This window comes from Nocardia sp. NPDC050718, assembly GCF_040654235.1.
Taxonomy (GTDB): Bacteria; Actinomycetota; Actinomycetes; order Mycobacteriales; family Mycobacteriaceae; genus Nocardia.
This window is the reverse complement of record NZ_JBFAHQ010000005.1, coordinates 268,653-326,323: the sequence shown is the minus strand read 5'-3', so window position 1 is coordinate 326,323 and position 57,671 is coordinate 268,653. Positions and strand designations below refer to the sequence as shown.

The window sequence follows — 57,671 nt, the reverse complement described above, 5'->3', positions numbered from 1 at the left end:
CCACGGCGCGACGAGGCTGCGCAGCAGCAACGCCAGCACCAGCATGATCAGGATCGCGGCCACCGGGAACACGATCCGGTAGTCGTGGTTCATCGCGTCTTCGAAGTCGACGAACACCGCCGTCATGCCGCCGACCGCCGCCGTGGCGCCCGCCGGTGCCGCCTGGTGGGCGACCTCGCGCAGCGGCCCGGCCACCGTGTCGAGGGCGGCGTCGGATTCCGGCGCGTTCGCCAGCGTCACCTGGAAGTTCGCGATCGTCCCGTCCGCCGACAGCTGCGGCGCCCCGACCTGCCCGACACCGTCGACGCCGGTCAGCGCCGTGCGGTAGGTCGCGAGCTGATCCTCGGCCAGCGGCGTGGCCGACTGGAGCAGGACATCCGAGGGCTGGGTGGCACCCGCGGGCATGCCCTTGAGCAGTTCGGTGGTGAACGCCACCGACTCCGAGGCATCGGTCGTCGACCCCGAGTTCAGATCGAAGGTCGGATTGAACCCGAAGGCGAACACGCCCAGCGCCACCAGCACACCGCCGGAGGCGACGGCGAACACGCCGGGCCGCCTGCCCATGGCCGCGCCGATCGCGCCGAACCGGGCGCCCTTGGGCTCGACCTGCCAGGCCTTCGACGGCCAGAACACCTTGGTACCCAGCAGCGAGACGATGGCGGGCACCAGCGTGAGCCCGGCCAGCAGCGCCACCGCGACTGCGATCGCCAGTGCCGGGCCCAGCGCACGGAACATCCCGAGGCTCGACAGGGTCAGCGCCATGAACGCGATGATCACCGCGGCCGCGGCCGACGTGATGGCCTCGCCGACCCGGGCGACGGCATTGACCATCGCGGTCTTGGGATCGTCGCCCGCCCGCAGCCGCTCCCGGTACCGGAACATCAGGAACAGGATGTAGTCGGTGCCGACCCCGAACAGCACCACCAGCAGGATCGAGTTCACCGAGGTGTCGATCTCGAGGTCGAAGGCCTTGGCCGCCATGGCGATCAGGCCACCGACGGTGCTCGAGATGGCGCCGATGGTGATCACCGGCAGCAGCGCGATGACCGGGCTGCGGAAGATGATCAGCAGCAACACCAGGATCAGCACGATCGTGGCGATGCCGATGATCGCCATGCCCTTCTCACCCTGCTCGGTCTGGTCCAGCGTCTGCGCCGCCGTGCCGGTGATGCCGGCTTTCAGCCCGGTGTCGCGCACCTGATCCTTCAGCTGCTCGCGCAGACTCTGCACCGCCTCGCCCTGGGTCTTGTCCGAGGCGTCGGTGAGCTTGGCCATCTGCACCGCGATGACCTGGACCAGGCGATTCTCCGAGGGCGGGGTCACCTGGATGCCGGTGACACCCTTGATGTTCTGCGCCGTGAGCGCGCCCGCCACGGCGGTGACGGTGGCCGAGTCGGTCTCGGTCAGCGGGCCGCCGTCGGCACGGACCGCGACGATCAGCGCGGCGGGCGCCGCATTCTGCGGGAAGGCCTGCTCCTGCAGCTTCATCGCCTGGATGGACTCGTAATGCGAAGGCAGGAAGGCGGATTGATCGGTCGTCGCGGTGAGCGCGGGCGCCGTGGACAGCACGGCGACGATCGCGATCACCCACAGCCCGATCACTTTCCACGGATGGTGGACGACGACGCGCCCCAGTCTGGCGAACATGGTGAGAGGTCCTTTTCGATATCGGAATGCGCATATGGGCATGGGTATTCGAGCGGCGAGCCCCCGTTCCGGCTCGTCGTCACTGGTCGGTATGCGGTTGTGCGGGGACTGTGCGTCCCGTCCGACTCACTATAAGTAGATGTATACGTATAGAGCAAGAGTCAAAAAAAGTCCGCACGGATCGACTCCGTGCGGACCGCGGATCGGCGGCGCGGAACTACAGCTCGTACACGCCGAACGCCCGGTTCTGGATGCACATCGGCATCACGTGGACCCGGTCGGTCCATTCGAATTTGGCTGCCGCCTCGACGGTTCCGCGCTCGTCGACGCACACGCTCGCGGTGCCCGGCATGGTCAGCGGGTTCAGCACGGCCAGCGGAATACCGGCGTGGATGCCGCTGTAGAGGCCACCGCTGAAGCACAGCGGGGTGATCGCGATGCCGCGCTGCGCGCTCTCGCGGTCGGCCGCGGCCTGCGCGCCCGGCACGCCCGCGCAGTCGAGGGGGTTCTCGTTCGACGCCTGGGCGGGAACGGTCAAGAGGGTGAATCCGGCCGCACAGCCCGCGGCGACGGCCATCAGGGATCGAGCAAATGAGGTCCTGGTCATAGCCGCATTGAAACACTGGTGGCGGGTCGCACACACAATCGGCGGCGGCGTGTCGACCCGCCAGTCAGCGCGGAACGGCCTCGAGCACGCAGTCCGGCGCGGCCGTCTCGACCGTCCGCACCAGCGTGAAGCCACTGCGCGCCAGCAGCGCGCGGAACTCGGCCTCGGTGCGTTCGTGGCCGCCCTCGGTGTTCACCAGCATCTCCAGATCGATGAATTTCCCCGGATGCGGGCGCTGATGATCGGGCAGCACCAGTTCGAGCAGCAGCAACGTCGAGGTGGGGCGCATCGCGGCCCGCACGGTGCGCAGGATCTGCTCGGCGTGCGTGTCGGACCAGTCGTGCACGATGTGTTTGAGCAGGTAGACGTCACCGCCCTGGGGGACCTCCTCGAAGAACGAGCCGCTCTCGACTGTGCACCGCTGTCCCAGACCCGCCGCCTCCAGGTCGGCGGTCAGATCGTCGACCACGTTCGGCAGGTCGAACACGATGCCTTGGGCCGCCGGATACCGGCCGAGGATCTCGGTGAGCAGGCTGCCGCGCCCGCCGCCCACATCGATGAGCGTGCCGAAGCGGCCGAAATCGTAGGCGGCGAGCAGCGGCTCGATCGCCAGCGTGCTCACGCTGGTCATCGCGTTGTCGAACAACTCGCCGACCTCGCGGTTCACCGCCGCGTACTCGAAGAAACTCGCCCCGTCCAGGGCCTGGCCGACGGCTTCGCCGGTGCGCACCGCGTCGGTCAGATGGGTCCAGTGGTTGCGATGGTACGGCGAGCCGAAGAACCGCGACAGATCGCGCAGCGTCACCTCGGCGTCGCTGCGCAGCGCGTCGCCGATCCGGGTGAGCTCGTAGGAGCCGTCGCGCCGCTGGGCGAACACGCCGTAGCTCACCAGCAGGCGCATCAGCCTGCGCAGCCCGCCCTCGTCGATCCCGAGCGCCCCCGCCAGCTTCGCCGGCGTCCGCGGGCCCTCGGCGAGCTCGTCGGCGATGCCGAGTTCGGCGGCGGCACTGATGGCTTGGGACAGGAATCCGGCGATCTGGAGCTCCAGCAGCGCGATATGGCCGGGAACCAGCTTCCGGTGCAGGGTGCCGAGTGCGTCGCGCACCCGTTCGATCGCGCGGAGCACGGGCAGTGGAGGGAGCTTCTTCGGTGCTGTGGACGTCATCGTCGACTCCATCGTCGGCCGGTTGACCTGCACGTACGGACCGAGCTTACGGGAATCGCGGCCTGTCGGGGAGGGTTCGCGGGCGGCAAGCCGTGCGGCTGCTCGGCGGCGAGGTGGCCGGTGCGGCGTCGCGGGATCCGATCAGGTCGGCGTCGCCAAGGCGAACGGCAGGACCGCGTCCGCGCCGCTGGTGCGCAGGGCGTGGGCGGCGACGGTCATCGTCCAGCCGGTGTCGGTGAGCGTGTCGACCAGCAGGATCGGGCCGTCGACGCCGCTCAGATCCGGTACCTCCCACGAGTCGAACAGCCCGGCGACCCGGTGCGCGGAGTTCGCCGCCGACACCGGCGGCCGGTCCGGCCTGGTGTGCAGGGTGCCCAGGTTGTCGAGCCGCCCGACCTGCGCCAGCCGCGCGGCCAGACTCGCGGTGAGCTGCGGATAGCGCGGTGATTCCAGCGCCAGCACCGAGGTCGGGCGGGCGGCCCAGGTCCAGTCCCGCAGCACGGCGACGCACGCGTCGAACACCGCGTCGGGCACCGGCGCGTCGGGGCCGTCGAGCAGCGCGCGCAGCCGCTGACCCCAGCCGAGATCGGTGAGCCTGCCCAGCACCCGGCCGGTGTCGGCCGCGCCGGTGATCTTGCCCGACAACGGGATTCCGAGTTTCGCCATGCCGGTCGGCCACTGCTTGCGCGGTGCCAGATCGAGGCCGGGCCGGTCCAGCCTGGCCCGGGTGGCGGCGACGGCGGCCGCGTCGACGGTGGTGTCGGGACGGGCGCCGGTGCAGTTGTCGCAGCGTCCGCAATCGGGGGTCGCGGCATCGAGGGCGCCCAGGCCGGGATCGTCGAGCTGACGGCGCAGGAAGGTCATCCGGCAGGCGGTGGTCGCCTGGTAGTCGATCATCGCCTGCTGCTCGGTGTCGCGGGCGGCGGCCAGGCGTTCGTAGCGCTCGGTGTCGTAGGTCCACGGCTCACCGGTCGACAGCCAGCCGCCGCGCACCCGGCGCACCGCGCCGTCCACGTCGAGCACCTTCAGCACCATCTCCAGCCGCGACCGGTTCAGCTCGACCAGCGGTTCCAGCGCCACCGTCGACATCGGCCGATCCGTGTCCAGCGCCGCCAGCACCGCGCGCACGATGTGCTCGCGCGGGAACGCCACCGAGGCGAAGTAACTCCAGATCCGCGCGTCCTCCGCGCCGGGCAGCAACACCACCTCGGCCCGATCGGTGCCGCGCCCCGCGCGCCCGACCTGCTGGTAGTAGGCGATGGGGGACGACGGCGCCCCCACGTGCACCACGAAGCCGAGATCCGGCTTGTCGAAGCCCATGCCCAGCGCCGAGGTCGCGATCAGCGCCTTCACCTCGTTGTTCAGCAGCGCGCCCTCGAGCACCTCGCGTTCGGCCGGATCGGTCTGGCCGGTGTAGGCGGCGACCGTGTGCCCGTGCGAGGTCAGCACGTCGGCCAGATCGTGCGCGGCGGCCACCGTGAGGCAGTAGATGATGCCCGACCCGGGCAGCCGGTCCAGCTGAGCACCCAGCCACGCCGTCCGCTGGACCGCGTCGTCGAAGCGCACCACCGACAGATGCAGCGACTCGCGATCGAGCGTGCCGCGCAACACCAGCGTGTCGGTGCCGATCTGCCCGGCCACATCGGTGACCACCCGATCGTTGGCCGTCGCCGTGGTCGCCAGCACTGGCACATCCGACCCGAGATCGGCGATCAGCGTCCGGATGCGGCGGTAGTCGGGCCGGAAATCGTGCCCCCAGTCCGAGACACAGTGCGCCTCGTCGATCACGACCAGCCCCGCGTCGGCGGCCAGCCGGGGCAGCACCTGATCGCGAAAGTCCGGATTGTTCAACCGTTCCGGGCTCACCAGCAGCACGTCGACCGCGCCGGCGGCCACCCGCTCGTGGATCTCGTCCCACTCGGTGACATTGCCCGAGTTGATCGTGTCGGCCACCACCCCGGCCCGTTCGGCGGCGGCCACCTGATTGCGCATCAACGCCAGCAGCGGCGACACGATCACCGTCGGCCCCCGCCCCGCCCGCCGCAGCAGCTTCGCCGCGATGAAGTAGACCGCAGACTTGCCCCAGCCGGTCCGCTGCACCACCAGGGCCCGGCGCCGCTGCACCACCAGCGCCTCGATCGCGACCCACTGGTCCTCGCGCAACCGCGCCTGCGGCCCGGCGAGCTCGCGCAACAACTCCTCGGCGCGTTCGCGCAGGTCGGGAGCCGTCAGATCGGGCACGTCGTGGCCGGTCGCTGAGGTCATGCCGACCATGCTGCCCGACCCCACCGACAGAGACGACCCCCGGTACAGCGGTTCCGCCTCTCCGGGATTTTTGGCCGGAGTCAGGTGCGGGGGGCTCCAGCCGGGCGGCCGGCGGAGAGAGGGGGCCAGGTGAGCCCGTACCCGGTGAGTTACCCATGTCCGTGCGAGATCTGTAGGTGGGATCGTCGGGCGGGGACGGGTGCCGCGTTCTCTCAGCGAAATGTGGGCTGGGGGAGGACAATAGGGGTGGTTACCGGACTTGCCGGAGGGGCTCCATGGCGAACCGATTCGACCCGCCTGCTGGGTGGACGCCGCCCGGGGCGCAGTTCCGGACGAATTCGGGGGCGTCGCGGACGGTGGTCGGTGCGTTTCTCGCGCTGATCGTCACGCCGCTCGGGATGGCGCTGGCGGCGCACGGCGCGCTGGACACCAGCCGGTGGGTGATACTCGGCGACGCCGCCGACCGCCTCGGCTCGACCCTGCAGATCATCGTGGGCGCGGTGCTGTTGTTGCTGGTCAGCGCGCTGGCCGGGTTCACGCCGATCGCGACCATCCTGGCCGGGCTGGTGTGGGGTGTGCTGCCGGGGCTGGTCTACTTCGTCTCGCCGGAGAGCACCTGGCGGATGGTGGGGGATCTGCCGCTGATGACCGACGAGCTGCACATCGCGCTCAACGCGTGGATCACCAGCGGCTTCACCTTCGTCCTCGGGCTGCTGCTCGTCGGCGCGGGAGTGGCGGGCACCCTGCGCCGACGATGACTCAGCCCTTCACGCAGAGGACCTGACGCAGCGTCGCCACCACGTCGACCAGGTCGGCCTGCGCCGCGATCACCTCGTCGATGTCCTTGTACGCGGCCGGGATCTCGTCGACCACGCCCGCGTCCTTCCGCGATTCCACGCCCTCGGTCTGCGCGACCAGATCGGCGACGGTGTACTGCTTCTTGGCCGCGGTCCGGCTCAACCGCCGTCCCGCGCCGTGCGAGGCCGACTGGAACGAGGCCGGATTCCCCTTGCCCCGCACCACATACGACCGCGTCCCCATCGACCCGGGAATCAGCGCGAGATCGCCGGCCCCCGCCCGCACCGCGCCCTTGCGGGTCACCAGCATCGGCATCCCGTCGATGATCTCCTCCGCCACATAGTTGTGGTGGCACGAGATCGGCTCGTCGAAACGCACGTCCCGCTCGCCGAACTCGTCCCGCACCGCCCGGCACACCAGCGACAGCATCACCGCCCGATTGCGCGCCGCGTACTCCTGAGCCCAGGTCAGATCCCGCCGATACGCCGCCATCTCGGGCGTCCCCCCGAGAAAGACCGCCAGATCCCGATCGGGCAGCGACTGATTGTGCGGCAACGCCCGCGCCACCGCCATATGCCGCTCGGCCAGCTCCTTCCCGATATTGCGCGACCCGGAATGCAACAGAATCCACACCGCGTCGTCCTGGTCGAGGCAGACTTCGATGAAGTGGTTGCCGCCACCGAGCGAGCCGATCTGCTTGTGCGCCTTGGACTCCAGCGACGACACCCCCGGGTGCAGCTCGCCGAACCCACGCCAGAACCGGTCCCAGCCCTTCGTCCGCGCCGACTGGCCGTGCGAACCGGCATGCAGCGCGGTGACATTCACCGCCTCCTTGTGCGCGTTGAACCCGACCGGTACCGCCCGCTCGATCCGCGACCGCAGGGAACGGAGGTCATCGGGCAGGTCCGCGGCGGTCAGCCCGGTCTTGACGCTCTCCATCCCGCACCCGATATCGACCCCGACCGCGGCCGGCGCGACCGCGTCGCGCATCGCGATGACCGACCCCACCGTCGCGCCTTTACCCAGGTGCACATCCGGCATCACGCGCAGTCCATACACCCACTCCAGCTCGGCGATATTGCGGAGCTGGCGCAGCGCGGACTGCTCGATCTCGTGCTCGTCTGCCCACATGAGCGTCTGCGCCCTGGTACCGCGCAGCTCGACGGGAAACATGGTTCGGTCCTTTCCTCGGTGTACTACCAACGGTAGGACCGAGGCCACGGCAGCGCATCCGAATATCGGCCGGTGCGAGCCGGACCGATCGGCGGAGCGCGGCGCTCAGTCCGCCCTGAGCGCGTGTTCGATCCGGGTGCGATCCGGGATCGAGGAGCTGGCGCCGAGTCGGGTGGTGGCCAGGGCGCCTGCGGCGTTGGCCCAGGTCAGCGCCGGGTGTGGGCCGGTGGGCCAGGTGGCGACCAGGGCGCCGGTGAAGGCGTCGCCCGCGCCGGTGGTGTCGACGACCTCGACCGTGCGTCCGGGGACGGCGAACTCGGTGCCCTCGGCTGATCGATACCGGGCACCGTCGCCGCCGAGCGTGCGCACGACGTGCGGAATCCGGTCGAGGTCGGACGAATAGTGTTCGGACTCCAGCGCATTCACGATGGCGAGGTCGACATCGGCCCACAGCGCGGCGGGCAGCGGACGCACCGGTGAGGGATTGAGCGCGACGATCGTGTGCGCGGCGCGCGCGTGCCGGGCCGCCGCGGCCACGGTGGCGAGCGGAATCTCCAGCTGGCACAGCAGGATGTCGGCGGCGGCGATCGCCGCGAGCTCGTCGGCGGTCAGCTCGGTCACCCGCCCGTTCGCACCGGCGACGACGATGATGCTGTTCTCCCCTGACTCGTCCACGACGATCGTGGCCACCCCGCTCGACCCGTCGACGGTCCGCAGCAGGGAGATGTCGACACCGGCGCCGGACAGCGTCGCGCGCAGCGTGGTCCCGAACGCGTCGTCGCCGGTCGCGCCGAGGAAGCGCACCCGCGCGCCCGACCGTGCCGCCGCGACGGCCTGGTTCGCGCCCTTGCCGCCCGGCACGGTCGCGAACCCGGACCCGAGCACCGTCTCGCCCGGTGCGGGCCGCCGCGCCGTGGTGGTGACCAGATCCATGTTGACGCTGCCGAGCACGACGACGGTGGGTGCGGCGCTGCGGTCCATGCGGCAAATCTAGCGGTGACCCCACCGCGGGCGCGGGTTCCCGGCCGGATCACCCGGTGACCTGTGGACAAGTCCCGCGGTGCCCCGAAACCTGTGGACAACTCGGTCCCGCCGCCGGTCGGAGCCGTATTCCGGGGTCCGGGCGGCGTCGAGGCGGACCGGCGGCCTGCGTACGCTGATACCCATGACGGTAGAAGTGACCCCCGAGCTCGACATCCGCGCAGCGGTGCACGACGCCGCCCGCAGGGCTCGCGTCGCGTCCCGCGTGCTGGCTCAGCTCACCACGGCGCAGAAGAACGAGGCCCTGCACGCGGCGGCCGATGCCCTGCTCGCCGCCGCCGACCGCGTGCTGGCGGCCAACGCTGCCGACATCACGGCCGCGCAGGCCGCGGGCACCGAGGAGAACCTGCTCGACCGCCTGCGGCTGACCAAGGCCCGCATCGACGGCATCGCCTCCGGCCTGCGTCAGGTGGCCGGGCTGCCCGATCCGGTCGGCGTCGTCGTGCGCGGTTCCACGCTGCCCAACGGCCTCGAGATCCGCCAGACCAGGGTGCCGCTCGGCGTGGTCGGCATGGTCTACGAGGCGCGCCCCAACGTCACCGTCGACGCGTTCGGCCTCGCGCTCAAGTCGGGCAACGCGGCCCTGCTGCGCGGCTCGTCCTCGGCCGCGCACTCCAACGCCGCCCTCGTCGAGGTGCTGCGCGAAGCCCTTGTCGCCCAGGGCGTCCCGGCCGACGCGGTCCAGCTGCTGCCCAGCCACGACCGCTCCAGCGTCACCCACCTGATCCAGGCCCGCGGCCTGGTCGATGTGGTGATCCCGCGCGGCGGCGCCGGCCTGATCAACGCGGTCGTGCGCGACGCGCAGGTGCCGACCATCGAGACCGGTACCGGCAACTGCCACGTCTACGTGCACTCCGCCGCCGACCTGGACATGGCCGAGGCCATCCTGCTCAACGCCAAGACCCGCCGTCCCAGCGTCTGCAACGCGGCCGAGACCGTGCTCATCGACGCCGCGGTCGCCGAGAAGGCACTGCCGCGGCTGAGCAAGGCGCTCGAAGGCGCAGGCGTCACCATCCACGGTGACCTGCCCGGTCAGGTGCCCGCCACCGACGCCGACTGGGGTGAGGAGTACCTCACCCTCGATATCGCGCTGAAGGTCGTCGACGATCTCGACGCTGCCGTCGAGCACATCAACACCTGGGGCACCGGCCACACCGAGGCCATCGTCACCGCCGACCTGGCCGCCGCGCGCGAGTTCACCACCCGCGTCGACGCCGCCGCGGTGATGGTGAACGCGTCCACCGCGTTCACCGACGGCGAGCAGTTCGGATTCGGTGCCGAGATCGGCATCTCCACCCAGAAGCTGCACGCCCGCGGCCCGATGGCACTGCCCGAACTCACCTCCACGAAGTGGATCGTGTGGGGCGACGGCCAGACTCGGCCGGTGTGATCGTGACACTGGTACAGGAACCGATCTTCACCTCGGTCGACGACGTCATCACCCGCCTGGCCGAGACCGGCTACCTGGCCGACAAGGCCACCGCCACCTCGGTCTTCCTGGCCGACCGGCTGGGCAAGCCACTGCTCATCGAAGGTCCGGCCGGTGTCGGCAAGACCGAGCTGTCGCGCGCGGTCGCCCAGGTCGCCGGCGCCGAACTGGTCCGGCTGCAGTGCTACGAGGGTGTCGACGAGGCCCGCGCGCTCTACGAGTGGAATCACGCCAAGCAGATCCTGCGGATCCAGGCGTCGAGCGAGAACGACTGGGCCGAAACCAAGGCCGACGTCTTCACCGAGGAATTCCTGCTCTCGCGCCCGCTGCTCACCGCGATCCGGCGCAGCGAGCCGACGGTGCTGCTGATCGACGAGACCGACAAGGCCGACGTCGAGATCGAGGGCCTGCTGCTGGAGGTGCTCAGCGATTTCGCGGTCACCGTGCCGGAACTGGGCACCATCACCGCCACCCGCAAGCCGTTCGTGGTACTCACCTCGAACGCCACCAGGGAGCTGTCGGAAGCGCTCAAGCGCCGCTGCCTCTACCTGCACCTGGACTTCCCGGACGAAGACCTGGAGCGTCGCATCCTGGCCAGCCGGGTGCCCGAGCTGTCGGAGTCGGTCGCCGAGCAGCTGGTGCGGATCGTGCACGTGCTGCGCGGGATGCAGCTCAAGAAGCTGCCGTCGGTGGCCGAGTCGATCGACTGGGGCCAGACGCTGCTCGCCCTGGGCGCAGGCGACCTCGACGACGCCACCGTGCGCGCGACCCTCGGCGTCGTGCTCAAGCACCGCAGCGACCACCAGCGCGCGCTGGCCGAGCTGAAGCTGGCCTGAGATGACAGCGCCTGCCCCGCACGGCCTCGGCGGGCATGTCGCGGGGTTCGTCGCGGCCCTGCGGGCCCGTGGTGTGCCGGTCGGGCCGTCGGAGACCGTCGACGCGGGCCGGGTGCTCACCGTGCTCGACCTGCTCGATCGCGAGTCCGTGCGGGAGGGGCTGGCGTGCGCGCTGCTGCGCCGCCCCACCCACCGCGCCACCTTCGACGGGCTGTTCGACCTGTGGTTCCCGGTCGCGGTGGGGGAGCGCTCCGCCGAGACGCGCGAGCTGCCGCGCACACCCGACGGCCAGATCGACCTGCCCGCCCTGCGCGAGCAGCTCGCCGAAATGCTCGCGGCCGAGGACGGTGGTCAGCAGTTGCAGCTGCTGGCCGGGCAGGTCGTCGAACAGCTCGGCCAGTACCAGTCCGCGCGCGGGCCGTCGTTCTCCGCCTATCAGGCGATGAAAGACCTCGCGCCGCAGACCCTGCTGTCCCGGGTGCTGGCGGGACTCGCGCTGCCGCCGGACGCGAGCGACCGCGACACCGAGGTGGCCCGGCGCATCGCCAGGGAACGGATCGCCGGATTCCGGGCGAGTGTGGAAGCCGAGACCAACCGTCGCGTGGCCGAACAGATCGGGCGCGACCGCGTCGCCACCTACGGCGTCGCCCGCCAGGCCGAGGACGCCGACTTCCTGCGCGCCTCCGAACGCGAACTCGTCGAACTGCGTCGCGGCAGCCAGCGGCTGGCCCGCATCCTGGCGTCCCGCCTGGCGGTGCGGCGCAAGAAAGCCCGTCGCGGCGAGATCGACCTGCGCAAGACCCTGCGGGCGTCGATGTCGACCGGTGGCGTCCCGATCGATCTGGTGAATCGCAAGCCGCGGCCCGGCCGCCCGGAACTGGTGCTGCTGTGCGACATCTCGGGTTCGGTGGCCGGCTTCAGCAACTTCACCATGCTGCTCGTGAGCGCGTTGCGTGAGCAGTTCTCCCGGGTCAGGATCTTCGCCTTCGTCGACCGCACCGACGAGGTCACCGGCTTCTTCGACCCGTATGTCGGCCTCGACAACGTACTCACCAGGATCTTCACCGAGTCACGGATCATCGACGCCGACGGGCACTCCGACTACGGCCAGGCCCTGACCACCTTCGCCGACAACTTCGGTGACGCCGTCACCAGCCGCAGCTCGCTGCTGGTCCTCGGCGACGGTCGCACCAACTACCGCAATCCGAAGCTGGACATCCTGCGCCAGCTCGTCGACACCGCCCGGCACGCGCACTGGCTGAACCCGGAGCCGCGGAACCTGTGGGGCACCGGCGATTCGGCGGCGCGCGACTACGGCGAGGTGATCGAGATGCACGAATGCCGGTCGGCCCGGCAGCTGACCGACGTGGTCTCCCGGTTGTTGCCCGTCTGAAGGAGCTGGTGATGAGCGAGGATCTGCTGACCTACTGCCTGGCCAAACCCGGTGCCTGGCAGGACGAACCGTGGGAGGGCGACGTCGTCGCCAAGGTCGGCGACAAGATCTTCGCCTTCCTCGGTGACGGCGGCGCGATCGGCCTCAAATGCGGCCGGGACCGCGCCGAGGCCGACGAGCTGGTGCATGTCTACCCCGGCGACGTCACCGCCTCGGCCTACATCGGCCGCTACGGCTGGAACAGCGTCACCGTCGGCGGCGCCGTCCCACCCGACGAACTGCGCGAGCTGATCGACGCCTCCTACGACGCGGTCGTGGCCAAACTGCCGAAGTCCAAGCGCCCCACCGGCTGATCGTTTCAGCGGACGTTAAGCCGCTTACAGGCGTCCTCCACCAAGATCACCGCCATGCTGGCAGGGGCGTCGCGCGACGACGAGCGGTTCGGTCGACGGGCGTCGTCCGACACGGTGGTACGAATGGTGGCACGGCGGGCGCGGTCGACCCGGTGACCGATCCGCTCGCGAACGACGGCGCCGGGGCCGTCCCGTCGCCGTGCGCACCCCACAGCACGGTGCCGTCCGGCGAGATCGTGCGCCCCGAGCACCTGCGTCCCGGCGCGGGCGCGCGGGCCGCGCGGCGGCTGGCCGATGTCGCGGCGACCCGGCTGGCCGACGCGCCCGCCGCCGCGGAGGAACAGTTGCGACGGGCCCTGGTCGTCGGCTGCGGCGAACTCGACGGACGCGAACTCGCCGAGTTGCGCACCCGCCTGGTCACCGCGATCGCCGCCCAACCGCGCCGGGATCGCGACCTGGCCAGGGCGGCGGCCGCCGCCGCGGCGTGCTGGCACCCGATCTCGCCCGCCGACGCGGCCCACCTGTGGGTGGTCGCGGGCCGGGCCTGGGCGCGGGCGGGCAGGCACGCCGAGGCGGTCACCGCCTTCGACCGACCACTGCTCACCGGAGCCGTCACCTATCCGCCCGGTGAGCTCGCGCTGGTCCGCGCCGAGTTCGCCGAGTCGCTGCTGCGGCTCGGCCGCTACCGGCAGGCGGCCTGGCAGTTCACCGAGGCGGCCCGGCTGCTCGCGGGCTCGCCCGCTCAGCGGCGCAGGCACGCGGACCTGGTGTGGTCGGCCGCCGTCGCCCGCGAGTGCTGCGGCCAGGAGTCCGCGGCGCTGGGTGGCTATCTCCGCGCCGCGGGATTGTGGGGCGAGCTGGACAAGATCGTGCCGCGGGCCCGCTGCCTGCGCGCGGCGGCGTGGTTACAACTGCGCGGACCCCAGGGCCGGATCCGCGGTCCGTGGTGGGTCACGATCGACGTCTTGATGGCCGAGCTGAATCAGCGGCTCGCCGCCGAGCCCGCCGCGCACATCGCCGACGAGCTCGACCGCACCCGCGCCCAGTTCGCCCAGATGTGCGCGCAGGCGTCGGGCCCGAACGACCGCCCGGCCGCTCGGGGGCGGTCCGGTCCGGTCGAGTGGTGGCAACCCGGTTAAGCTCGGACCTCATGCACGAGACAGCTCGGCCGCGCCGCAAGCTCGGCGTCATGGGCGGGACGTTCGACCCCGTTCACCACGGTCACCTGGTCGCGGCCAGCGAGGTCGCGAACCGGTTCGAGCTCGACGAGGTCATCTTCGTTCCGACCGGACAGCCGTGGCAGAAGGTGAACAAGCAGGTCAGCCCCGCCGAGGACCGCTACCTGATGACCGTCATCGCCACCGCGTCCAACCCGAGGTTCTCGGTCAGCCGGGCCGATATCGAACGCAACAAGGTCACCTACACGGTCGACACCCTGCGCGAGATGCAGAATGCCCATCCCGACGCGGAGCTGTACTTCATCACCGGTGCGGACGCGTTGGCCAACATCCTGACATGGCAGGATTGGACCGAACTGTTCGAACTGGCGAAGTTCGTCGGGGTGAGCCGTCCGGGGTACGAGCTGAACACCGACCATCTCGAGGAGCATCTGCGGGACCTGCCCGCCGATGCCGTCACGATGATCGAGATCCCCGCGCTGGCCATCTCGTCGAGCGAGTGCCGCCGCCGCGCGGCGGAGGGTCGGCCGGTCTGGTACCTCGTCCCCGACGGCGTGGTGCAGTACATATCGAAGCGGCACCTGTATGTGCCCGCAGGAACGGAAGGTAGCTGACGTTGAGCCACACGAGCGAGGTGCAGTCGTGACTGCCACTGCCGAAGCGGTCGAAATGGCCAAGGTCGCCGCACTCGCGGCCGACGACAAGCTCGCCACCGACGTCGTCGTCCTCGACGTCTCCGAGCAGCTGGTGATCACCGACTGCTTCGTGATCGCCTCGGCGCCCAACGAGCGTCAGGTCAACGCGATCGTCGACAACGTCGAGGAGAAGCTGCGCGAAGCCGGGCACAAGCCGGTCCGCCGCGAGGGCACCCGCGAGGGGCGCTGGGCGCTGCTCGACTACGTCGACATCGTCGTGCACATCCAGCACAACGACGAGCGCAATTTCTATGCGCTGGAGCGGTTGTGGCGTGACTGCCCGACCGTGGCCGTCGAGGGCATCGCCACCCCGGCGACACCCGCCGCCGACGACGCACAGGTAGAGGGCGACACCGAGTGAGCAAGTACGCCCATGTGCGCACGCTGATCCTGCTGCGGCACGGGCAGACCGAGTGGAACGCCGCCGACCGGATGCAGGGCCAGATCGATACCGATCTCACCGACCTCGGCAGGCAGCAGGCCAAAGAGGCGGCGCGGGAACTGGTGTCCCGCAACGCGATCGCGGTCCACGCCTCCGATCTGCGCCGTGCCAAGGAAACCGCGCAGGCGCTCGGCGACATCAGCAATCTGCCGGTCGTCACCGATCAGCGACTGCGGGAGACCCACCTGGGTGACTGGGAGGGGCTGACCCATCTCGAGGTCGACGCCGACTATCCCGGCGCGCGCGTGCAGTGGCGGCTCGACGCCACCTACACACCGCCCGGCGGCGAGAGCAAACTCGAGGTGGGCGCGCGTGCGCTTCCGGTGGTGCGCGAACTGTACAACGAGCGACAGGATTGGCCCGGCCGGACTATCATCCTGGTTGCGCACGGCGGGCTGATCGCTGCCCTCACGGCCGCGTTGCTGGAACTGCCTCCGGAGAACTGGCCCGCCCTCGGTGGGCTGGCCAATACGAGCTGGGTGCAGCTGTCCAGCCACGGGCCCGACATCGACCGACCCGGCTGGCGCCTCGATGTTTGGAACGCAGCGGCGAAGGTAGCTCCCGATGTCCTCTGAAGAGCCCGTCCGATCGGTACCGGACGAACTGTTCCAGCAGGTGACGGCCAAGGCCGGACGGCAATTGCCGGACGCGCTGTTCGGCCCGCCACCCGCTAAGCCCGCACGCCCCGAGCGTGAGGAGCCCATCCGTTCGGTACCGGACGAACTCTTCAAGCAGGTCACCGCGCGCAGTGAGCGCTCGCTACCCGATGCGCTGTTCGGTCCGCCGCCCGCGCCGGTAGCTGCCGAGCCCGAGCAGTCCGAGGCCGCTGCCGGTGAATCGGCGGTGGCCGGCTCGTCGGACGACGCGGACGGCGATGTCGACGGCGAGCCCGCCACAGCGGGCGTCGCTGTCGCCGAAGCCGTCGAGGCGGATTCCGCCGCGCGGCCGGACGCTGAATCGACTGTCGCGCAGCCGGAAACCACCGAGACCGCCGACACCGAGGTAGTCGATGGTGCGACTCCCGTCGTGACTCCCGTCGATGCGGCACCCGCCGAATCGGCGGCCGAACCCGCTGCGGCGCTGGATCTCCAGTCGGCAAGTGCGGCCGATGGTTCCGCTGACGCGGACACCGCGGCGGACGAGGTGCCGGACGTGGTCGCGACGGAGACGGACGAAGCCGTCGCGGTATCCGCCGATTCCGTCACGGTGGCCGCTGCGGTCACCGAGGTGTCGGCTCCGGTCGCGGAGACCGCTGTCGCACAGGGTGAATCGCTCGGTGCGGCGGCCGCGGAGGTCGTCCTCGTCGAGGAGTCCACCGCGCCCCGGCCGGTGGAGTCCGCCTCGCCGCGGCCCGTGCTGCTGGTGATCGCCGACTCGCTCGCCTACTACGGACCCAAGGGCGGCCTGCCCGCCGACGATCCCCGGATCTGGCCGAATATGGTGGCCGCCGAACTGGATTGGGATGTCGAGCTGATCGCCCGGATCGGCTGGACCTGCCGCGACGCCTACTGGGCGCTGATCGGCGACCCCCGGGTGTGGGCCGCCGTGCCGCGGGCGGGTGCCGTCGTGTTCGCCGTGGGCGGCATGGACACGCTGCCCTCGCCGCTGCCGACCGCGCTGCGCGAGCTGATCCGCTACATCCGTCCGCCCAAGCTGCGTCGCGGCGTGCGCGCCTCCTACAACTGGCTGCAGCCGAAGCTGTCGAAACTCGGTCGGCCCGTGGCACTTCCGCCGAAGGTGAGTGTCGACTACCTCGAGCAGTCGCGCGAGGCGCTCAATCATCTGCGTCCCGAACTGCCCGTGGTCGCGGTGCTGCCGTCGGTGCACAAATGCGATGCCTACGGGCGGGTGCACCGGGGCCGGGCGCGCGCGGTCAAGGCACTGCAGGCCTGGTCCGGCCGTACCGCGGTGCCGCTGGTCGACCTCGGCGAGGCCGTGCGCGACGACATCGAGTCGGGCGCGGCGAACCCGGACGGCATCCACTGGGGCTGGGCCGGGCACGCGGCGGTGGCGACGGCGATGACCAAGGCGCTGCAGGAGGTCCGGTAGTCCGTGACCGTTGTGGTGGTCACCGATTCGGCGGCCGGGCTGACGCCCGACGTCGTCGGCGAGCTCGGTATCGAAGTGGTCCCGTTGCATGTGCTCGTCGGCGACCGGGAGATCCGGGAGGGTGTCGACCCCGTCGAGATCGATTACTCGACGGACTCGGTCACCACCTCGGCCGCGTCGCCGGGCGAGCTGCGCGAAGCCTACGAGCGGGCGCTGAGCCGCAGTGACGGCGACGGTGTCGTCGCCGTGCATCTGTCGCGCACGCTGTCGGCGACCTGGGAGTCTGGCAGGCAGGCCGTCCGTGACATGGGCGCCGAAGACAAGGTGCGCCTGGTGGATTCGCTGGGCGCCGGTTTGGCGACCGGCCTGCCCGTGCTCGCGGCCGCCCGCCGCGCGCGGGCGGGCGAGGCGCTGGACGCGGTCTACGAACGCGCGGTGACGGCCGCCGCCCGTGCTCGCACGTTCATCCTGGTCAACCGCACCGAGCAGCTGCGCAAGGGCGGCAGGCTGAGCAGTGCCGCCGCGTTCTTCGGCAGCGAGCTGGTGACGAAGCCGCTGCTGCAGCTGGTCGAGGGCAAGCTGGAACTGCGCGAGAAAGTACGCACGCGGTCGCGTGCCTACGCCAAGCTGGTCGCGGCCGCGGTGGAGGCGGCAGGGCGCGACGGCGCGGCCCTGGCGGTCCAGCACCTGGGCGCCGCCGATGCCGCGGAGAGCATCGCGGCCCAGCTGCGGGAACAGGTGCCGGAGGTCGAGGAGCTGTACGTCGGCGAGTTCGGTCCCACCCTGGGTGTCCATCTCGGTGTCGGCGCGCTGGGTGTGCTGGTCGTGCCCGGTGGGTGTTCCTGACCGGCGCCGATTTCCGGCGCTGAGGGGCACGCCGGGAGCCTGCGCCGACGGTCCGGACCGCTGGGCCTCTACGATGCCCCGGTGACCGGATACGACGACTTCGACTTCCCCGACACCGCGCACCTGCCGCCCCGCAGGCAACACATCCTCGCCGTGATCCGGGATTCGGTGCTCGCGCACGGCTACGCGCCGAGCGCGCGGGAGATCGCCGACGCGGTCGGCCTGCGGTCCACCTCCACGGTCTCCCAGCATCTGAAAGCGTTGGAGGAGGACGGTTTCCTGCGGCGCGGCACCGGGATGGCCCGCCAGATCGATGTGCGCCTGTTCCTGCGCGACACACCCGCCGCCGGTTCCAGTGACTCGGTGACCGTGCCGGTGGTCGGCGACATCGCCGCGGGCACGCCGATCCTGGCCGAGCAGCACGCCGACGACCTGCTGACGCTGCCGCGTGAACTGGTCGGTCGCGGTGAGGTTTTCGGGCTGCGAGTGCGCGGCGACTCGATGATCGACGCCGCCATCTGCGACGGCGATCTGGTCGTGGTGCGCAGCCAGCGCGAGGCGACCAACGGTGACATCGTTGCCGCCATGATCGGCGAGGAGGCCACCGTCAAGGTCTATCGCCGGCGCAACGGTCACGTCCTGCTCGAACCCCGCAACCCCGCCTACTCGGTCATCGATGGCGACGAAGCCGTGATCCTGGGCCGCGTGGTCTCGGTGATGCGCCGCGTCTGAGAGTGTTCCCGCTACGCCGGGCCGAACCAGTCCAGTGACTGACCGTGCGGCCCGGCGTACGCGACCGGCTCGCCGTCGACCGCGAGCACCATCCGAGCCCGTCCCGAATCCCGCACGGGCACACGATCGGTGAACTCGGCGATCACCCCGGTGCCCTCCTGGGACACCCAGTGGCAGGGCAGCGTACGGACCGCGGCGATGAATCCCTCGCGTGCCGCTGACGGCAGATAGGTGAGCACCGCGCTGTGGAACACGACCACGGTGCTGTCGCCGGGTGCCGCGTCGACCAGCTCGGCGACCCGCTCGTTCAGGTCGCCGGTCACCAGTGTCGGTGGGTTCGCGGCGGCGATCGCACACGCGTCGCGCAGCCTGGACAGCCGGTCGTCCTGTCCCGGCCAGACGAGTGCTTCCAGCCACTCCCGGTCGCGAATGTCCGCCGCATCGAGCGGGTTCAGGTCGACTCCGGCGCGATGCACCACCTCGGGTAGCCGCTGCGGAATCGGCACGGCGCCGGTGGTGGTGCACCGCAGCACCACCGAGGACGGACCGTCCGCCGGATCCAGGGCGAGCGCGCCGTAGCGATTGCTGTAGCGGTCCGGGTAGAGACAGAGCCCCGCCGACGCGCCGACCTCGATCAGCGACAACGGTCCTGGCAGGCGGGCGAGGACCGGCAGCAGGGTGGCCGCGCGGCCCGCTTCGTTGGTCTGGGTACGCCGGGTGAGCGCGGTCGCCGCGATCGACGGCCAGTGCGTGATCAGCTGCTCGCGGAAATCGCGATAGGGCACCGCGATCGCGCCGTGGACCCGTGCGGCCGCCAGCACCAGGTTGGGCTGCTGTTTGGCGGTCGGCAGCGCGGCGATCAGCGCCAGCACCGCCGGGTCCTCGGCGATCTCGAGCGCGCGCCGGTGGTACAGCGGGGAATTGCCGTTCACCTCGCGGTGGGCGAAGTCGCGGAATCGTTGTGCGAGGTCTATGGGTCCATCCGTACGTGGTCTCGGCCATGGGCGCACCGTATTCGCTCGGGCAGCGCGGATACCGGTCCCGACGACCGCGTGACCGCGAGTTGTCCACAGGCTCAGGGTTGTCCACAGGTCCGCTCGAGGCCCAGGTCGGCGCCGGGTTCCCGCGGTCGCCGCCTCGTAGCGTCGCCGGCATGTCACGACACGACGAACACGAGCGGGTACGGCAACGGCTGGGTGGGTTGGCGTTGCGCGACAAACCCGGGTCCGGCTCGCTGCGCGGGGAGCCGGACACGGCCCGTCCACGCCGAAGCACCGAAGGTCGGTGGGACGAGGAGGAACTCCCCTCGACCGGGGAGGTGCGGTCGCCGGGCTGGCTCGACGAGGGTGCCGACTCCGGGAGACTTCGCCGACTCGTTCCGGACCGGTTCCGCCAGGCGCGGGTCGACCCCGGCCGCCGCGGCGCGCTGGTTCTCGGCCTGGTGGGGGTGGCGGCCGTCGTCTGCACCGGTGCGCTGGTTCTCCGCGATCAGCCGACGTCGCAGTCGTTGCCGCCGGTCCCCGTCGTCCGAGTGGAGCCCTCGGGCACCCACTCGGAACCGAGCGCGGGCCTGGCCGCGGTGGCCGGCGCCATGCCGAGCCCGACCGCGGAAGTCGTTGTCAGCGTGGTGGGTCTGGTCGAACGGCCGGGGCTGCATCATCTGCCAGGAGGCGCCCGCGTCGCCGACGCCATCGAGCGGGCGGGCGGTGCGACCGAGGGCGCCGACCTCGCGGGGCTGAACCTGGCCCAGCGCCTCACCGACGGCGACCAGGTCGTCGTCGGCACGACCGGCCCCCAAACGGGACCGCCACGTCTCGGCAGCGTCATGATCGGCGCCGCCGACCGCGCACCCGCCGCGGGGCAGCACGCCACGAGCGGACCGCCCCCGAACACCGGCACCCCAAACGCGAAGACGCGCGTCAACCTGAACACAGCGACGGAAGCCGAACTCGACGCCCTCCCCGGAGTCGGCCCGGTGACCGCCAAAGCCATTCTCGCGTGGCGCACCACCAACGGCCGATTCACCGACGTCGCCCAACTCGGCGAAGTCGACGGCATCGGCCCCGCCCGCCTGACCCGCCTCCGCGACCTGGTGACGACGTGACCGAGCCGACCGACCCAGGCGGCGACGGCGCGGACGTATCGACGCCGGAGGCGGACCCGCCGCCGACGAGCGGGTTCTCCACCTGCTTCGCGGATTGCGTCGAACACTCGTACAGCAGTATGGAATTCGGGTGCTTCGGGGTGTCGTCGGTGCTCGGGCGGAGTGCGGTCTGCCGTGACGCGCCGACGGCGAACCCGGACTCGGAATGAGTGCCGCGGCTCAGGAGGAGACAGCGGAGGAGACCGAACGCCAGGTCCTGGACATGCGCTTGGTCCCGGCAGCACTGGGCTGCTGGGCCGCGACGATCGTGGCCGTGTCTCTCGGATGGTTCGCGGGGCTGGTACTGGCGGTTGCCGCGGTGGTGATGGCGATCAGCTCGTGGGTGGTACTGCTGTGGGCGATCGCGCACAAGCGTGAGCGATGGCGGGTCGTTGCAGTCGCCGGATTGGCGACGATGCTGGCGACCGCCGGGTTCGGGGCAGCGGGAGCCTGGCGCGCGCACCACGTCCAGACGCACCCGCTGCGGGAGTCGTTCGGGCGCACGGTGACAGTGCTGGCCGTGGTCACCGACGACCCGAAACCGATGCGGGCAGGCGGATTCGGCGGCCAGCGGCGGTGGATCGTCCACGCGGAACTGCGCGAGTTCACGAGAGGCACGAGCGCATCGGCGGCGAACGCATCGACGATGAGCGTGCCGCCGCCGAGTGTGCCGCCTGTCGACGCGCCGCCGGCGAGGGTGCCGACGGCGAGCGCGATGACAACCCGGTTCGGCGGGTTGGGCGGGTCGACACTCACCCGGGTCGGTGGGGCGCTGGTGATTCTCGCGCCGGGGAAGGAGTGGGCTGAACTGTCGCCCGGTCAGGCTATTCGGTTTCGGGCGAAGGTCGCCGAGCCGAATCGGTTGGACCTGACGGTGGCGGCGTTGCACCCCGTCGGCGTGGTGGAGCGGGTCGGGATACCTCCGTGGTGGCAGCGGATCGCCGCGGGTGTGCGGGCGGACCTGGCGGCGGCATCGGCGCGGGCGCTGCCATCCGACGCGGCGGGACTGCTGCCGGCACTCGTCGTCGGCGACACTGTCGCGCTGTCCGACGAGGTCAGGGATGCCTTCGAAATCGCAGGCCTGCAGCATTTGTGTGTGGTCAGCGGAGCGAATTTCACTATCTTGCTGACCGCTCTGCTCGCGTTGACGAGATTGCTGACCGCGGGTCCGCGGACGAGTGCCGCGGCCGGTGCGGTGACGGTGGTGATGTTCGTCGTCCTCGCGCGGCCTGATCCGAGCGTGCTGCGGGCGGCTGCCATGGGTTCGGTGATGGTGCTCGCGTTGGTCACCGGGCGGCGCAAGCAGGCGTTGCCCGCGCTGGGTGCCGCGGTGATCGGATTGCTCGGTGTGGCACCGCAGTTGGCGGTGAGCGCGGGCTTCGCGCTGTCGGTGCTCGCCACCGCCGGTCTGATCCTGCTCGCGCCGTCCTGGGCGGACTGGTTGCGGGCGCGGGGGTGGTGGCGTGCGCCTGCGGAGATCGTCGCGGTGTCGGCGGGTGCGTTCGTCGTCACCCTTCCGCTCATGGTGGCGCTGTCCGGGCGGGTGAGTGTGGTCGCGATCGTCGCGAACGCACTCGTCGCGCCGGTGGTCGGGGTGATCACCGTGATCGGTGCGGTCGGCGCGGGCCTCGCCTGCCTGTGGGGTGATGCCGCGGTGTGGGTGCTGTGGTGCGCGCGCCCGCCGATGTGGTGGCTGCTCACGGTCGCCGACCGGATCGCCGCGGTCCCCGGTGCCACGGTCTCGGTGCCCTCCGGTATGAGCGGGGGACTGGTCGCGGCGGCGATCGTTGTCGTCCTGGTGGCCGCCCTGCGGTGGTCGAAGGCCCGCCGACTACTCGCCGTCGGCACCCTGGGCATCGCGGTAGTGCTTGTCCCAGTGCGCCTCTGGCAGCCAGGGTGGCCACCCGCGGGCTGGGTGCTGGCGATGTGCGATGTCGGCCAAGGCGACGGCCTCGCCCTCTCCGTCGCGCCCGGCGCCGCGATCGTGATCGATACCGGCCCGGACCCCCGACCGATCCGCCGCTGCCTAGACCGCCTGCACATCACCCATGTCCCACTCCTGATCCTCACCCATCCCCACGCCGACCACATCGACGGTCTGGCCGGCGTGCTCCGCGGCCGCACCATCGCCGCGATAGCCACCGCACCAGGCGAACTCCGCTCCGCCAGCCACGGGCACGTCACCAGTGATGGCTCCTCCGCCAGTGGATCTTCCGCCGATGGCAGGCGGTCAGTTGGTGCTGGGCCCTCCGTGGGGAGCGGGTCCTCCGGCGGTGATGGGGGGTCCGTCGATGACGGCTCCTCCGTCGATGCTGGGCCTGCCATCGGGCGCGGGCGGTCCTCCGGTGGCGGGCCCTCCGTCGGTGGCGGTCGCTCCGTCGATGATGGGCCATCCTCCGGTGACGGTCCGTCCGCTGGTGGCGGGCCGTCTGGTGGTGGCGGTCCGTCCGCTGGTGGCGAGCCGACAGGTGGTGACGGGTCGACCGCTGGTGACGAGCCGTCCACCCGTGGCGGCTCCTCCACCAACGGCGGGAGCCCCGCCACCGACGGCCGTCACCCGAACGGCGAACACTCGCCTACACCACCTCTCACCGCTGAACCGGGCATTGTCGCGCAGCGACATTCGTCTGCTCACAGCACCGAGTCAGGTGGCATCGAGCGAGTCGTCGAGCTCGCGGAGTCCGCGCGGATCCCGCTGATGGAACTGCATCGGGGACATGTACTCACGTTCGGGACAGTCGAATTGACGGTGTTGGCACCGGATCAGGATGTGCCTTCGTCACTGGATCTGGACGACGCCAACGATCGCTCCCTGGTACTCAGGGCGCGTACCGCTGTCGGCACGATCCTGTTCACCGGCGATATCGAAGCCACCGCTCAGTCTCGAGTGTCGCGCGACCACGACATCCGGGCCGACATCCTCAAGGTGCCCCATCACGGATCCCGCACCACCACACCGGAATTCCTGCGCGCAGTCCACCCGCGCCTGGCTTTGATCAGTGCCGGGACGGACAACTCCTTCGGCCACCCGCACGCCACGATCATCGCCGCGCTGGACACGCTCGCCGTGGTGGTCGCCCGCACCGACCGCCACGGCGACGTGATCGTGTCGGGTACCGCCGCGGACCCGAGAATCGCCACGTCCCGCCGACGGACTCGCGCCCGCACCGACCGCCACGGTCCACGGTGCCTACGTGGTGACATGGCCTCGGGCGCCGGTCGACGACACCGCGGTCACTGGGGGTTCAGTGGCGGCAGGCCGGGTCGGGCTCGCCCACCACCGGCCAGTCGGGAGTGGCGCACCGACGAAGGACCGCGGCCGGTCCGCTGTCGGTGCCCGAACGTAGGATCGCCTGGTGAGCGAACGCCCTGCCGCGGTACATCTGGTTCTCGGTGACGAGGAGCTGCTGGTCGAACGCGCGGTGGCGCAGGTGACCGGCCAGGTGCGGGCCTGCGCGCCGGACCCGGACTCGGTGCCCGTCGACCGGCTGCGCGCCGGTGACGCGAGTACCGCCGAACTGGCCGAGCTGCTGAGCCCGTCGCTGTTCGCCGAGGACCGGGTGATCGTGCTCGAATCGGCCGCGGAGGCGGGCAAGGACGCGGTGGCGGTGATCACCGACGCGGCCGCCGACCCGCCTGCGGGTGTCGTGCTGATGGTGCTGCATTCGGGCGGTGGCCGGGCCAAGGCGCTGGCTCCCGCCTTGCAGAAGCAGGGCGCGGTGGTGCACGAGTGCGCCAAGCTCACCAAGGCCACCGAGCGGGCGGAGTTCGTGCGGGCGGAGTTCCGGGCCCTCGGCGTCCGGGTGGCGCCCGACGTGGTGCAGGTGCTCATCGAGTCGGTCGGCTCGGAACTGCGGGAACTGGCCGCCGCCTGTTCGCAGCTGGTTGCCGATACCGGCGGCAAGGTCGACGTGAACGCGGTCCGCCGCTACTACTCGGGCCGCGCCGAGGTCAGCGGCTTCGACGTGGCCGATCTCGCCGTCGCGGGCGACCGCCCGGCCGCGATGGAAGCCCTGCGCTGGGCCACCGACCGGGGTGTCCCGCACGTCCTGCTGGCCGACGCCCTCGCCGACTCCGTGCACACCATTGCCCGCGTCGGTTCCGCGGGCCGGGGTGACCCGTTCAAACTGGCCCAGCAGCTCGGCATGCCGCCGTGGAAGGTCAAGAAGGCCCAGGCGCAGGCCCGCGGCTGGACCCCGGCCACCATCGGCACCGCGCTCCACGTGGTCGCCACCCTCAACGCCGACGTCAAGGGTGGCGCCGCCGACGCCACCTACGCCGTGGAACACGCCCTCTCCCGAATCCTGGATCTCCGCGCCGCGGGCTGAGGGCCACACCCTGGTCCACTCGCTGAGCGGACACGCCGGGACACGCTGGAATCGGGACCGAATCGCGATGTCGGTGCGGTCGTGCGGCTGGCACAGTTGATCATGACATGGACGACCCGACCGTCAGCCGGACCGGGGAGCGCGGGAGCAGGGGCCGCGCTCGTAGTTCGGCGGGCCGGTTGGCCAGGGCGTTCGGGAAGGGGTTCGCCGCCGGGATGTCGGCGCTGGTGGTCGCCGTCACCGCGTACGGGTGGTCGACGGCGGGCAGTTTCGACGCCGGGTTCCTGCGCTCGCACGCCATCGAGGACGACGCGCCCCATTCGCTCGGCGGGGATCTGAACATCCTGCTGATCGGGCTCGATACCCGCCGCGATCAGAACGGGAACGAGCTGCCGCCGGAAATCCTGGACCAGTTGCACGCGGGGGACGGCGACGAGGGCGGCTACAACGCCAATACGCTGATCCTGGTGCATATTCCGGCCGCGATGGACAAGATCGTCGCGGTCTCGATTCCACGCGACGACTATGTGCCGGTCAGTGGTATTCCCGGCTACACCCACGCCAAGATCAAGGAGGCGTACGGGCTGAAGAAGGCCGCGGTGCAGGATCAGCTGATCGCGCGCGGGGTCACCGATCAGCGCAAGCTCGAGCAGGCGGGCCGGGAGGCGGGGCGCGCCTCGATCGTCCGGGCGGTCCGCGATCTGACCGGGGTGCCGATCGACCGGTTCGCCGAGATCACCCTCGCCGGCTTCTACGATCTCGCGGCCACGCTGGGCGGGGTGGAGGTGTGCCTGAACCATCCGGTGCAGGACCTCGAGTTCTCCGGCGCGGACTTCCCGGTGGGCCGCCAGCATCTCGACCCGGCCCAGGCGCTGGCCTTCGTGCGGCAGCGGCACGGACTGGAGAACGGCGATCTGGACCGCACCCACCGGCAGCAGGCGTTCCTCACCTCGGTGGCCAGGCAGCTGCGCAGCGCGGGCACCCTGACCGACCCCGGCAAACTGTCGGCGCTGATGGAGGTGGCGCACCGCAATATCGTCCTGTCGGACGGCTGGAACATGACCGAATTCGTGCGCACGCTCGGCTCCGCGAAGGACCCGCAGGTCGAATTCCGGACCCTGCCGATCCTGCGCTACGACGTGATCAACGGGCAGGACGTGAACATCGTGGACCGCTCGGCGATCCGCCGCGAGATCGCGGCCGCGTTCGGGATGCCGGTCCCCGCCACCACGACCACCCGGCGCACCACGGCGCGGACCGAACCGCCCGCCGCGTGGCCGTACGAGACGACGACGGGCGCCTGGCGGACCAGCACGACCACCTCGGTGTCGGAGACCCCCGACGCGGGCACACCGGTCCGCAGCGACATCACCTCGGGGCAGATCCCCTGTGTGAACTGATCAGTCGCCGACGACGGCGAGTTCCTCGTCGTCCTCGAGATCCTCGTAGCGACCGTCCCACTCCTCGTACAGCGGGACCTCGTCCTCCCTGGTGACGATCCACGCGGCCGCGAAGCCGCCGTCCTCGTCCGGGACCATCACGTTCTCGATCTTGAGACCGAGCCCCAGGATCTCCGCGGCGCGGATCACCTCGGCCAGGTCGTCGCCTCGTACCACCGTCTGATTCGCGTACACCGTCAGCATGCGCGGAATGGTAGCCGACGACAAAAGCCGCCGTGGTCATCGAGGCCACGGCGGCTGCGTCTTGCGAAGTATTGCTGAGCGGGGAGCCCCCGCTCCGATCAGATCTTGTTCAGAGCCAGCGCGAGCGCGGACTTCTTGTTGGCCGCCTGGTTGGCGTGGATGACGCCCTTGGACGCGGCCTTGTCGAGCTTGCGGCTCGCGAACTGCAGCTGCTCGGCAGCCTTTTCCTTGTCACCGGTCGCGGCAGCTTCGCGGAAGTTGCGGATCGCGGTGCGCAGCGCGGACTTGACCGACTGGTTGCGCTTGCGCGCCGCCTCGTTGGTACGGATCCGCTTCATCTGGGACTTGATGTTGGCCACGCCTGTATCCTCTGGTTTCCTGTCGCTGGGTGGTATGTCTCGAAAGCTCGTCGGGCGCGCGCCCACGATGCAGCAGATGGTGCTGAACTACGGGTAACACCGCGCCGAAGATCGAGGTTACCAGCTCGGCACCGCCCGGCGAAATCGGGCTCCGAACGCCCGCCACGGGCCCCGCCGATTTTCACCCGTTTCAGGTGATGCAAGAAATTTACCTGTGTCTCACACGACCCCGCTGCCGGGTGATGCACAGTTTTTCTCATGACCTCCACCACAGCGCCGAGTACGGCTCGATCTGCATCACCGGCGTTGGTGAGAACGAACGGGCATCCGGTGAACACGCACGCCGGTTTGTTCGAGGGGTACGGCCCCGGCCGCTTCGCCGACGCCTTCGACGAGATGTTCGACGCGGCGGGACGAGTCCGGGCGCCGTACAAGGGTATCCACGCCGCGATGGCCGCCAACGACGTCGACGACCTGGCCAAACGCTCCGACGCGCTGGACCGCGCGTTCATCGACCAGGGCATCACCTTCTCCCTGTCGGGGCAGGAACGCCCGTTCCCGCTGGATCTGGTGCCGCGGGTGATCGCGGCCGCGGAATGGGCCAAGCTCGAACGCGGCATCAAGCAGCGGGTCACCGCGCTGGAGCTGTTCCTGGCCGACGTCTACGGCGAGCAGAACATCCTGCGCGATCAGGTGATCCCCAAGCGGCTGGTCACCTCGTGCGAGCACTTCCACCGCGAGGCCGCCGGGCTGGTGCCGCCCAACGGGGTGCGCATCCACGTCTCCGGCATCGACCTGGTGCGCGACGAACGCGGCGACTTCCGGGTGCTCGAGGACAACCTGCGCTCGCCGTCGGGCGTCTCCTATGTGATGGAGAACCGGCGCACCATGGCCCGGGTCTTCCCCGACCTGTTCTCCTCGCACCGGGTGCGGGCGGTCGGCGACTATCCCGCCCACCTACTCCGGGCGCTGCGGGCCTCCGCGGCGCCCAACGAGGCCGACCCGACCGTGGTCGTGCTCACCCCGGGGGTGCACAACTCCGCCTACTTCGAGCATTCGCTGCTGGCCAGGCAGATGGGCGTCGAGCTGGTCGAGGGGCGCGACCTGTTCTGCCGCGACAATGTCGTCTACATGCGTACGACGGCGGGCGAGCGCCAGGTCGACGTCATCTACCGGCGCATCGACGACACCTTCCTCGACCCCATGCACTTCCGCCCGGACTCGGTGCTCGGCGTCGCCGGCGTCCTCAACGCGGCCCGCGCGGGCAATGTGGTGATCTCCAGCGCGGTCGGTAACGGCGTCGGCGACGACAAACTTATCTACACCTACGTGCCGACGATCATCGAGTACTACCTCGGCGAGAAGCCGATCCTGCCCAATGTCGACACCTTCCGCTGCTGGCTCGACGACGAACGCGAGCAGGTGCTCGACCGGGTGGGCGAACTCGTGGTGAAGCCGGTCGAGGGGTCCGGCGGCTACGGGATCGTCATCGGGCCGGACGCGACACCGCGCGAGCTGGAGGCGATCCGGCGCAAGGTCAAGGCCGATCCGCGTGGCTGGATCGCCCAGCCGGTGGTGCAGCTGTCGACCGTGCCGACCAAGATCGGCAATGATCTCGCGCCCCGGCACGTCGACCTGCGCCCGTTCGCGGTCAACGACGGCGAGGACATCTGGGTGCTGCCGGGCGGGCTGACCCGGGTCGCGCTGCCGGAGGGCTCGCTGGTGGTGAACTCCAGCCAGGGCGGCGGCAGCAAGGACACCTGGGTGCTGGCCGGGCGCTCCGGTCCGGTCGACCGGGAACTGGCCGGTCCGGAACTGGTGAGCGATCCGCCGCAGGCCGATTCGTTCGAGATCGGCCGCGAGCTCAGCGCGCCGCAGGCCAATCAGCAACAGCAGCAACAACAACAGACGCAGCGGCTGATCGGGGACTGACACACATGCTTGCTCGCAACGCCGAATCCCTCTACTGGATCGGCCGATACGTCGAGCGCGCCGACGACACCGCGCGCATTCTCGACGTCGCCGTGCACCAGCTGCTCGAGGACGCCACCGTCGACGCCGACCGCACCTCCCGGGTCCTGCTCAAGGTGCTGGGGATCGAACCGCCGGAGGGACTGCACCTGGACGTGTGGTCGGTGACCGACCTCGTCGCGTTCAGCCACGACCACGGCGTCTCGATCAGCGACTCCATCGGCAAGGCCCGCGAGAACGCCCGTGGCGCACGCGAAGTCACCTCCAGCGAGATGTGGGAGTGCCTCAACGCCACCTACAACGGGCTGGCGACGGCGGAGAAGGCGGCGCGCGGCCTCGGCCCGCACGAGTTCTTCTCCTACATCAAGGACCGCGCGGCGATGTTCACCGGGCTGACCGACTCGACCCTCTCGCGCGACGACGGCTACAGGTTCCTGTTGCTGGGCCGCTCCATCGAACGCGTGGACATGATGGTGCGCCTGCTGCTCTCGCGCGCGGGCGACCGCACGTCCTCGCCCGCCTGGGTGACGGTGCTGCGCTCGGCGGGCGCCCACGACACCTACCTGCGCACCCACCGCGGCGCCCTCGACGCCGCCAGGGTCGCGGAGTTCATCCTGATCGACCGGCTCTTCCCGCGCTCGGTGTTCCACACGCTGCGCGTCGCCGAGGCCTGCCTGACCGAGCTCGACCAGCGGCCGGGCAGCCGCGTCGGCGCGCGGCACGAGGCCCAGCGGGTGTTGGGCCGCGCGCGCAGCGAGCTCGAATTCCTGCCGCCCGGCGTGCTGCTGGAGGACTTGCAGAGCAGGCTGCTCGCGCTGCAGAAGTCGTGCCGGGAGGTCAGCGAGGCCGTGTCACGCCAGTACTTCCACGCCGCCCCCTGGGTGGCGTGGACCGATGTGCGCAGCAGTTCCGACGGCCGCGTGCAGGTGGAGGGAGAATTGTGAACGAGCGTCAGCGAGTGAACCGACAGCACAGCGCGCTTCAGCGCACGACGGAGCCGAGCGCCAGCGAGGGGGAGTCGTGAGCTGGCGGATCAGGGTGGTGCACACCACCGGATATGTCTACGACGCGCCCGTGACGCGGTCGTTCAACGAGGCCAGGCTGACGCCGCGCGCCGACAGCAGGCAGAACGTGATCCTCAATCGCGTCGAGACCGTGCCCGCCACCAGGTCGTATCGCTACACCGACTACTGGGGCACCGCGGTCACCGCCTTCGACCTGCACGCGCCGCACACCGAACTCGAGGTGACCGGGTCCTCGGTGGTGGAGACCGAGCCGTTCGCGGAGCCGACCGAGGAGCTGAGCTGGGACGACCTGCGCGGTGGCCGGATCGTCGACCGGTTCGACGAAATGCTCAGTCCCACGGCCTATGTGCCGCGCGATCGCAAGCTGGCGACGGTGGCCAGGCAGCTGTCCCGGGGCGAGGAGCCGGCCAAGGCGGTGGTGCGCGCGGCCGAGTGGGTGCACAAGGAGATGGACTACATCGCGGGCACGACCTCGGTGCACACCTCGGCGTTGCAGGCGTTCGCCGAGCGGCGCGGGGTGTGCCAGGACTACGCGCACCTGACCCTGGTGTTGTTGCGCAGCATGGGAATTCCCAGCCGCTACGTCTCCGGGTATCTGCATCCGAAGCCGAGCGCCGAGATCGGCGAGACCGTGGCGGGTCAGTCGCACGCCTGGGTGGAGGCCTGGACGGGGCAGTGGTGGGGCTACGACCCGACCAACAACCTGGCCGTCAACGAGCAACACGTCTCGGTCGGCGTCGGCCGCGACTACGCGGATGTGCCACCGCTGAAAGGTGTTTTCTCCGGCGGCGGCTCGACCGACCTCGAGGTCGTTGTGGAGGTCACCCGCCTGGCGTAATGTCCACCTCGCTCGTGCGGACCCCGCTCGCCGCGGGGATGAATCCTCCCGGAGAGGTGGTGGCCAATGCCCACTGCACAGGAACTCGTCGAGTCCGAGGTCGTACCCGAGCCGAAGAAATGGGCCGCCGAAGGGCTCGGCACTTTCATCCTGGTGATCTGTGGCGTCGGCACGCTGGTGCTGGCGGGTGACCGGGTCGGGTCGCTCGGGGTGGCCTTCGCCTTCGGTCTGACGCTGATGTTCCTCGTCTACGCGATCGGGCCGATCTCGGGCTGCCACGTCAATCCGGCGGTCACCCTCGGCCAGCTGCTGCTCGGCCGGATCTCGGCGGTCGGCGCGGCGGGCTATGTGATCGCGCAGCTCGTCGGTGCCTTCCTGGCCGGGCTCGTGCTGTTCGCGCTGGCCAAGAACCTGCCGTCCTACGACCGCGCGGTCGACGGGCTCGGCGCCAACGGCTGGGGCGCGCACAGTCCGTCGGCGATCCGCGGGCCGCTGGGTGAGGTCGTCGTCCAGAACGGGTACGGCCTGGCCGCGACCATCATCATCGAGGTGATGCTGACCGCGCTGCTGGTGTTCGTGGTGCTGGCCTCGACGGACCAGATCTCCGATGTGCCGCTGGCGGGGCTGTCGATCGGTGTCACGCTGACGGTGATCTACCTGGTCTCGCTGCCGATCGACAACACCTCGGTGAATCCGGCCCGCAGCCTGGGCGTGGCGCCGTATCAGGACGGTGCGATGGCGCAGGTGTGGGTGTTCGTGCTGTTCCCGCTGGCCGGTGGCGCGCTGGGCGCGCTGGTGTACGGCCTGATCTTCGGCCGGTCCAGGGACGTGCTGACCTAGGTCGGTCAGCTCCAGCTGTACTCGGCGACGAGCCGGTGCGCGACCAGGTCGAAGGTCTTGCGCTCGACGATCGCGCCCTCGCGCCGGATGCCGTCCTCGGGCACGTCGAGCACCCGGTCCAGCCGCACCCAGCTGGGTCGACCGTCGTGGTCCCACGGGCCGGAGCCGATGCCGACCCAGTTACGGTCGTGCGCGCGTTCGGCTTTGGACGACAGCATCAGCCCGAGCAGGGTCTTGCGATCGCGCCCGACGACCAGCACCGGCCGGTCCTTGCCGTTGGTGGGGTCCTCCTCGTAGGGCACCCAGGTCCACACGATCTCGCCCGGGTCGGCGCGCCCGTCGAGCTGCGGGCAGTAGACGATCTGCCGGGCGCGGTGCGCGGTGGGCACCGGTGTCGACGCGGTCGGGCGCACCGCGACGGCGGGCTCCGGCTTGGCCGCCAGTGCCCCCACCAGCTTCTCGAGCAGCCGTGGACCCTGCTTGCGCACGATCTTCGGTCCCTGCTCCTTGGCGATGACGCCGAGTTGCTTACCGAGAGTGTTCCAACTGCTGGCCATCCCTGAAATATAACGGTCGCTCGCGCTTGAAGCGCACCGGTGACAAGGGGGCGATTCGTCGCATGGGACGATAGACGCAGTTCGCCGATACCCCTCGAGGAGTGGAGTGGCTTCCAGTTTTGCCGATACGACGTTCACCGATCCGTCCCGGATCCGGAACTTCTGCATCATCGCGCACATCGACCACGGCAAGTCGACCCTGGCCGATCGGATGCTGCAGCTGACCGGTGTGGTCGAAGAGCGGGCCATGCGCGCTCAGTACCTGGACCGGATGGACATCGAGCGCGAGCGCGGCATCACGATCAAGGCGCAGAACGTCCGGCTGCCGTGGAATGTCGACGGCGAGGACTTCGTCCTGCACATGATCGACACCCCGGGCCACGTCGACTTCACCTACGAGGTGTCGCGCGCGCTCGAGGCCTGTGAGGGCGCGATCCTGCTGGTCGACGCGGCACAGGGGATCGAGGCGCAGACGCTGGCGAACCTGTACCTGGCGATGGAACGCGATCTCGTGATCATCCCGGTGCTCAACAAGATCGACCTGCCCGCCGCCGACCCGGACCGCTACGCCGCCGAGATCGCGCACATCGTGGGCTGTGAGCCCGACGACGTACTGCGCGTCTCGGGCAAGACCGGTGTCGGCGTCGACGCGCTGCTGAACAAGGTGATCGCCGAGGTCCCGCCGCCGGTCGGCGACGCCGACGCCCCGGCCCGCGCGCTGATCTTCGACTCGGTCTACGACACCTACCGCGGCGTGGTCACCTACGTGCGTGTGGTCGACGGCAAGCTGACCCCGCGCCAGAAGATCAAGATGATGTCCACCGGCGCGCAGCACGAGCTGCTCGAGATCGGCATCGTCTCGCCCGAACCGAAGCCCACCCAGGGCCTCGGCGTCGGCGAGGTGGGATACCTGATCACCGGTGTGAAGGACGTGCGGCAGTCCAAGGTCGGTGACACCGTCACCTCCGCGCGCGACGGCGCCACCTCGGCGCTCGCGGGCTACCAGGAACCGCGCCCGATGGTCTACTCGGGTCTGTACCCGGTCGACGGCTCCGATTACCCGGATCTGCGCGACGCGCTGGACAAGCTGCAGCTCAACGACGCGGCGCTGACCTACGTGCCGGAGACCTCGGTGGCGCTGGGCTTCGGCTTCCGCTGCGGCTTCCTCGGGCTGCTGCACATGGAGATCACCCGCGAGCGGCTGCAGCGCGAGTTCGGCCTCGACCTGATCTCCACCGCGCCCAACGTGATCTACCGGGTCGTCATGGAAGACGGCACCGAGCACATCGTCACCAACCCCTCGTACTGGCCCGAGGGCAAGGTGCGCCAGACCTTCGAGCCGGTGACCAAGTGCACCGTCATCGCGCCGAGCGAGTTCGTCGGCACCATCATGGAGCTGTGCCAGAGCCGCCGCGGCGAGCTGCTCGGCATGGACTACCTGTCGGAGACGCGCGTGGAGATGCGCTACACGCTGCCGATGGCCGAGATCATCTTCGACTTCTTCGACTCGCTCAAGTCGCGCACCCGCGGGTACGCGTCGCTCGATTACGAAGAGGCGGGCGAGCAGTCGTCCGCGCTGGTCAAGGTCGACATCCTGCTCCAGGGCGAGGCGGTCGACGCGTTCAGCGCCATCGTGCACAAGGACGCCGCCCAAGCCTACGGCAACAAGATGACCACCAAGCTGCGCGAACTCATCCCGCGTCAGCAGTTCGAGGTGCCGATCCAGGCCGCGATCGGCTCGAAGATCATCGCGCGCGAGAACATCAGGGCGATCCGCAAGGACGTGCTCGCCAAGTGCTACGGCGGTGACATCAGCCGTAAGCGCAAGCTGCTCGAGAAGCAGAAGGAGGGCAAGAAGCGCATGAAGACCATCGGCCGGGTCGACGTGCCGCAGGAGGCCTTCGTGGCCGCGCTGTCCTCGGACGCGGCGTCGGACAAGCCCAAGGGCAAGTAGAACCCTCTCACCCCGGCTCGGCGGTGACGCGCACCAGCAGGCGCGTCCCGCCGAGCGGGCTTTCGGCGAGTTCGGCGACCTCGGAGATGTTGGTACAGCCCACGTGTGGTGAATGTGGGCGGGGGCTGGAAGGCTGAGCCCCATGGAGCAGCGTAGGACGGCGGCGGGGGTCGCGGGGCAGGCCGAGTTCACCCTCGAGTACGAGTACGACATCGTGACGGAGCTGGGCATCGACTGGCTGGTGTCGTGGTTGGAGGACTCGATTCGGGCGGGCAGCCGCTTCACTCCCGCCCAGACCGTGACGATCGGCTGGTTGAACTGTTACGTCATCGAGAATGCCGATGGCACGCTGGGGCTGTGCGAGCCGGATTTCGAGAACGTTCCGCCGATCCTGGCCGCCGGGGCGTCCAAGGCGGTGGGCCAGTTGTGGTATCAGCGCGAAGTCGCCGAGAGCGTGGGGCTGGGTGACGAGCTGGATTTCCCGCACTACACCCACCGTGCCGTGACCTGCGATGCATTCGCCGACTCCGGCGGCGTGGTGATGTACCGGTACCCGCACAACGAACACTACGATGACTTTTCGGGCTGGTTTGTCGGCTGCTCCGGCCTGGCCCACGAGCACGATGACACCACCATGCGATCCACCACGCTCTACGAGCTCGCCGTGATCAATCCCTCCATCGTCGGCTACCTTGCGCTGCCGCACGACTGCTCGGTCGACACCAGTGACGGCGCTCCCGAAATCTGGCGCAACGGCGAACCTTTGACGGTGCGGGACGGATCACTGTTGGCCGCGTCGTTCCACCGCGACGAGTGAACCTGTAGGTCCTGGTCGAACATCAGCTCGGCAGCCGGTGAGCGCATTCGAGGACAAGCAGTCACCCACCTCACCCCGGCTCGGCGGTGACGCGCACCAGCAGGCGCGTCCCGCCGAGCGGGCTTTCGGCGAGTTCGGCGGTGCCGCCGTGCAATTCGGCCTGCTGACGGACCAGGGCCAGGCCCAGGCCGGAACCGGGGGAGCCCGGTCGTTTGGCGAAACGGTCGAAGGCGGTGGGGGACAGGTGTTCCGGGATCCCGGTGCCGTTGTCGTCGACGGTGATCTCGATCCCGTCCGCGCTCGAACGGGCCGCGACCGCGATCTCGGTGGCGCGTCCGTGCAGGACCGCGTTGGTGACGGCATTGGTGACGATCAGCAGGATCCCGCCGGGCAGGCCGGTCATCGGGACCGGGTCGCACGCGGTCAGTGTGATGTCGACTCCTGGCTGCGCGCGCCGGGCGTTCTGGACCGCGCGATCGAGGGTCTCGCACAGGTCGAACGGTTCGAAGGCGCCCGCGTCGGTGAGCTCGCCGACGGCGAGGCGCTCCAGATCGGTGAGGGTGCGCTCGATCTGGCGTTCGGCGGCCAGCACGTCGGCCAGGACCGCGCCGCGCTGCTCGGCAGGCAGGTCGTCCCCCGCCAGGACCTGGAGATCGGTGCGCATCGCGGTGAGCGGGGTGCGCAGTTCGTGCGCGCAGACCGCGGCGAAATCGCGGGCGCCTGCCAGTGCCTGCCTGGTCTCGCCGTGCGCGGTCTCCAGGCGCGCCAGCATCCGGGTGATGGCGTCGGAGAGTTCCTCGGCCTCCCTGGCGCCGCGGCCGGACAGCGGCGGCAGTTCGTCGAGGGTGTCGATCTCGTGGGTCGCGGTGGCCAGCCTGCGCAGCGGGCGCGCGGCGAAACCGGCCAGCACCCAACCCAATCCGGCCGCCACCAGCACCCCGCCGACCCCGATGCCGAGGCCGATCAGCTGGCTGCGGGTGATCGCGGCGTCGACCAGCTCCCGGTCGGGATCGAGCCGGACCAGCAGGCCGGGCGCGCCCTTGACCTTGGCCAGCGCGGTGTCGGACGGGCTGCCCGGCGCCACCACCGTCGGTGGTTCGGGAGCGTCGGGGAACGGCATCGTCTCGGCCGGGAGCGGGATCGGCAGGGCGGGTACGCCGTCGATGCGCTGCACCACTTGGACATTCATCGTCGACACCGTCTGATCGAGCTGCCGGGTGCCCGCCACCTTCAGCAGCGCCGCGTAGGTGAGCCCGAGGGTGATCGCCACCAGCGCGGCGACCACGGCCGACACCAGGGCCACCCGGGTCCGCAGGGACCACGACCCGGTTCTCACGGGCGCTCCCGCAGGACGAATCCGACGCCGCGCACCGTGTGCACGACCCGATCGACGCCATTGGCCTCGAGCTTGCGCCGCAGATACGAGACGAACACGTCGACCACATTGGTGTCGGTGGCGAAGTCGTACCCCCAGACGGCGGACAGGATCTGCTCGCGCCCGAGCACGATGCCGGCGTTCTCGGCGAGCATGGCCAGCAGCTCGAACTCGCGTTTGGTGAGGTCGACCTGTCGTCCGCCCGCGTGCACCCGGTGCCCGGCCGGATCGATCTCCACCTGCCCAACCCGCACCGTCTTACCCTGCGGCGCAGCGGTTGCCGCGCTGCGCCGCAGCAGGGCACGCAGCCGGGCGATCAGCTCGCCGAGGTCGAACGGCTTGGTGAGGTAGTCGTCGGCGCCGCGTTCGAGGGCCGCGATCCGGTCGCTCACGGCGCTGCGGGCGCTGAGCACGCAGATGGGGATGTCGTTGCCCATCGCGCGCAGGGCGGTCACCACGCCGACGCCGTCGAGCTCGGGCATGTTCACATCGAGCACCATGGCGTCGGGGGTGGCGGAACGCACCAGGGCGAGCGCCGCGGCGCCGTCACCGGCCGTGACGACGTCGAAGCCCGAGAGCTCGAGGCCGCGCCGCAGCGACGCCAGCACCCTGAGCTCGTCGTCGACGACCAAGATCTGCTGTCCGGTCATCCCGCTCACCCTAGTGCGATCCACTGTTTGCCCTGGTCAGCGCACGTGCGGCGGGCGGACCACGATGACCCCGCCCGGCGCGTCGCCCGGGTCGACGTCCTGGCAGTTCGGTGCGTCGACGGCCGGTTCGCCCGGCAGCGCGGGCAGGACCGGCAGCGGGCGTGCCGGCTCGCCGTCGAAGCGCTCGATGTGCACGCGCGCGCCTTCCGGCGGCAGGGGCAGGGCGGGCGCGCCCGGCGCGTCCGGCGAACAGATGATCAGCGTTCGTTCGGGCCCGATCTCCCTGGTCACGGCGGGATCGGCGGACGCGGCGCCGGCGACACCGGCGATCGTGCCGGTCAGCAGCGCGAAGCCGCCGACAAGGGCGGCGGCACGGGCCCGGCGGCGGGCGGTGAATACGGTCATGGGCGGGACTCCTCCGAACGGGTTTCGCCGATCGGCTCGACCGGCGAAACCGACGCTAAGCAGCCGATCTTCAGGGTCCGTTGAGCAATCGTTAGAGTTCTCTTGGGATCGTGAACCCCCTGATTCCACCGGGTCGCCGAAATCTGTTGCTCGCCATAAGGTGGTACCAACCGTTCTGGACGAAACGACAGTTCGGCCTCCGGTAGTAGTGTTGGATGATCTTCACTTCGCCTCGTTCGTGGTGGGGGGCCGACAGTGATGCGAGTGTTGGAGCATTGATGACGCGTGATCTGCCTTTCGATGACGATGCTGCGCGCGCGGAGGGGACCGACACGGCCTACCGGGTCGCCAACGGTGTCGCGCGGGTAGCGCGCGCCGGCGCGTACGTCACCGGTGGTGCCCTGGTCGCCGCGAACGGCACCGGCCCCGACACGACGCCGGGCACCAGCAACGCCGACAGCCGGGTCGCCGGGTGGTCCTCGCAGTACCACTCCGACCCGAGCCCGGACGCGCCGAGCCCGGTCGTGACCTTCCCCGATCTGTCGGACGTGCCAGCGCCGCATCAGGCACCGCACGCGCCGTTCGCCCCGCACGCGCCCGCTCCGGCCGACGTCACCATGGTCGCGCGCGCCACCGAATCCGAGTGGCGCCCACAGATTCCCGGCTCCGACGACGAGCGGGAGCTGCGGATCCCCGGTTCCGACAGCAGCCACTCCACCGGCTACGGTATCCCGGGCTACGCGCAGACGCCCGCCGGGCCCGGCCTCGGTCTCGGCGGCGCCGACACCGACAACCCGTTCGGCCTCCCGGAGACGCCCGCCTTCGGCCTGCCCGGTCAGGGGATCGGCCTCCCCGGTTTCGACGGCCTGCCCGGCCACGGCCTCGGCATTCCCGGCTACGACGGCATCGGCCTGCCCGGTTCGCCCGGCGGTCTGCCCGGTGCGAGCGCGCCCGGTGCGGGCCAGCCCGGCGACGGGCTGTTCGACGGCATCGGTGACATGTTCGACGGCTTCGGCGCGATGGTGAACACCGAATGGCAGATCGACGCGCACGCGGGCCTGGACGGTGTGTGGTTCACCTCCCAGATGAAGGTCACCGCCCAGGTCGGCCAGGTCGGCGATCAGCTCGACGACTACGGCAAGTGGCTCGGCGACGGCATCAAGGTGCCCGGCGACACGACCGCCGGTGGCACCGGCGGCAGCCTGACCTCGCCGACCGGGCCGAGCCTGCCGGGATCCTCGTCCTCCGGTGTCGGCCTGCCCGGCACCACCGGGCCCGCGGCCGCCGCTCCGGCACCCGCGCCCGCGCCTGCCGCGCCACTCGCGCAGACCCCCGCTCCGGCTCCCGTGGCGCCCGCGCCGATCGCGCCCGCCCCGGCGCCGGTCGCGCCCGCCGCGCCCGCGCCGGTGGCCACCAATCCGGTGGTCAGCACGCCGCTGCAGACGACCATCCAGCCCGACGCCGCGTCGACGCCGATCGCCAACGTCTTCGGTGGGGCGGGCGCCGCCACCTCGCCGCTGACCGCGCCCGCCGCCGCGGTGCCCGCGCTGTTCGCGCCGACCACGCCGACCAAGCCGGTGGTCGTGCCGGACGTCACCGGCGGCCACACCCCGACCACCGTCCCGGTGACCGTGCCGTCGAAGCAGCCGACCGTCGACATCGACACCCCAACCACGGTGAAGCTGCCGGACCTGCCCAAGCCGACCGCGCAGCTGCCGGAGCCCACCAAGGCGCCGGTCACCGTGCCGCCGACCGGCGCGACCGGCCCCACCAAGCCGACGGTTCCGGACGATGACGTCGTCATCACCAAGCCGGGCACCACGGGCGGCGCCACGGTGCCCTCGACCGCGCCCAGCACCCCGACCGTCGACGTGCCCGACCCGACCGTGTCGCACCCGACCGCGACCGTGCCCACCCAGCAGCCGACCGCGCCGACCCACCAGCCGACGATGCCGACCAAGCAGCCGACCGTCGACATCGATCCGCCGACCGTGGTCACCCCGCCGCCGGTGGTCACCGTGCAGCCGACCCAGGTTCCGGTGAAACCGCCGGTCATCGACACCAAGCCGATCGCCGCCGACATCAGCTACACCGATGACGGCTACCATGGCGTGTCGGCCGGACTGTTCGACTCCGGGGTGGGCGGCGCAGATCACCTGGCCGCCGCGTTTCCCGTCGAGCATCATGGGTATGACTTCGTCGTCTGACACGACGACGTCTGCTCCCAGCGTCTCGGACGGACTCATGCAACGAGAGTGAGGAACAGGTTGTCAGCCGCTGCCGGACTGCAGGCCGCGACGGTGAAGCATCCGGATGTGATGGCTCCGGTCGTTTCCCTGGTCGACGAACTGCGGGAACTGGTCCGCACGGGCGGTCGTGACGACCTCGACGCCAGACTCGGCATGGTGCGCGCCAGACTCAGCGATCCCCGGGTGCGCCTGGTCGTGGTCGGTGAACCACAGGCGGGCATGAGCACGCTGGTCAACAGCATGGTCGGCACGCCGGTCAGCGCCACCGACGGCAAGCCGAGCGTTCCGGTGATCGTCGAGTACGGGCCCAACCCCGCCGCGACACTGGTGAAGTCGGCGCAGCGCGGTCGCGTCGAACGCGTGTCGGTCGACCCGCTCAACCCCGGACCCGCGCTGACCGCCCTCGGTGTGCTGCGCGCCGAATTCGCCGAGCCGAGCCCGCTGCTGGCCGACGGCCTGGTGGTGATGGACGCCCCCGGCGCCGCCGCCCACGAGAGCGCGGCCTGGTCGATGATCGCCGCCGCCGACGTGGTCCTCTACGCCGCCGACGCCGCCGCCGAGCTGACCGAGGCGCAGCTGGACTACCTGCGCCGCGTCGAGCAGGTGTGCTCGTCGGTGGTCTGCGTGCTCACCAAGATCGACCGCAACCCGCACTGGTCGCTGACCCAGCGCCGCAACCGCGCCCTCCTCGACGGGGCGGGCCTGAACTTCGCGGTCGCGCCCGTCTCGGCGGTGATGCACCGGCAGGCACAGGAGAACGGCGACCAGCAGCGCGACATCGAGTCGGGCGTGCCGCAACTCATCGATCACCTACACGATTACGTTGTCGCCCAGGCCGATTCGGTCGCGGTCGCGGCGGCCGTGCGCGATATCGCGCTGGTCACCGATCAACTCACCCTCACCCTGCGCGCCGAGGCCGCCGCGCTGCGCGACCCGCGCAGCCGGGCCGAGATCACCCAGCGGCTGGCGGCCGCCAGGACCGCGGCCGATCAGCTGCGTCAGCGCACCGCGACCTGGCAGGTCACCCTCGTCGACGGCAGCTCCGAGCTGAGCGCCGATATCGAACACGATCTGCGGCATCGACTACGCACCCTCGTGCGCGAGGCCGAGGCGGAGATCTCGCGCACCGATCCGGCCCGCAAATGGACCGAATTCGCGACCGAGCTGGACGCGCGGATCTGCGAGGCCGTCGAGGAGAACTTCGTGATGGCGCACTACCGCGCCGTCGAGCTCGCCGAGCAGGTCGCCGCGAAGTTCCCGCCGGACAACCGCACCCCGCCGCTGCCCGAGCTGCGCCTGACCAATCCGGGCGACGTGCTCGAGCCGGTGCAGTCGCTGGAGACGCTGGAGAGCGCGAAATCCAGTGTCGGACAGCAGGCGCTGTCGGCCCTGCGCGGCTCCTACGGCGGCATCCTGATGGTCGGTCTGGCCACCAGCCTGCTCGGGATGTCGCTGGTCAACTGGTACTCCGCGGGTGCGGGCGTGCTGCTCGGCGTGAACGCGCTGTGGGACGACCGCCGCAATCGCAAGCAGCGCAGGCAGGCCGAGGCCAAGGTCGCCGTCGCCCGGCTCGCCGACGACGTGATCTTCCAGGTGGGCAAGGAATCCCGCAATCGCCTGCGCACGCTGCAGCGGGTGCTGCGCGACCACTACACCGAGATCGCCGCCGAGGTGGGCCGCACCGCCGACGAGGCGCTGCGCGCGGCCGAGGAGACCGGCCTGCGCTACGGCGACCATCGCGAGCTGCGGATCACCGAGATCGACGCGGGCCTGCGCACCGTGGCCGGCCTGCGCGAACGCGCCGACCGGCTCGCGTACTGACGGCTAGGACCGGTGCGACGGCGTGTGGGCCGGCTGGAATTGGCCCGCGTTGCGCGAATCCTCGGCCCGGATGACGTGGGTGACCGCGTTGATCAGCGCCAGGTGGGTGAACGCCTGTGGGAAGTTGCCCAGGTGCCGCCCGGTGCGTGAGTCGATCTCCTCGGCGTAGAGGCGCAGCGGAGAGGCCAGCCCGAGCAGCCGCTCGCACAGGTGGGTGGCCCGTTCCAGCTCGCCGATCTCCACCAGCGCCGAGACCAGCCAGAACGAGCAGATGGTGAAGGTGCCCTCCTCGCCGTCGAGCCCGTCGTCGGTGGTGTCGGTGCGGTAGCGCAGCACCAGGCCGTTGACGGTGAGCCGGGTCGCGATCGACAGCACGGTCGCGCGCACGCGATGGTCGTCGGGCGGCAGGAAGCGGGTCAGCACCACCAGCAGCAGCGAGGCGTCGAGGGTGTCGCCGCCGTAGGTCTGGGTGAACACGCCCTCGTGGTTCACGCCGTGCTCGAGCACGTCCGCCTTGATCTGCTCGGCGATGTCGAACCACTCCGCCGCGCGGGCGTGCTGCCCGTGCAGCTGGGCCAGCCGGGCGCCGCGGTCGAGCGCCACCCAGCACATCACCTTCGAGGAGGTGAAGTGCTGCGGTTCGCCGCGCACCTCCCAGATCCCGCGATCGGGTTTGCGCCAGTTGGCGATGGCCGCGTGCACGGTGCGTTCCAGCAGCGGCCACAGCGATTCCGGCACCTGCCCGCGCGATTTCACGTGCAGGTACACCGCGTCGAGCATGGTGCCCCAGATGTCGTGCTGGTCCTGGTCGTAGGCGGCGTTGCCGATGCGGACCGGTCTGGCGCCGTCGTAGCCGGACAGATCGGGCAGCTCGTACTCGGTGATGCGGCGCTCGCCACCGATGCCGTAGAGCACCTGCAGCGGGAGCGCGTCGCCGTTGTCGCCGGTGGTGACGTCGTTGAGGAAGGCGAAGAAGTCGTTGGCCTCCCGGTCCAGGCCCAGGGTGTACAGACCCCACAGGGCGAAGCTGGCGTCGCGCACCCAGGTGTAGCGGTAGTCCCAGTTACGTTGTCCACCAGGGGTTTCCGGGAGGGAGGTGGTGGCGGCGGCGAGCAGGGCGCCGGTCGGCGCGTAGGTGAGGCCCTTCAGAGTGAGGGCGCTGCGCTGTAGGTAGCCGCGCCACGGATGGTCGGGGAAATCGCCGAGGGTGATCCAGCGCCGCCAGCATTCGGCGGTCGCCCACATCTTCTGCGCGGCCTCGGCGAAGGTGGCGGGCGCGGGCAGCTCCGACCAGGTGAGCGCGACGAACACCTCGTCGCCCTCGGACATCCGGGTGCGGGCGCGGGCCTCCCTGCCCTCGAGCCCGAGGCGCAGATCGGTGGTGAGCACCAGCGCGGGCCCGGCATCGGGATCGAGGAAGGGCCGGGCCGTCGCCTGTTCGTAGACCTTGCCGGTGTACTCCCACTTCGCGCCGCCCTGGTGGTAGTCGAACGAGGGCTGGCAGCTCATCTCCAGCTCGACCGTGCCGCTCACGCACTTGACCGTGCGCAGCAGGATGTGTTCGGCGTCCCAGTCCATCGGGGTGCGGCGATGGGTCTTGGACCGCTGGATGTTGTTGTGCCACGGCCCGAGCACCAGCGCGTCGCGCACGATCAGCCAGCCGGTCTCGGTCTGCCAGGTGGTCTCCAGGATCATTCCGCCCGGCAGGTAGCGCCGCTCCGCAGGCACGTTCTTGCCGTACGGGCCGATCCGGAAGTGCCCGGCGCTGCGGTCGAGCATGGCGCCGAAGACGCTGGGGGAGTCGGGACGCGGCACGCACAACCACTCGACCGACCCGCTGTTGGCGATCAGGCAGCTGGTCTCGCAATCGGACAGGAACGCGTAGTCGTCGATCGGCGGGAAGGCGCCGCGGCTGCCGCTGGAGGAGACCGGGCTCAGAATCGGCAGGCTGTCAGCACTGGGAGACTCCATACCCCATCATCAGGGCCCGGCACCGCGCTCGTCCACCGCTCGGTGCTGACGTGCCGCTCACAGCGACGGAATTCGCCCGTTCACGGTGACCGTCTAGGCTGGTCGGCGTGCAAAGCATCGCGGGTTGGTGGGACGGTTTCGAACTCTGGGTAGCCGGGCTGCCCTTCATCCCCCAGTTCCTGGTCGTGCTGATCGGCATGGTGCCGATCAGCTTCGCCATCGCCTTCGTGCTCGACCGTGCCCTGCGCGCGATCTTCCGCCTGCTCGGCCGTGGTGACCGCAGCGAGCCGCCGACGCCGGTCGCCGCGACGGCGGTGCCGGTCACCGCCGCCGCGCCGGTTCGCCCGACCGTCGGCAGCGGTGCCCGCTGATGCCTCGTTCTCGCGTTCAGCTCGCGCTGGTTGCCCTGCTCGTGCTCGTCGTCATCGCGTGGTTCTTCACCCGCTGACGCGCTAGTTCCGGCGCCAGTCGTCGAAGCGCTTGCCCAGATCGGACACGGTCCGGCCGACCTCCTGACCGACGGTGCTCACCGCGGCCCCGACATCGCGGCCGAGGTCGCGCACCGTGCGCACCAGCAGGTCGTCGGACTGGTCGAAGGACTCCCGGTAGCTGCGGGCGGCCTCCTTCACCTCGTCGCTGATCCTGGCGTTGCGGTCGTGCGCGCGCCGCGGGTAGGTGCCGCCGAGCACCCGGTCGTAGTCGCCGGACTGGATCCAGCGGCGCAGCTCGGCCGCGCGCAGCACCGAGAACGGGTGCGAGCGCAGCTCCAGGTTCAGCAGCTTGAGCACGCCGTCGCGCAGGTCGCCCGAGCGCAGGTAGTCGTCGGCCTGGTCGAGGAACGCGCCGTGGTTCATCTCCGTCAGCCAGGTGCCGCCCGCGGTCTTCATGTGCACCCGCACCGACGCCTCCACGTCCTGGCAGCACAGCAGCCCGGCGCGGTCGCCGGACAGCTCCGACTTGCGGCTCCACTCCATCAGCGCGGCCACGATCGCCCGCAGTGCCCAGCCACCGCCCGGCATCCAGCCGATCGAGGCGGACAGTCGCAGCAGGTGCATGAGCATCGTGCGGTACACCGCGTGCCCGGACAGCGCGTGCCCGAGCTCGTGCCCGATGACGAAGCGCAGCTCCTCGGTGTCCATCAGGTCGAGCAGGCCGGTGGTCAGCACGATGAACGGCCGGTCCATCCCGATCGTGAAGGCGTTCACCGTCGGGTCCTGCAGGACGTACATCTCCGGCGTCGACTCGGCGTCGAGCACGCCGACACAATCCGCCCGCAACTGGTGCAGGGTGCGGAACTGACGGTCGTCGACCCGGACGGCCGTCGCGAGGTACAGCAGCCGGTGCTGGCGCTCGCGCAGCAGGCTCGACAGTGCCTTCAGCACGGTGTCGAACCCACTCAGGGCACGGAGCGCGACCAGGGCGGTCCGGTCGGCCGGATGCTCCCACGTGCGGGTACTGATCTCCGGGAAACGCACACGCACGCGGTCTGGAGCCATAGTCATAGGATCAAATCCCCCCTCGAAGTAGAACTCTCGTCGATTCGAATCATCATGTCGCAATCTGCTACAGTCTGCCTGTGTCGTCGAGTGTCGCCCCGCAGATCCGCCATGAGTTGGCGTTGATCGCTGTCGGCAACCTCGCGGTCGCGGACATCCTCTGTCGATGATCGGCCACCGGACTCGTCTGCGCGTTTCTGCCCAGTAGACTGGCGCGCGCTTTTCCTTTCGCAGTCGTAGTCCGTAACTCCGGGGGCCAGCGGGCCCGAGTCGCGCCAACTGTCGTGTCGTCCGCACACGACAGGTCTACCGATCGACAAAGCGTTCCCTGCCGCAGCGAAAGCCGTTGCGCCGCAGGTCCTTTCCCGAAAGGTTCACCCCGATGTCTCGCAACACCTGGATCGGCTCGCGCCGCCGCGCCGCCGCCATCGCTCTCACTGCCGTCGCCGCGGTCGCGCTGACCGCCTGCGGCGGCGGCGCCAGCGACTCGACCGACGGCGGCGCCACCGTGGCCGACGGCAGCGGGGGCAGTCTCAACCTGTACGCCTACGCCGTCCCGAAGCCGGGCTTCGACAAGGTCGTGCCCGAGTTCAACAAGACCGAGGCGGGCAAGGGCGTCCAGATCCAGGCCTCCTACGGCGCCTCCGGCGACCAGTCGCGCAAGGTCAAGGACGGCGCCGAGGCCGACGTCGTCAACTTCTCGGTCGAGCCCGACATCACCCGCCTCGTGGACGCGGGCCTGGTGGAGTCGAACTGGAACGCCGACGCGAGCAAGGGCATCCCCTTCGGCTCGGTCGTGACCCTGGTCGTCCGCAAGGGCAACCCCAAGGGCATCAAGGACTGGGACGACCTGATCAAGCCCGGTGTCGAGGTCGTCACCCCGAACCCGTTCAGCTCGGGCTCGGCCAAATGGAACCTGCTCGCCCCGTACGCCGCCAAGAGCGACGGCGGCAAGAACCAGCAGGCCGGTCTGGACTACCTGGCCCAGCTGATCTCGCCCGAGCACGTGAAGGTGCAGCCGAAGTCGGGCCGCGAGGCCACCGAGACCTTCCTGCAGGGCACCGGTGACGTGCTGCTGAGCTACGAGAACGAGGCCATCTTCTCCGAGCGCAACGGCGACCCGATCGAGCACATCAACCCGCCGACCACCTTCAAGATCGAGAACCCGGTCGCGGTGCTGAAGAACTCCAAGAACCTGCCCAAGGCCACCGCGTTCCGCGACTTCCTGTTCACCCCGGAGGGCCAGAAGGCGTGGGCGCAGGCCGGCTTCCGTCCGGTCGACCCGAAGGTCGCGGCCGAGTTCGCCAACGACTTCCCGACCCCGGCCAAGCTGTGGACCATCGATGACCTGGGTGGCTGGAAGGCCGTCGACAAGGAACTGTTCGCGCAGGGCACCGGCAAGGTCGCGGTCATCTACGACAAGGCCACCAAGTAGGCCGTGATCCAGCACACACGCGATACTGGACAACTGTGACTGACAGCAGTGGGCACGCCGGGACCGGAGAAACCTCCGATCCCGGCGTTGCCGTGAAACTGGAGAAATCAGCGCCGGCGCCGCGCAAGCCCCGCTGGTCGTGGCTGCGGGTGACCGGTTCGGTGGGCCCGGTCGGCATCGGCATCGCCGTGCTCTGGCTCAGCGTCATCGTGCTGCTGCCGCTGGCGGCGCTCACCGTCAGCTCGTTCGAGGACGGGTGGTCCGGCTTCTGGGACGCGGTCACCGCGCCCGCGGCCCTGGACTCGCTGCGCATCACCGTCTTGGTCTCGGTGGTCGTCGCCGTGCTCAACGTCGTGATGGGCACCCTGATCGCCTGGGTGCTGGTGCGCGACGAGTTCCCCGGCAAGGGGATCGTCAACGCGCTCATCGATCTGCCGTTCGCGCTGCCGACGATCGTCGCCTCGATCGTGCTGCTCTCGCTCTACGGCCCGAACAGCCCGATCGACATCCACCTCAACGCCACCCAGCCCGGTCTGGTGGTGGCGCTGGCGTTCGTCACGCTGCCGTTCGTGGTGCGCTCGGTGCAGCCGGTGCTGATCGAGGTCGACAAGGAAGTGGAACAGGCCGCGCTCTCGCTGGGCGCGAGCAACTGGATCACCTTCCGCCGTATCGTGCTGCCGACGCTGGCGCCCGCGATCATCTCCGGCGGCGGTCTCGCCTTCGCCAGGGCGATCGGCGAGTACGGCTCGGTCGTGCTGATCGGCGGCAACATCCCGCGTGAGACGCAGATGACCTCGCAGTACATCCAGCAGCAGATCGAGGTGGACCGGCCGGTCAACGCCGCCGCGGTGTCGGTGGCGCTGCTGGCCATCTCCTTCGCCAGCCTGCTCGTCCTGCGGCTGCTCGCCGAGCGCACCGCACGCAAGGAAGAGGCGGCCCGATGAAGCTGTCGCTGTTCACCCGGCTCTCGCTGCGCACGGTCGCCCTGGGCTACCTGTTCGTGCTGCTGGTGCTGCCGCTGGTGATCATCCTGTGGCGCACCTTCGAGCGCGGGATCGGCGCGTTCCTGGACTCGATCACCACGCCGGCGGCGATCTCGGCGTTCCAGCTGTCGATGATCATCGTGGCCATCGTCGTACCGCTCAACGTCGTGTTCGGTGTGATCACGGCGCTGGCGCTGGTGCGGAGCAAGTTCCCCGGGCGCAGCCTGGTGCAGGGCATCGTCGACCTGCCGTTCGCGGTGTCGCCGGTGGTCGTCGGTGTGTCGCTGATCCTGCTGTGGGGAGCGGGCGGCTGGTTCGGCGGCCTGGAGTCGCTCGGTTTCAAGGTGATCTTCAGCCTGCCCGGCATGGTGATCGCGACCATCTTCGTCACGCTGCCGTTCGTGGTGCGCGAGGTGGAGCCGGTGCTGCACGAGATCGGCGACGATCAGGAGCAGGCCGCGGCCACCCTCGGCGCCTCGCGCTGGCAGACCTTCTGGCGGATCACCCTGCCCGCGATCCGCTGGGGCCTGACCTACGGCGTCGTCCTCACCGTCGCCCGCGCGCTCGGCGAATTCGGCGCGGTGATCATGGTCTCCACCGCGCTGCCCGGCAAGTCGCAGACGCTGACCCTGCTGGTGCACGGCCGCTATATCAACGACCACAACACCTTCGGCGCCTACAGCGCGGCCACGCTGCTGATGGCCATGGCGCTGGTTGTTCTTCTCCTGATGACTCTCCTCGAACGCAAGCGGGGCACCGAATGATCACCGTGACCAACGCGCGCAAGAACTACGGTTCCTTCGCCGCTCTCGACGATGTCAGCATCGACATCACCTCCGGGGAGCTGACCGCGCTGCTCGGCCCGTCCGGGTCGGGCAAGTCGACGCTGCTGCGCTCGATCGCCGGTCTGGAATCGCTGGACTCGGGCATCGTCCGGATCGCGGGCAACGACGTCACCCACGTGGCGCCGCAGAAGCGCGACATCGGCTTCGTGTTCCAGCACTACGCCGCGTTCAAGCACATGACGGTGCGCGACAACGTCGCCTTCGGCCTCACGATCCGCAAGCGGCCGAAGAAGGAGATCGACAAGCGCGTCGACGAGCTGCTCGGCATCGTCGGGCTGGACGGCTTCCAGCACCGCTACCCGGCCCAGCTCTCCGGCGGTCAGCGCCAGCGCATGGCACTGGCCCGCGCGCTGGCGGTCGACCCGCAGGTGCTGCTGCTCGACGAGCCGTTCGGCGCGCTCGACGCCAAGGTCCGCACCGATCTGCGGCAGTGGCTGCGCCGGCTGCACGAGGAGGTCCACGTGACCACCGTGCTCGTCACCCACGACCAGGAGGAGGCGCTCGACGTCGCCGACCGGATCGCGGTGATGAACAAGGGCCGGATCGAGCAGGTCGGGTCCCCGGAGGACGTCTACGACCGGCCGGCCAACGAGTTCGTGATGTCGTTCCTCGGCGCGGTGGCCCGGCTCAACGGTCACCTGGTCCGGCCGCACGACATCCGGATCGGGCGCGACCCGAGCATGGCGCTGGCCGAGCACGAGGGCACCGCGGAGTCCGCCGGCGTCACCAGGGCGACGGTCGAGCGGATCGTGCGGCTCGGTTTCGAGGTGCGGCTCGAGCTGCGCAACGCGGCCACCGGTGATCAGTTCGCCGCGCAGATCACCCGCGGTGACGCGGTCGCGCTGCACCTGAGCGAGGGCGAGACGGTCTACGCCCGCGCCACCCGGATCCCGGATCTGCCGCAGAGCTGAGACCGGCGACCCCTGTTGCCCGCGGCCACCCGGTGAGACGATGGGATCCGGTGCGGTCGCACCGAACCGGGCGGGGCCCGCGCCAGGGGTGTGCGCGGGTCGCGTCGACCGTGGTCGGGGACCTGGGGGTCGGCACTGCTGGGCGGAGGCGCCCGGACCGGAGGTGGACGTCATGTCGACCGGGGTGTTCAGCGTAGATCTGTTACGGCGCTCGATCCGAGCGCAGGTCATCGGGCCCACCGACGCGGGCTACGACGAGGCGCGGGCGGTGTGGAACGGCTCCATCGATCGCCGTCCGCTCGCGGTGGTGCGGCCCGCCGACACCGCCGAGGTGGCCGAGGCGGTCGCCGCGATCCGGGCGGGCGGCGCCGATCTCACGGTGCGCGGCGGCGGTCACAACTATGCCGGGCACGCCGTCGCCGACGGCGCGGTGATGCTCGATCTGAGCAAGCTCGACAGCGTGCTGGTCGACCCGGTGCGGATGCGCGCCCGCTGCGGTGGCGGCGCGACCTGGGCCGAGCTCGACGGCACCGCCAACCGGCACGGCCTCGCGGTGACCGGCGGTTTCATCAGCGACACCGGCATCGGCGGGCTCACCCTCGGCGGTGGCTTCGGCTGGCTGACCCCGCTGTTCGGGATGTCCTGCGACAATCTGGTCGCCGCGGAGGTGGTGACCGCCGACGGGCACGTCGTCGCGGCCTCGCTGCAGGAGAATCCGGACCTGTTCTGGGCGCTGCGCGGGGGCGGCGGCAATTTCGGGATCACCACGAGTTTCGAGTTCGCGCTGCACGAGTTCGGCCCGCTGGTACAGGTCGCGCTGCTGTGGTGGCCGCCGTCGGAGGCGGTCGGGCCGTTGGTCGAGGGCAATGCCGTGCTGATGGACCTGCCCGCCCGGCACTGCGGCACGATCAACGCGATCAGCGGTCCACCGGCCCCGTTCGTGCCCGAACGCTGGCAGGGCGAACCCGGCTTCGTGATCGGCATCGCGGGCGACGGTTCGCCCGACGACCTGGCCGCCGCGGTCGCCCCGCTCCGCGCGCTGACCCCGACCCCGGCCTGGGAACTGGTCGCCGAGATGCCGTACGCGGCCCTGCAGCAGCTGTTCGACGACATCGCCCCGTGGGGCACCTTCGCCTACGAGAAGTCGCTCTACCTGGACCGGATCGACGCGGCGGTGGCCGAGGTGATGGTCGAGCAGTATCCCCGCAAGAACTCACCGCTGTCGGTGATGCCGTCGATGCCGCTGTGCGGCCGGTTCTGCGACGTGCCCGAGGGCAACACCGCCTTCGGCGGCTCGCGTGACCCCGGCCTGCTGGTGAACATCTCCGCGTCCTGCCCCGACCCGGCCGTCTTCGCCGCGGAGCGGGAGTGGGTCAGGGAGTTCTGGGGCGAGTTGCGCCCGTTCGCCCGCGGTGACGGCGGCTACGTGAACTTCCTGACCGACCCGGGCCAGGAGCAGGTCGCGACCAGCTACGGCCCCAAGTACCACCGACTGCGCTCGGTCAAGACCGCGTGGGACCCGGCCAACGTGTTCCGGCACAACGCCAACATCACCCCCGTGGTGCCCTGAGCCGGGCGACGTTGTCGAGGCGTTCGCTGGCGCGTACGGCGTGGTCCTCGCGTGTCGTGCGCGCGCAGGGTAGCCGGTACCGGCGGTCCGGTCGGCGAATCGCCGAATCCGGGTGCACGAATTTTCCCGGTCGCGCCCTGGCCGTCGGCGAACTGTGCATGACGCAGTGTCACAGGTAGAACCATTTTTACTGGTGAGTAGCTTTTCCCGGCGGCATTCCGACGCGCCGAACACGCGAAATCGAGAGGTGCGGGGAGTTGACGTGACTCCTCGTAGGTGTAACTATTGGAAACAGTAAACGTCCCTTGAGGAGAGGCAGTGACGACGATGTCTGCGCCCACCACCCCTGACGTCGATCCCGTAGTCGCGGAGGCTCAGGCGTACGCCGAGAAGTTGCTGATGCTGTCGGAGGCGTCGGTCGACCGGCACTTCGACCCGTTCGAGGACATCGACTGGGACAACCCGGAGTTCGACCCGAACCACAAGCCCGAGCGCTGGGTTCTGGTCACCTCGGCCGACCCGATCGGCCGTCACCCCTGGTACCAGGCGCTGCCGCTGGATCAGAAGATCGAGATCGGCAAGGTCCGCCAAGCCAATGTCGCCAAGGTCGGCCTGCAGTTCGAGGCTATCCTGATCATCGGCATGATGCAGCACATCTTCAACCTGAAGAACAACGACCCGGAGTTCCGGTACTGCTCGCACGAGATGATCGAAGAGCACAACCACACTCTGATGTTCCAGGAGATGGTGAACCGCGTCGCCGACGTGCCGGGCATGAACCCGCTCGTGCGTCAGCTGCGCCACCTGGCCGCTCCGGTCGGCGCGCTGATGCCGAACCTGTTCTTCATGGCCGTGCTGGCCGGCGAAGAGCCGATCGACCACATCCAGAAGGACATCCTGCGCTCGGGTGACGACATCCACCCGATCATGCGCGGCGTGATGGCGATCCACGTGGCCGAGGAAGCTCGCCACATCTCCTTCGCCCACGAGTTCCTGAAGAAGAACGTGCCCGCGCAGCGGCCGTTCAACAAGTTCGTGCTGTCGATCGCGATGCCCACGATCATGTTTATCCTCGGCCGGGCCATCGCGACCCCGCCGAAGACCTTCTTCAAGCAGTTCGACATGCCCGCCGACGTCCGCAAGGAGCTGTTCTACGGCGCCAAGGAGTCCAAGCAGGTCTTCGCCGACTACTTCATCGACGTGCGTGCGCTCGCCGACGAGGTCGGTCTGATGAACCCGATCGCCAAGAAGGTGTGGAAGCTGTTCGGCATCGACGGCCCGTCCAGCCGTTACCGCTCGGAGCCCAAGCGCTCCGCCAAGCACGCGGCCTGAGACGATAGCAATATGCCATACGTCGTTACCCAGTCATGCTGTAGTGACGCCTCGTGCGTCTACGCATGCCCGGTGAACTGCATTCATCCGACCCCGGATGAGCCGGACTTCCTCTCCGCGGAGATGCTCTACGTCGATCCGGCGGCATGTGTGGACTGTGGCGCCTGCGCCACCGCGTGCCCCGTCGACGCCATCACCTCCTCGAAGAAGCTGACCGAAGAGCAGAAGCCCTTCATCGAGATCAACGCCGACTTCTACCGCGTGCAGCGGGACCGGCCGACGTTGGCTCGCCCGGTGATGCCGCCCACGATCGACACCCAGCGTTCGCCGCTGCGCGTCGCCATCGTGGGGTCCGGCCCGTCGGCGATGTACGCCGCCGACGAGCTGCTGACCCAGCCCGGCGTCGCGGTCACGATGTTCGACCGGCTGCCGCAGGCCTACGGTCTGGCCCGGCTCGGCGTCGCGCCCGATCACAAGCGCACCAGGCAGGTCGCCGAGCTGTTCGACGTGATGTCGAAGCAGGAGGACTTCGGTACCTACCTCGACGTCGAGATCGGCACCCATGTCAGTCATGCCGAGCTGCTCGAGCACTTCCACGGCGTGATCTACGCGGTGGGCGCGTCCTCGGACCGCAAGCTGGGCATTGCGGGTGAGGGCCTGCCGGGCAACGTGTCGGCCACCGACTTCGTCGCCTGGTACAACGGTCACCCCGACCACGCCGAGGACCGGTTCGACCTGAACCAGAAGCGCGTCGTGATCGTCGGCAACGGCAACGTCGCCCTCGACGTGGCCCGCATCCTGACCGTCGACCCGGCCACCCTGGCCGACACCGACATCGCGCCCTACGCGCTGAAGGCGTTGCGCGAGAGCAAGATCGAAGAGGTCGTGATCCTGGGTCGGCGTGGCCCGGCGGAGTCGGCCTTCACGGTGCCCGAGTTCGTCGGCCTGCTGGCCGCCGACATCGACATCGCGATCGACGGCGAGCTGCCCGAGATCACGCCCGAGCTGCCGTACAAGGTCGAGCAGAAGCTGCGGCTGCTGCACAGCGTCGCGCGGCGTCCGTTCGGTGAGCGCAAGCGCATCGTGTTCCGCTACCTGTCCTCGCCGGTGGAGATCCTCGGCACCGACACGGTGACCGGAGTGCGGGTCGAGCGCAACGAGCTGGTCACCGACGCCGACGGCCGCACCAGTGCGGTGGCGACCGGGGACACGGATCTGCTGGAAGCGGGTGTCGTGCTCACCTCGGTCGGCTACCGAGGGGTGCCGACGAAGGATCTGCCGTTCGACGATGCCCGTGGCGTCATCCCGAACGACCAGGGCCGGGTGCTGAGCGCGCCCGGTGGCGAGGTCGTCACCGGGACGTATGTGACCGGCTGGATCAAGCGTGGTCCGACCGGCTTCATCGGCACCAACAAGTCCTGCGCGCAGGAGACGGTGCAGCAACTGGCCGCCGACTTCAACGCGGGCAAGCTGCGCGCGCCCGCGCGCGACGCGCGGGAGTTCGACCGACTGGTGCGCGCCCGCCGACCCCAGGCGCGCGCCGGTGGCGCTGCGGTTCCCCACGGGGGTCCGATCAAGCGCCTGCTGGCCCGCGGCTGACGCGACCGGCGCAGACACGAAGGCCCGCCCCGGCGTCCGGGGCGGGCCTTCGGCGTTTCACTGCGCGGTGAAACCGCCGTCCACCGCGACCGCGGCCCCGGTGACGAAGGACGCCTCCCCGCTGAGCAGGAAGGCGCACAGCGCCGCGATCTCCTCGGGCCTGGCGATCCGCCCGATCGGGTGCAGTGCCGCGATCGCCGCCTCGCCCTCGGGTGTCGCGCCCATCGAGGAGCGGAAGGCGGGAGTGTCGACCGCGCCGGAGACCAGCGCGTTGACCCGCACGCCGGCCGCCGCGCTCTCCAGCGCCACCGACCTGGTCAGCCCGACGACGCCGTGCTTGGCCGCCACGTACGGCGCCACCGAGGCCATGCCGACCACGCCGAGGTTGGAGGCGTTGTTCAGGATCGCGCCGCCGCCGGAGGCGGTGATCGCGGGCACCTGGTGCCGGAGCCCGTGGAACACCCCGGTGAGGTTCAGGTCGAGTTCGGCGCGCCAGGCCGCGTCGTCGATCTCGGCGACGCCGCCGAACGCGGTGACCGCGCCCGCGTTGTTGAATGCCGCGTCGAGCCTGCCGTATTCGGTGAGCGCCGCCTGGGTGAGCCGCTCGACATCGGCGTCGACGGTGACGTCGGTGGCGACGAACCGCGCGCGCCCGCCCGTCGCCCTGATCCGCGCGGCGACCTCCTCGCCCTGATCCTTGCCCCGCGAGCCGAGTACGACCGCCGCGCCCTCGGCCGCGACCCGCAGCGCGACCGCCCTGCCGATGCCGGAACCGGCGCCGGTGATGAGGACGACCTGGTCGGCGAAACGAGTGGACATCTGTATTCCCTTCTCTCCCTGACATTTTCGGAGCACAGCTCGGTGTCTCTCCGCACCTCGAGTCAACCGTGGGCCGGAGGTCGGTGCTGGCGGGTATCGGCCGCTGCATTGACGCGTCATAGTGTTTGGCGGGTACTTCGGTATGCGGCACCTGAATTCGGCGAATTCGATACTGCGGAAGGCAGCAAAAGAATTGATTACCGGTCGGTAAGTGGGTTAAAGATGGCCCAAAACAGACCTCAAGAATGTATTCGACCGGCGCGCAACTCGATTACTCGCAGGTAGCTGCATCTCGGAGTCTGTCAGTAGCTTTGGCAACGTTCAGGGGACTGGACGGTCGTCCGTATACCTGCCAACCAGCGAGAATCCACAAACAAGGGCCAAAGGTCACGTGTTTCGTATCAATCAGGCAGCAATTCGGCTTTGGGCCGGTTAATCTGTGCGAGCTGTTTGGAAGACGACCGCGGCCACATGGTGCGCTCGCGTGCTGGACGTGGTCACGGTGCGTTGACGGGATAGCAAATACATGACCAGAGGTCTGGGCTTAAGCATCGGTACGGTCAATGCGATTTCGGCGATGGTGGCCGACGATCCGACCAAGCCGACGGTACGCACACGGCGTACCGCACTCACCTTCGATGAAGCGGGCCGGTCCCGCATCGGAGCCATCAATGAATTCGCCTCGGCGATCACGGATTTCGCGGATCTGAGCCGCGATCCGGAGCCGATGGTGATCGGCGGCCGCTTCTACTCGGCGACCAACCTGATCGCCGCGGTCGTCACCGGCCTGATCGAGCTGGCGGAGCCGGCCGCCGGTGCCGTACTGACCTATCCGGCAGTGTATTCCGACAAACAGGTCGCGCTGCTCGGTCAGGCGCTGCACCTGGCGGGCGCCGGTCAGGTGCTGCTCGCGCCGGAACCGGTCGCCGCGGCCGAATGGCTGGAAGCCGACCAGGGCCCGCTCGCGCCGGGCTTCGTCCTCGTCTACGACCTGGGCGCCAACAGTCTCGACCTGACCGTGCTGCGGGTCGGCCCGGACTGGCCGCACCATCCGATGGTCGGAACTCCGGTGCGCTCCACGGACTTCGGCGGCAAGCCGCTGGGGGAGATGGTCGCCCGCTACGCGGGGTCGGGCAAGGTGGGCCGCGCGACGCCGACCCTCACCTCGATGGTGAACACCGACGCGCTGCGGGCCGAACACATCCGCGACACCTTCCCCTTGGTCAGCAAGAGTGTGGCCGCGGCGGGCCTGCGGTTGGCCGACCTCTCGCGCATCCTGATCGTCGGTGGCGCCTCGCGACCGCCGGAGGTCGCGCGCACGCTGGCCGAACTCGGCGTCCCGCTGGTCACCGTCGCCGATCCCGGTCAGGTGGTCGCCGCAGGCGCCGCCGCGCTGGCGGCCCGGACCTTCGCGCCGGTGCAGCAGGGCGGGCCCTCGGCGCCGCACGTCGCCGTGTTCTCCAGCGCCGCTGTCGTTTCCGCGCTCGCCATGTCGGCGATGACGGTGTTCGGCAGCCCGTTCGATCCGGGTCTCACCCCGGTGCTCGACCGGTTCCCGGCCCTGGGCGCCCCCGCCGACGCGCTGCTCTACGACATGAGCGCCGACCTCGTCGCCGCGCAGAGCACCGGACTGCTCGGTGCCGTCGACCCGCTGACCGGCCGGGTCCGCGTCGCGGGCGCCGCCATCGCGCAGAGCGCCTACGAGATGATCGTCGCCCCCGCCACGGCGGGCCGCGGCAAGGTCGCCGACGGTACCGAGCGCGGCGGCACCGCGAACCAGGGCGCGCGCGACGACTGTCGCCCACCGGCTCTCGCCCTCTCGACCTACGGCGACCCGGCCCGTTTCATCAACCCGCTGCCCTTCCACCTGGGCACGCCCACCCAACCCTCCGACCTGCCGACCGGCCCGGGTTCGCCCGGCCTCCCGTCCGGCGGACCCATCACGTCCCCCGGCTCGGGCACCCCCTCGGTTCCCACCCCGGGTACACCGACGGCGCCGGGCGAGACCGCACCCGGCACCAGCCCCTCGGTTCCCGGCGGGACAACCACGCCGTCCACCGACACCGGGACCTCGGCACCGACCGGCGGAACTGGCACGGGCACAGCACCTTCCGGCGGCACGACCGGCGGATCCGAAACCCCCGGCGGCACGGGTGGCACGACGGGTGGGACCGCCGACGGCGGTTCGACCTCCGGCGGCACGACCGGCGGTAGCGCCCCCAGCGGCGGCACAACCGGTGGCACGGACACTTCCGGCGGCAGCGCCGGGAGTGGCGCGTCGAGTGGCGGGGCCGACGGCGGTGCGTCCGGTGGTGGTGCGTCCGGTGGAAGCGATTCGGGCGGCGGTGCCTCCGGTGGTGGTGCCTCCGGCGGTGGTGCCTCCGGCGGTGGTGCTTCTGGCGGTGGTGCTTCTGGCGGTGGCGCGTCCGGTGGTGGTGCGTCCGGCGGAAGTGATTCAGGTGGTGGCGCTTCCGGCGGCGGTGCGTCCGGCGGTGGCGCCTCTGGCGGTGGTGCGTCCGGTGGCGGCGCGTCCGGCGGCGGTGATTCGGGTGGTGGCGCTTCCGGCGGTGGTGCATCGAGTGGCGGTGCGTCCAGCGGCGGATCCGGCGGTGCGTCCGGTGGTGGCGCATCCTCCGGCGGCTCCGCCTCCAGCGGCGCCTCGTCGGGCGGCGCCTCGTCGGGCGGCGCCTCGTCGGGCGGCGCCTCGACTGGTGGTGCGTCCGGCGGCGGTGCATCCGCCGGGTCCAAAAGCGGTGGCATGAGCGGCGGTGGAGCCAGCGGTGGTGGTGGCGGTGGCGGTGGCGGTTCGCGCCGCTGATCCGCGCACCCCTGTCCGCCCTGCCTCGTCGGGTGGCGCCCCGAGTGGTGGCGCCTCCGGCGGCTGCACCTCATCCGCCGGGTCCAAGAGCGTGGCTTGAGCGGCGGTAGAGCCAGCGGCGGTGGTGGCGGTTCGCGCCGCTGATCCGCGCACACCTTTCCGCTCTGCTTCCAGCGGCGGTGCGTCCGGCGGCTGCGCCTCATCAGCCGAGTCCAAAAGCGGTGGCATGAGCGGTGGCGGAGCCAGCGGTGGTGGTGGCGGTTCGCGC

51 protein-coding genes (1 of these 51 only partly in view) are annotated in these 57,671 nt (G+C 70.2%); 35 read left to right on the top strand and 16 right to left on the bottom strand.

All coding sequences use genetic code 11. The features are described 5' to 3' along the window. The 4 genes from AB0H54_RS24215 to AB0H54_RS24200 form a co-directional block, all read right to left on the bottom strand. Positions 1-1,647: the 5' portion of an MMPL family transporter gene (locus AB0H54_RS24215; protein WP_357348061.1), read on the bottom strand. 522 nt of this gene lie to the left of the window's left edge; the window shows 1,647 of its 2,169 coding nt (coding positions 1-1,647); the start codon lies at positions 1,645-1,647; its stop codon lies off the left edge, out of view. A gap of 217 nt (positions 1,648-1,864) precedes the next feature. Beyond that, positions 1,865-2,254, bottom strand: coding sequence for a hypothetical protein (locus tag AB0H54_RS24210; protein ID WP_357348059.1), 390 nt, complete (start codon positions 2,252-2,254; stop codon positions 1,865-1,867). 64 nt (positions 2,255-2,318) lie between these two features. Beyond that, the gene (locus tag AB0H54_RS24205) at positions 2,319-3,419 is read right to left on the bottom strand and encodes a methyltransferase (RefSeq protein WP_357348057.1); all 1,101 of its coding nucleotides are present in this window, start codon (positions 3,417-3,419) and stop codon (positions 2,319-2,321) included. Positions 3,420-3,560: 141 nt separating this feature from the next. Then, positions 3,561-5,684: a RecQ family ATP-dependent DNA helicase gene (locus tag AB0H54_RS24200; protein WP_357348055.1), complete on the bottom strand. Its 2,124-nt coding sequence runs from the start codon at positions 5,682-5,684 to the stop codon at positions 3,561-3,563. Between the two features lie 275 nt (positions 5,685-5,959). On the opposite strand from AB0H54_RS24200, the gene AB0H54_RS24195 reads away from it, so the two are divergent. Next, positions 5,960-6,442 (top strand): hypothetical protein, encoded by a 483-nt coding sequence (locus AB0H54_RS24195; protein WP_357348053.1) that lies wholly within the window; start codon positions 5,960-5,962, stop codon positions 6,440-6,442. A gap of 1 nt (position 6,443) precedes the next feature. Here AB0H54_RS24195 and AB0H54_RS24190 read toward each other — a convergent pair whose 3' ends face one another. Together AB0H54_RS24190 and AB0H54_RS24185 are read right to left on the bottom strand one after the other, a co-directional pair. Beyond that, entirely contained in the window at positions 6,444-7,655 is a 1,212-nt protein-coding gene (locus tag AB0H54_RS24190; RefSeq protein WP_357348051.1) for an RtcB family protein, read from the bottom strand. A 105-nt stretch (positions 7,656-7,760) separates the two neighbouring features. Continuing rightward, entirely contained in the window at positions 7,761-8,636 is an 876-nt protein-coding gene (locus AB0H54_RS24185; RefSeq protein WP_357348049.1) for a ribokinase, read from the bottom strand. Positions 8,637-8,820: 184 nt separating this feature from the next. Here AB0H54_RS24185 and AB0H54_RS24180 point away from each other — a divergent pair, with 184 nt between their 5' ends. From AB0H54_RS24180 to lexA, 11 genes are all read left to right on the top strand, one after another. Continuing rightward, entirely contained in the window at positions 8,821-10,086 is a 1,266-nt protein-coding gene (locus AB0H54_RS24180; protein ID WP_357348047.1) for a glutamate-5-semialdehyde dehydrogenase, read from the top strand. Further along, positions 10,083-10,961 carry a MoxR family ATPase gene (locus tag AB0H54_RS24175; RefSeq protein WP_357348046.1) on the top strand — a complete coding sequence of 293 codons (879 nt, stop codon included), beginning with the start codon at positions 10,083-10,085 and terminating at the stop codon, positions 10,959-10,961. The genes AB0H54_RS24180 and AB0H54_RS24175 overlap by 4 nt, the downstream gene beginning before the upstream one ends. Before the next feature lies 1 nt (position 10,962). Then, positions 10,963-12,354, top strand: a complete 1,392-nt coding sequence (locus AB0H54_RS24170; protein WP_357348044.1) for a VWA domain-containing protein — start codon at positions 10,963-10,965, stop codon at positions 12,352-12,354. A gap of 11 nt (positions 12,355-12,365) precedes the next feature. Next, entirely contained in the window at positions 12,366-12,707 is a 342-nt protein-coding gene (locus AB0H54_RS24165; RefSeq protein ID WP_357348042.1) for an MmcQ/YjbR family DNA-binding protein, read from the top strand. 152 nt (positions 12,708-12,859) lie between these two features. Next, positions 12,860-13,846, top strand: a complete 987-nt coding sequence (locus tag AB0H54_RS24160) for a hypothetical protein (protein WP_357348040.1) — start codon at positions 12,860-12,862, stop codon at positions 13,844-13,846. 11 nt (positions 13,847-13,857) lie between these two features. Beyond that, positions 13,858-14,499: a nicotinate-nucleotide adenylyltransferase gene (gene nadD, locus AB0H54_RS24155; RefSeq protein WP_355278584.1), complete on the top strand. Its 642-nt coding sequence runs from the start codon at positions 13,858-13,860 to the stop codon at positions 14,497-14,499. Between the two features lie 28 nt (positions 14,500-14,527). Continuing rightward, positions 14,528-14,941: a ribosome silencing factor gene (gene rsfS / locus AB0H54_RS24150; RefSeq protein WP_316573883.1), complete on the top strand. Its 414-nt coding sequence runs from the start codon at positions 14,528-14,530 to the stop codon at positions 14,939-14,941. After that, positions 14,938-15,597, top strand: coding sequence for a histidine phosphatase family protein (locus AB0H54_RS24145; RefSeq protein ID WP_218721444.1), 660 nt, complete (start codon positions 14,938-14,940; stop codon positions 15,595-15,597). Before rsfS ends, AB0H54_RS24145 begins: the two co-directional genes overlap by 4 nt. Then, positions 15,587-17,071: a diglucosylglycerate octanoyltransferase gene (gene octT, locus AB0H54_RS24140; RefSeq protein ID WP_357348037.1), complete on the top strand. Its 1,485-nt coding sequence runs from the start codon at positions 15,587-15,589 to the stop codon at positions 17,069-17,071. Before AB0H54_RS24145 ends, octT begins: the two co-directional genes overlap by 11 nt. 3 nt (positions 17,072-17,074) lie before the next feature. Continuing rightward, positions 17,075-17,917 (top strand): DegV family protein, encoded by an 843-nt coding sequence (locus tag AB0H54_RS24135; RefSeq protein ID WP_357348035.1) that lies wholly within the window; start codon positions 17,075-17,077, stop codon positions 17,915-17,917. A gap of 81 nt (positions 17,918-17,998) precedes the next feature. Beyond that, positions 17,999-18,649 carry a transcriptional repressor LexA gene (lexA, locus tag AB0H54_RS24130; protein ID WP_355278589.1) on the top strand — a complete coding sequence of 217 codons (651 nt, stop codon included), beginning with the start codon at positions 17,999-18,001 and terminating at the stop codon, positions 18,647-18,649. An 11-nt stretch (positions 18,650-18,660) separates the two neighbouring features. Here the strand turns inward: lexA and AB0H54_RS24125 are convergent, their stop codons facing one another. Continuing rightward, the gene (locus AB0H54_RS24125; protein WP_357348033.1) at positions 18,661-19,659 is read right to left on the bottom strand and encodes a DUF2332 domain-containing protein; all 999 of its coding nucleotides are present in this window, start codon (positions 19,657-19,659) and stop codon (positions 18,661-18,663) included. A gap of 143 nt (positions 19,660-19,802) precedes the next feature. Between AB0H54_RS24125 and AB0H54_RS24120 the strand changes: the two genes are divergently transcribed. The 5 genes from AB0H54_RS24120 (at position 19,803) to AB0H54_RS24100 (ending at position 26,520) form a co-directional block, all read left to right on the top strand. After that, entirely contained in the window at positions 19,803-20,753 is a 951-nt protein-coding gene (locus tag AB0H54_RS24120) for a ComEA family DNA-binding protein (protein WP_357348031.1), read from the top strand. Beyond that, positions 20,750-20,962, top strand: a complete 213-nt coding sequence (locus AB0H54_RS24115) for a hypothetical protein (protein WP_357348029.1) — start codon at positions 20,750-20,752, stop codon at positions 20,960-20,962. Before AB0H54_RS24120 ends, AB0H54_RS24115 begins: the two co-directional genes overlap by 4 nt. Next, positions 20,959-24,189: a ComEC/Rec2 family competence protein gene (locus AB0H54_RS24110; protein ID WP_357348027.1), complete on the top strand. Its 3,231-nt coding sequence runs from the start codon at positions 20,959-20,961 to the stop codon at positions 24,187-24,189. Before AB0H54_RS24115 ends, AB0H54_RS24110 begins: the two co-directional genes overlap by 4 nt. Beyond that, on the top strand, positions 24,149-25,120 hold the full coding sequence (gene holA, locus AB0H54_RS24105; protein WP_357348025.1) for a DNA polymerase III subunit delta: 972 nt from the start codon (positions 24,149-24,151) through the stop codon (positions 25,118-25,120). The genes AB0H54_RS24110 and holA overlap by 41 nt, the downstream gene beginning before the upstream one ends. 107 nt (positions 25,121-25,227) lie before the next feature. Beyond that, positions 25,228-26,520 (top strand): LCP family protein, encoded by a 1,293-nt coding sequence (locus AB0H54_RS24100; protein WP_357348023.1) that lies wholly within the window; start codon positions 25,228-25,230, stop codon positions 26,518-26,520. On the opposite strand, the gene AB0H54_RS24095 is transcribed toward AB0H54_RS24100, so the two are convergent. After that, complete coding sequence (locus tag AB0H54_RS24095) at positions 26,521-26,763, bottom strand: hypothetical protein (RefSeq protein WP_355278607.1); 243 nt, start codon at positions 26,761-26,763, stop codon at positions 26,521-26,523. A 98-nt stretch (positions 26,764-26,861) separates the two neighbouring features. Beyond that, on the bottom strand, positions 26,862-27,122 hold the full coding sequence (gene rpsT / locus AB0H54_RS24090; protein WP_355278610.1) for a 30S ribosomal protein S20: 261 nt from the start codon (positions 27,120-27,122) through the stop codon (positions 26,862-26,864). A gap of 396 nt (positions 27,123-27,518) precedes the next feature. On the opposite strand from rpsT, the gene AB0H54_RS24085 reads away from it, so the two are divergent. From AB0H54_RS24085 to AB0H54_RS24070, 4 genes are all read left to right on the top strand, one after another. Beyond that, positions 27,519-29,054, top strand: coding sequence for a circularly permuted type 2 ATP-grasp protein (locus tag AB0H54_RS24085; protein ID WP_355279251.1), 1,536 nt, complete (start codon positions 27,519-27,521; stop codon positions 29,052-29,054). A 5-nt stretch (positions 29,055-29,059) separates the two neighbouring features. Continuing rightward, positions 29,060-30,037, top strand: coding sequence for an alpha-E domain-containing protein (locus tag AB0H54_RS24080; RefSeq protein WP_355278613.1), 978 nt, complete (start codon positions 29,060-29,062; stop codon positions 30,035-30,037). Positions 30,038-30,113: 76 nt separating this feature from the next. Continuing rightward, a complete protein-coding gene (locus AB0H54_RS24075) occupies positions 30,114-30,956 on the top strand; it encodes a transglutaminase family protein (RefSeq protein WP_355278616.1) in 843 nt (280 codons plus the stop codon). Positions 30,957-31,022: 66 nt separating this feature from the next. After that, positions 31,023-31,796, top strand: a complete 774-nt coding sequence (locus AB0H54_RS24070) for an aquaporin (protein ID WP_355278618.1) — start codon at positions 31,023-31,025, stop codon at positions 31,794-31,796. Positions 31,797-31,801: 5 nt separating this feature from the next. Here AB0H54_RS24070 and AB0H54_RS24065 read toward each other — a convergent pair whose 3' ends face one another. Then, positions 31,802-32,353, bottom strand: coding sequence for a type II toxin-antitoxin system PemK/MazF family toxin (locus tag AB0H54_RS24065; RefSeq protein ID WP_355278621.1), 552 nt, complete (start codon positions 32,351-32,353; stop codon positions 31,802-31,804). A gap of 106 nt (positions 32,354-32,459) precedes the next feature. Between AB0H54_RS24065 and lepA the strand changes: the two genes are divergently transcribed. Both lepA and AB0H54_RS24055 read left to right on the top strand, forming a co-directional pair. Continuing rightward, positions 32,460-34,307 (top strand): translation elongation factor 4, encoded by a 1,848-nt coding sequence (gene lepA, locus AB0H54_RS24060; protein ID WP_357348020.1) that lies wholly within the window; start codon positions 32,460-32,462, stop codon positions 34,305-34,307. A gap of 142 nt (positions 34,308-34,449) precedes the next feature. Then, positions 34,450-35,124, top strand: coding sequence for a hypothetical protein (locus tag AB0H54_RS24055; RefSeq protein WP_357348018.1), 675 nt, complete (start codon positions 34,450-34,452; stop codon positions 35,122-35,124). Positions 35,125-35,194: 70 nt separating this feature from the next. Here AB0H54_RS24055 and AB0H54_RS24050 read toward each other — a convergent pair whose 3' ends face one another. Genes AB0H54_RS24050 through AB0H54_RS24040 form a run of 3 tightly spaced genes read right to left on the bottom strand, consistent with a single transcriptional unit; the run spans position 35,195 to position 37,554 of the window. Then, positions 35,195-36,460 carry a HAMP domain-containing sensor histidine kinase gene (locus AB0H54_RS24050; protein WP_357348016.1) on the bottom strand — a complete coding sequence of 422 codons (1,266 nt, stop codon included), beginning with the start codon at positions 36,458-36,460 and terminating at the stop codon, positions 35,195-35,197. Continuing rightward, positions 36,457-37,149 carry a response regulator transcription factor gene (locus AB0H54_RS24045; RefSeq protein ID WP_357348014.1) on the bottom strand — a complete coding sequence of 231 codons (693 nt, stop codon included), beginning with the start codon at positions 37,147-37,149 and terminating at the stop codon, positions 36,457-36,459. The genes AB0H54_RS24050 and AB0H54_RS24045 overlap by 4 nt, the downstream gene beginning before the upstream one ends. 36 nt (positions 37,150-37,185) lie before the next feature. After that, positions 37,186-37,554, bottom strand: a complete 369-nt coding sequence (locus AB0H54_RS24040; RefSeq protein ID WP_357348012.1) for a hypothetical protein — start codon at positions 37,552-37,554, stop codon at positions 37,186-37,188. 278 nt (positions 37,555-37,832) lie between these two features. Here AB0H54_RS24040 and AB0H54_RS24035 point away from each other — a divergent pair, with 278 nt between their 5' ends. Further along, positions 37,833-39,761 (top strand): hypothetical protein, encoded by a 1,929-nt coding sequence (locus AB0H54_RS24035; protein ID WP_357348010.1) that lies wholly within the window; start codon positions 37,833-37,835, stop codon positions 39,759-39,761. Positions 39,762-39,821: 60 nt separating this feature from the next. Next, entirely contained in the window at positions 39,822-41,624 is a 1,803-nt protein-coding gene (locus AB0H54_RS24030) for a hypothetical protein (RefSeq protein ID WP_357348008.1), read from the top strand. A gap of 3 nt (positions 41,625-41,627) precedes the next feature. Here the strand turns inward: AB0H54_RS24030 and AB0H54_RS24025 are convergent, their stop codons facing one another. After that, complete coding sequence (locus tag AB0H54_RS24025) at positions 41,628-43,595, bottom strand: glycoside hydrolase family 15 protein (RefSeq protein WP_357348006.1); 1,968 nt, start codon at positions 43,593-43,595, stop codon at positions 41,628-41,630. A 107-nt stretch (positions 43,596-43,702) separates the two neighbouring features. Between AB0H54_RS24025 and AB0H54_RS24020 the strand changes: the two genes are divergently transcribed. After that, the gene (locus tag AB0H54_RS24020; RefSeq protein ID WP_357348004.1) at positions 43,703-43,966 is read left to right on the top strand and encodes a hypothetical protein; all 264 of its coding nucleotides are present in this window, start codon (positions 43,703-43,705) and stop codon (positions 43,964-43,966) included. A gap of 81 nt (positions 43,967-44,047) precedes the next feature. Here AB0H54_RS24020 and AB0H54_RS24015 read toward each other — a convergent pair whose 3' ends face one another. Next, positions 44,048-45,097 carry a M48 family metallopeptidase gene (locus AB0H54_RS24015; protein WP_357348002.1) on the bottom strand — a complete coding sequence of 350 codons (1,050 nt, stop codon included), beginning with the start codon at positions 45,095-45,097 and terminating at the stop codon, positions 44,048-44,050. Between the two features lie 74 nt (positions 45,098-45,171). Here AB0H54_RS24015 and AB0H54_RS24010 point away from each other — a divergent pair, with 74 nt between their 5' ends. The 8 genes from AB0H54_RS24010 (at position 45,172) to AB0H54_RS23975 (ending at position 53,766) form a co-directional block, all read left to right on the top strand. Further along, complete coding sequence (locus tag AB0H54_RS24010; protein ID WP_019045829.1) at positions 45,172-45,261, top strand: Ms4533A family Cys-rich leader peptide; 90 nt, start codon at positions 45,172-45,174, stop codon at positions 45,259-45,261. A gap of 212 nt (positions 45,262-45,473) precedes the next feature. After that, the gene (locus tag AB0H54_RS24005; RefSeq protein ID WP_357348000.1) at positions 45,474-46,526 is read left to right on the top strand and encodes a sulfate ABC transporter substrate-binding protein; all 1,053 of its coding nucleotides are present in this window, start codon (positions 45,474-45,476) and stop codon (positions 46,524-46,526) included. A 92-nt stretch (positions 46,527-46,618) separates the two neighbouring features. Next, positions 46,619-47,470, top strand: a complete 852-nt coding sequence (cysT, locus tag AB0H54_RS24000; RefSeq protein WP_355279253.1) for a sulfate ABC transporter permease subunit CysT — start codon at positions 46,619-46,621, stop codon at positions 47,468-47,470. Further along, the gene (cysW, locus tag AB0H54_RS23995; RefSeq protein WP_355278650.1) at positions 47,467-48,273 is read left to right on the top strand and encodes a sulfate ABC transporter permease subunit CysW; all 807 of its coding nucleotides are present in this window, start codon (positions 47,467-47,469) and stop codon (positions 48,271-48,273) included. Before cysT ends, cysW begins: the two co-directional genes overlap by 4 nt. After that, entirely contained in the window at positions 48,270-49,265 is a 996-nt protein-coding gene (locus AB0H54_RS23990) for a TOBE-like domain-containing protein (RefSeq protein ID WP_355278652.1), read from the top strand. Before cysW ends, AB0H54_RS23990 begins: the two co-directional genes overlap by 4 nt. Before the next feature lie 172 nt (positions 49,266-49,437). Then, the gene (locus AB0H54_RS23985; RefSeq protein ID WP_357347998.1) at positions 49,438-50,835 is read left to right on the top strand and encodes an FAD-binding oxidoreductase; all 1,398 of its coding nucleotides are present in this window, start codon (positions 49,438-49,440) and stop codon (positions 50,833-50,835) included. Between the two features lie 327 nt (positions 50,836-51,162). Next, positions 51,163-52,167 (top strand): diiron oxygenase, encoded by a 1,005-nt coding sequence (locus AB0H54_RS23980; RefSeq protein WP_355279256.1) that lies wholly within the window; start codon positions 51,163-51,165, stop codon positions 52,165-52,167. A gap of 12 nt (positions 52,168-52,179) precedes the next feature. Next, on the top strand, positions 52,180-53,766 hold the full coding sequence (locus AB0H54_RS23975) for an FAD-dependent oxidoreductase (protein WP_357347996.1): 1,587 nt from the start codon (positions 52,180-52,182) through the stop codon (positions 53,764-53,766). Positions 53,767-53,823: 57 nt separating this feature from the next. Here AB0H54_RS23975 and AB0H54_RS23970 read toward each other — a convergent pair whose 3' ends face one another. After that, positions 53,824-54,585 carry an SDR family oxidoreductase gene (locus AB0H54_RS23970; protein ID WP_357347994.1) on the bottom strand — a complete coding sequence of 254 codons (762 nt, stop codon included), beginning with the start codon at positions 54,583-54,585 and terminating at the stop codon, positions 53,824-53,826. A gap of 577 nt (positions 54,586-55,162) precedes the next feature. On the opposite strand from AB0H54_RS23970, the gene AB0H54_RS23965 reads away from it, so the two are divergent. Then, complete coding sequence (locus AB0H54_RS23965) at positions 55,163-57,403, top strand: Hsp70 family protein (protein WP_357347992.1); 2,241 nt, start codon at positions 55,163-55,165, stop codon at positions 57,401-57,403. Positions 57,404-57,671: the final 268 nt, after the last annotated feature.

Excerpts from the sequence above, each read along its gene's own strand:
- AB0H54_RS24185 (WP_357348049.1), bottom strand. The coding sequence starts at position 8,636 with ATGGACCGCAGCGCCGCACCCACCGTCGTCGTGCTCGGCAGCGTCAAC.
- AB0H54_RS23970 (WP_357347994.1), bottom strand. The coding sequence starts at position 54,585 with ATGTCCACTCGTTTCGCCGACCAGGTCGTCCTCATCACCGGCGCCGGT.
- AB0H54_RS24015 (WP_357348002.1), bottom strand. The coding sequence starts at position 45,097 with ATGACTATGGCTCCAGACCGCGTGCGTGTGCGTTTCCCGGAGATCAGT.
- AB0H54_RS24200 (WP_357348055.1), bottom strand. The coding sequence starts at position 5,684 with ATGACCTCAGCGACCGGCCACGACGTGCCCGATCTGACGGCTCCCGAC.
- AB0H54_RS24080 (WP_355278613.1), top strand. The coding sequence starts at position 29,060 with ATGCTTGCTCGCAACGCCGAATCCCTCTACTGGATCGGCCGATACGTC.
- AB0H54_RS24035 (WP_357348010.1), top strand. The coding sequence starts at position 37,833 with ATGACGCGTGATCTGCCTTTCGATGACGATGCTGCGCGCGCGGAGGGG.
- AB0H54_RS24040 (WP_357348012.1), bottom strand. The coding sequence starts at position 37,554 with ATGACCGTATTCACCGCCCGCCGCCGGGCCCGTGCCGCCGCCCTTGTC.
- AB0H54_RS23965 (WP_357347992.1), top strand. The coding sequence starts at position 55,163 with ATGGTGGCCGACGATCCGACCAAGCCGACGGTACGCACACGGCGTACC.
- AB0H54_RS24055 (WP_357348018.1), top strand. The coding sequence starts at position 34,450 with ATGGAGCAGCGTAGGACGGCGGCGGGGGTCGCGGGGCAGGCCGAGTTC.
- AB0H54_RS24120 (WP_357348031.1), top strand. The coding sequence starts at position 19,803 with ATGTCACGACACGACGAACACGAGCGGGTACGGCAACGGCTGGGTGGG.
- AB0H54_RS24095 (WP_355278607.1), bottom strand. The coding sequence starts at position 26,763 with ATGCTGACGGTGTACGCGAATCAGACGGTGGTACGAGGCGACGACCTG.
- AB0H54_RS24065 (WP_355278621.1), bottom strand. The coding sequence starts at position 32,353 with ATGGCCAGCAGTTGGAACACTCTCGGTAAGCAACTCGGCGTCATCGCC.
- AB0H54_RS24005 (WP_357348000.1), top strand. The coding sequence starts at position 45,474 with ATGTCTCGCAACACCTGGATCGGCTCGCGCCGCCGCGCCGCCGCCATC.
- AB0H54_RS24195 (WP_357348053.1), top strand. The coding sequence starts at position 5,960 with ATGGCGAACCGATTCGACCCGCCTGCTGGGTGGACGCCGCCCGGGGCG.
- AB0H54_RS23980 (WP_355279256.1), top strand. The coding sequence starts at position 51,163 with ATGTCTGCGCCCACCACCCCTGACGTCGATCCCGTAGTCGCGGAGGCT.
- AB0H54_RS24100 (WP_357348023.1), top strand. The coding sequence starts at position 25,228 with ATGGACGACCCGACCGTCAGCCGGACCGGGGAGCGCGGGAGCAGGGGC.
- nadD (WP_355278584.1), top strand. The coding sequence starts at position 13,858 with ATGCACGAGACAGCTCGGCCGCGCCGCAAGCTCGGCGTCATGGGCGGG.
- AB0H54_RS23985 (WP_357347998.1), top strand. The coding sequence starts at position 49,438 with ATGTCGACCGGGGTGTTCAGCGTAGATCTGTTACGGCGCTCGATCCGA.
- AB0H54_RS24045 (WP_357348014.1), bottom strand. The coding sequence starts at position 37,149 with ATGACCGGACAGCAGATCTTGGTCGTCGACGACGAGCTCAGGGTGCTG.
- AB0H54_RS24205 (WP_357348057.1), bottom strand. The coding sequence starts at position 3,419 with ATGACGTCCACAGCACCGAAGAAGCTCCCTCCACTGCCCGTGCTCCGC.
- AB0H54_RS23990 (WP_355278652.1), top strand. The coding sequence starts at position 48,270 with ATGATCACCGTGACCAACGCGCGCAAGAACTACGGTTCCTTCGCCGCT.
- AB0H54_RS24110 (WP_357348027.1), top strand. The coding sequence starts at position 20,959 with ATGAGTGCCGCGGCTCAGGAGGAGACAGCGGAGGAGACCGAACGCCAG.
- AB0H54_RS24210 (WP_357348059.1), bottom strand. The coding sequence starts at position 2,254 with ATGACCAGGACCTCATTTGCTCGATCCCTGATGGCCGTCGCCGCGGGC.
- AB0H54_RS24165 (WP_357348042.1), top strand. The coding sequence starts at position 12,366 with ATGAGCGAGGATCTGCTGACCTACTGCCTGGCCAAACCCGGTGCCTGG.
- AB0H54_RS24180 (WP_357348047.1), top strand. The coding sequence starts at position 8,821 with ATGACGGTAGAAGTGACCCCCGAGCTCGACATCCGCGCAGCGGTGCAC.
- AB0H54_RS24085 (WP_355279251.1), top strand. The coding sequence starts at position 27,519 with ATGTTCGACGCGGCGGGACGAGTCCGGGCGCCGTACAAGGGTATCCAC.
- AB0H54_RS24070 (WP_355278618.1), top strand. The coding sequence starts at position 31,023 with ATGCCCACTGCACAGGAACTCGTCGAGTCCGAGGTCGTACCCGAGCCG.
- cysW (WP_355278650.1), top strand. The coding sequence starts at position 47,467 with ATGAAGCTGTCGCTGTTCACCCGGCTCTCGCTGCGCACGGTCGCCCTG.
- AB0H54_RS23975 (WP_357347996.1), top strand. The coding sequence starts at position 52,180 with ATGCCATACGTCGTTACCCAGTCATGCTGTAGTGACGCCTCGTGCGTC.
- AB0H54_RS24190 (WP_357348051.1), bottom strand. The coding sequence starts at position 7,655 with ATGTTTCCCGTCGAGCTGCGCGGTACCAGGGCGCAGACGCTCATGTGG.
- octT (WP_357348037.1), top strand. The coding sequence starts at position 15,587 with ATGTCCTCTGAAGAGCCCGTCCGATCGGTACCGGACGAACTGTTCCAG.
- AB0H54_RS24025 (WP_357348006.1), bottom strand. The coding sequence starts at position 43,595 with ATGGAGTCTCCCAGTGCTGACAGCCTGCCGATTCTGAGCCCGGTCTCC.
- AB0H54_RS24170 (WP_357348044.1), top strand. The coding sequence starts at position 10,963 with ATGACAGCGCCTGCCCCGCACGGCCTCGGCGGGCATGTCGCGGGGTTC.